Annotated in this window: 33 protein-coding genes, 1 tRNA gene and 2 pseudogenes; 17 read left to right on the top strand and 19 right to left on the bottom strand. The window is 74.7% G+C overall.

From position 1 onward, the window contains the following. The 3 genes and pseudogenes from ATM99_RS03150 to recD all read left to right on the top strand — a co-directional run. Positions 1–968, top strand: a pseudogene (locus ATM99_RS03150) (exodeoxyribonuclease V subunit gamma); the annotation flags it as partial. Then, a pseudogene (locus tag ATM99_RS03145) lies at positions 881–4,171 on the top strand (UvrD-helicase domain-containing protein); the annotation flags it as partial. The pseudogenes ATM99_RS03150 and ATM99_RS03145, both read left to right, overlap by 88 nt. Positions 4,172–4,205: 34 nt before the next feature. Next, positions 4,206–6,278: an exodeoxyribonuclease V subunit alpha gene (recD, locus tag ATM99_RS03140; RefSeq protein WP_369797976.1), complete on the top strand. Its 2,073-nt coding sequence runs from the start codon at positions 4,206–4,208 to the stop codon at positions 6,276–6,278. A 60-nt stretch (positions 6,279–6,338) separates the two neighbouring features. Here recD and ATM99_RS03135 read toward each other — a convergent pair whose 3' ends face one another. The 9 genes from ATM99_RS03135 to ATM99_RS03100 all read right to left on the bottom strand — a co-directional run bounded on the left by ATM99_RS03135 (position 6,339) and on the right by ATM99_RS03100 (position 18,200). After that, positions 6,339–7,892 carry a GAF domain-containing protein gene (locus tag ATM99_RS03135; RefSeq protein ID WP_062101481.1) on the bottom strand — a complete coding sequence of 518 codons (1,554 nt, stop codon included), beginning with the start codon at positions 7,890–7,892 and terminating at the stop codon, positions 6,339–6,341. Positions 7,893–8,246: 354 nt separating this feature from the next. Further along, the gene (locus tag ATM99_RS03130; protein WP_062101480.1) at positions 8,247–9,239 is read right to left on the bottom strand and encodes a tetratricopeptide repeat protein; all 993 of its coding nucleotides are present in this window, start codon (positions 9,237–9,239) and stop codon (positions 8,247–8,249) included. Between the two features lie 68 nt (positions 9,240–9,307). After that, complete coding sequence (locus ATM99_RS03125; protein WP_150118097.1) at positions 9,308–9,604, bottom strand: hypothetical protein; 297 nt, start codon at positions 9,602–9,604, stop codon at positions 9,308–9,310. Beyond that, complete coding sequence (locus tag ATM99_RS03120; RefSeq protein WP_062101478.1) at positions 9,601–10,092, bottom strand: hypothetical protein; 492 nt, start codon at positions 10,090–10,092, stop codon at positions 9,601–9,603. Before ATM99_RS03120 ends, ATM99_RS03125 begins: the two co-directional genes overlap by 4 nt. Positions 10,093–10,111: 19 nt before the next feature. Beyond that, complete coding sequence (locus tag ATM99_RS03115) at positions 10,112–10,309, bottom strand: hypothetical protein (protein WP_150118096.1); 198 nt, start codon at positions 10,307–10,309, stop codon at positions 10,112–10,114. A 359-nt stretch (positions 10,310–10,668) separates the two neighbouring features. After that, entirely contained in the window at positions 10,669–11,025 is a 357-nt protein-coding gene (locus tag ATM99_RS03110) for a hypothetical protein (protein ID WP_150118095.1), read from the bottom strand. A gap of 4 nt (positions 11,026–11,029) precedes the next feature. Beyond that, the gene (locus tag ATM99_RS18800) at positions 11,030–11,476 is read right to left on the bottom strand and encodes a hypothetical protein (protein WP_150118094.1); all 447 of its coding nucleotides are present in this window, start codon (positions 11,474–11,476) and stop codon (positions 11,030–11,032) included. A gap of 362 nt (positions 11,477–11,838) precedes the next feature. Continuing rightward, a complete protein-coding gene (locus ATM99_RS03105; protein ID WP_150118093.1) occupies positions 11,839–12,186 on the bottom strand; it encodes a hypothetical protein in 348 nt (115 codons plus the stop codon). A 62-nt stretch (positions 12,187–12,248) separates the two neighbouring features. Further along, entirely contained in the window at positions 12,249–18,200 is a 5,952-nt protein-coding gene (locus tag ATM99_RS03100; RefSeq protein WP_190278759.1) for a PA14 domain-containing protein, read from the bottom strand. 902 nt (positions 18,201–19,102) lie between these two features. Here ATM99_RS03100 and ATM99_RS03095 point away from each other — a divergent pair. Further along, complete coding sequence (locus ATM99_RS03095) at positions 19,103–19,498, top strand: Fur family transcriptional regulator (protein WP_062101473.1); 396 nt, start codon at positions 19,103–19,105, stop codon at positions 19,496–19,498. 30 nt (positions 19,499–19,528) lie between these two features. On the opposite strand, the gene ATM99_RS03090 is transcribed toward ATM99_RS03095, so the two are convergent. After that, the gene (locus ATM99_RS03090) at positions 19,529–20,422 is read right to left on the bottom strand and encodes a LysR family transcriptional regulator (RefSeq protein WP_062101472.1); all 894 of its coding nucleotides are present in this window, start codon (positions 20,420–20,422) and stop codon (positions 19,529–19,531) included. 175 nt (positions 20,423–20,597) lie between these two features. Here ATM99_RS03090 and ATM99_RS03085 point away from each other — a divergent pair, with 175 nt between their 5' ends. Continuing rightward, a complete protein-coding gene (locus tag ATM99_RS03085; RefSeq protein WP_062101471.1) occupies positions 20,598–24,059 on the top strand; it encodes a bifunctional proline dehydrogenase/L-glutamate gamma-semialdehyde dehydrogenase in 3,462 nt (1,153 codons plus the stop codon). A gap of 40 nt (positions 24,060–24,099) precedes the next feature. Here the strand turns inward: ATM99_RS03085 and ATM99_RS03080 are convergent, their stop codons facing one another. Beyond that, entirely contained in the window at positions 24,100–24,798 is a 699-nt protein-coding gene (locus tag ATM99_RS03080; RefSeq protein WP_062101470.1) for an NUDIX domain-containing protein, read from the bottom strand. Between the two features lie 80 nt (positions 24,799–24,878). Between ATM99_RS03080 and ATM99_RS03075 the strand changes: the two genes are divergently transcribed. Both ATM99_RS03075 and ATM99_RS03070 read left to right on the top strand, forming a co-directional pair. Beyond that, positions 24,879–25,883, top strand: coding sequence for an SPFH domain-containing protein (locus ATM99_RS03075; protein ID WP_062101469.1), 1,005 nt, complete (start codon positions 24,879–24,881; stop codon positions 25,881–25,883). A 1-nt stretch (position 25,884) separates the two neighbouring features. Continuing rightward, complete coding sequence (locus ATM99_RS03070; RefSeq protein ID WP_046528833.1) at positions 25,885–26,778, top strand: inorganic polyphosphate kinase; 894 nt, start codon at positions 25,885–25,887, stop codon at positions 26,776–26,778. A gap of 55 nt (positions 26,779–26,833) precedes the next feature. Here the strand turns inward: ATM99_RS03070 and ATM99_RS03065 are convergent, their stop codons facing one another. Beyond that, positions 26,834–27,046, bottom strand: coding sequence for a hypothetical protein (locus tag ATM99_RS03065; RefSeq protein WP_062101468.1), 213 nt, complete (start codon positions 27,044–27,046; stop codon positions 26,834–26,836). Positions 27,047–27,109: 63 nt separating this feature from the next. On the opposite strand from ATM99_RS03065, the gene ATM99_RS03060 reads away from it, so the two are divergent. The 5 genes from ATM99_RS03060 to yidC all read left to right on the top strand — a co-directional run bounded on the left by ATM99_RS03060 (position 27,110) and on the right by yidC (position 30,463). Further along, positions 27,110–27,562 (top strand): MarR family winged helix-turn-helix transcriptional regulator, encoded by a 453-nt coding sequence (locus ATM99_RS03060; RefSeq protein WP_223304780.1) that lies wholly within the window; start codon positions 27,110–27,112, stop codon positions 27,560–27,562. A 42-nt stretch (positions 27,563–27,604) separates the two neighbouring features. Continuing rightward, positions 27,605–28,252: a sulfite oxidase-like oxidoreductase gene (locus ATM99_RS03055; protein WP_062101466.1), complete on the top strand. Its 648-nt coding sequence runs from the start codon at positions 27,605–27,607 to the stop codon at positions 28,250–28,252. 7 nt (positions 28,253–28,259) lie between these two features. Then, a complete protein-coding gene (locus tag ATM99_RS03050; RefSeq protein WP_062101465.1) occupies positions 28,260–29,042 on the top strand; it encodes an FAD-binding oxidoreductase in 783 nt (260 codons plus the stop codon). Between the two features lie 80 nt (positions 29,043–29,122). Then, positions 29,123–29,530 (top strand): hypothetical protein, encoded by a 408-nt coding sequence (locus tag ATM99_RS03045; RefSeq protein WP_223304779.1) that lies wholly within the window; start codon positions 29,123–29,125, stop codon positions 29,528–29,530. 78 nt (positions 29,531–29,608) lie between these two features. Continuing rightward, entirely contained in the window at positions 29,609–30,463 is an 855-nt protein-coding gene (yidC, locus tag ATM99_RS03040; RefSeq protein ID WP_062101463.1) for a membrane protein insertase YidC, read from the top strand. A 33-nt stretch (positions 30,464–30,496) separates the two neighbouring features. Here yidC and ATM99_RS03035 read toward each other — a convergent pair whose 3' ends face one another. After that, positions 30,497–31,441, bottom strand: a complete 945-nt coding sequence (locus ATM99_RS03035) for a DUF808 domain-containing protein (protein ID WP_062101462.1) — start codon at positions 31,439–31,441, stop codon at positions 30,497–30,499. Between the two features lie 168 nt (positions 31,442–31,609). Between ATM99_RS03035 and ATM99_RS03030 the strand changes: the two genes are divergently transcribed. Further along, positions 31,610–32,179, top strand: a complete 570-nt coding sequence (locus ATM99_RS03030) for an MOSC domain-containing protein (protein ID WP_062101461.1) — start codon at positions 31,610–31,612, stop codon at positions 32,177–32,179. Positions 32,180–32,233: 54 nt separating this feature from the next. Next, positions 32,234–32,737 (top strand): hypothetical protein, encoded by a 504-nt coding sequence (locus ATM99_RS03025; RefSeq protein ID WP_062101460.1) that lies wholly within the window; start codon positions 32,234–32,236, stop codon positions 32,735–32,737. Positions 32,738–32,825: 88 nt separating this feature from the next. On the opposite strand, the gene ATM99_RS03020 is transcribed toward ATM99_RS03025, so the two are convergent. From ATM99_RS03020 to ATM99_RS03005, 4 genes are all read right to left on the bottom strand, one after another. Continuing rightward, positions 32,826–33,368: a hypothetical protein gene (locus tag ATM99_RS03020; RefSeq protein ID WP_062101459.1), complete on the bottom strand. Its 543-nt coding sequence runs from the start codon at positions 33,366–33,368 to the stop codon at positions 32,826–32,828. 153 nt (positions 33,369–33,521) lie between these two features. Further along, the gene (locus tag ATM99_RS03015) at positions 33,522–34,217 is read right to left on the bottom strand and encodes a hemolysin III family protein (protein ID WP_062101482.1); all 696 of its coding nucleotides are present in this window, start codon (positions 34,215–34,217) and stop codon (positions 33,522–33,524) included. A gap of 113 nt (positions 34,218–34,330) precedes the next feature. Beyond that, positions 34,331–34,404: transfer RNA gene (locus ATM99_RS03010), tRNA-Met, on the bottom strand. A gap of 19 nt (positions 34,405–34,423) precedes the next feature. Beyond that, complete coding sequence (locus ATM99_RS03005) at positions 34,424–35,419, bottom strand: DMT family transporter (RefSeq protein ID WP_062101458.1); 996 nt, start codon at positions 35,417–35,419, stop codon at positions 34,424–34,426. Positions 35,420–35,489: 70 nt separating this feature from the next. Here ATM99_RS03005 and ATM99_RS03000 point away from each other — a divergent pair, with 70 nt between their 5' ends. Beyond that, positions 35,490–36,365 carry a LysR family transcriptional regulator gene (locus ATM99_RS03000; protein ID WP_062101457.1) on the top strand — a complete coding sequence of 292 codons (876 nt, stop codon included), beginning with the start codon at positions 35,490–35,492 and terminating at the stop codon, positions 36,363–36,365. A gap of 91 nt (positions 36,366–36,456) precedes the next feature. Here the strand turns inward: ATM99_RS03000 and ATM99_RS02995 are convergent, their stop codons facing one another. Continuing rightward, positions 36,457–39,495 (bottom strand): UPF0182 family protein, encoded by a 3,039-nt coding sequence (locus ATM99_RS02995; protein WP_062101456.1) that lies wholly within the window; start codon positions 39,493–39,495, stop codon positions 36,457–36,459. A 120-nt stretch (positions 39,496–39,615) separates the two neighbouring features. Here ATM99_RS02995 and ATM99_RS02990 point away from each other — a divergent pair, with 120 nt between their 5' ends. Beyond that, positions 39,616–40,194, top strand: a complete 579-nt coding sequence (locus ATM99_RS02990) for a PPA1309 family protein (protein ID WP_062101455.1) — start codon at positions 39,616–39,618, stop codon at positions 40,192–40,194. A gap of 19 nt (positions 40,195–40,213) precedes the next feature. Here the strand turns inward: ATM99_RS02990 and ATM99_RS02985 are convergent, their stop codons facing one another. After that, positions 40,214–41,332, bottom strand: a complete 1,119-nt coding sequence (locus ATM99_RS02985; protein ID WP_223304778.1) for a PDZ domain-containing protein — start codon at positions 41,330–41,332, stop codon at positions 40,214–40,216. Positions 41,333–41,481: 149 nt separating this feature from the next. Here ATM99_RS02985 and ATM99_RS02980 point away from each other — a divergent pair. Beyond that, positions 41,482–42,045: zinc-dependent metalloprotease (locus ATM99_RS02980; protein WP_150118090.1), on the top strand; the 564-nt coding region annotated here is incomplete at its 3' end.

The raw sequence follows: 42,045 nt of genomic DNA, 5'->3' as shown, positions 1-42,045 counted from the left end.
TGCTGAGCGCACCGCTGCCCCCGCCCGACGACGCGGTGGTCGAGCTCGACGACCTGGTCGGGGTGCTCGAGCACCCCGTCAAGGCGTTCCTGCGGCGGCGGCTCGGGGTGCGGGTCCCGGGCGAGGTCGAGGAGCTCGACGACCGGTTGCCGCTCACGCTGGGCCCGCTGGACGAGTGGGCGGCCGGCGACCGTCTGCTGGGTGCCGCGCTCGACGGCGTCGACCTGGCGCGGGCCGCCGCGGCCGAGCGACGGCGCGGACGCGTGCCCCCGGGGCGGCTGGGCGGCGCGGTGCTGCAGGACGTCGCGACACGCGCGGCGGTGGTCGCGGAGGCTGCGACGCCGCTGCTCGGCGCGCCCGCGAGCGCGGTGGACGTGACGGTGCCGCTGCCGGGAGGTCGCACGCTGACCGGGACCGTGCCGGGGGTGCGCGGCGACGTGCTGGTGCGCGCGGTGTACTCGCGGCTGGGGGCCAAGCACCGCCTGCGGGCCTGGCTGCACCTCGTGGCGCTGGCCGCGTCGCCCGGCGCCCCCGCGGTGCGGGGTGCCGCGACCGTCGGACGCGGGCCGGGCAGCCGTCCCGCGGCGGCGACGTCGTGGCTGCGGGCGCCGGACCCCGCGACCGCGCGGCGCGTCCTGACCGACCTCGTGGCGCTGCGCGACCGTGCCCTGTGCGCCCCCCTGCCGCTGCCGGTGGCCGCGGGTGGCACGTACGCGCAGCGCCGGCACGGGCACGACGACCCGGCGGGCGCGCTGGCCGACGCCGAGCACACGCTGCGCGCGCGGTTCGAGCACACCGACGAGCACCACGTCCTCGCGTGGGGCGAGGGGTTCACGCTGCTGCAGGTCGCGGGCGACCCGACGCCTGCGGACCGGGCCGCGTGGCCGGACGAGCCGACGCTGCTGGGCGCCCTGGCCCGTGCCGCGTGGGACGCGCTGCTCGAGCACGAGGGGCAGGTGCCGTGGTGAGCGCGCCCGTGTTCGACGTGTGCGGGCCGCTGCCCACGGGGACGACCGTGCTGGAGGCGAGCGCGGGGACCGGCAAGACGTTCACGATCGCCGCGCTCGCCACGCGGTACGTCGCCGAGGGCCACGCGCGGCTGCCCGAGCTGCTGCTCGTGACGTTCGGGCGCATGGCGACGGGCGAGCTGCGCGAGCGTGTGCGCGCGCGGCTGGTGCAGACCGAGCGCGCGCTGCGCGAACCCGGGGCACGGTCGAGCACGGACCCGGTCGTGCGGCACCTCGCGGCGGTCGACGACGCCGAGCTGCACCGGCGCCGCGCGCGGCTCACCGTCGCGCTGTCCGAGGTGGACGCCGCGACCATCACCACCACGCACGGGTTCTGCCAGCAGATGCTGCGCGCGCTCGGCACGACCACGGGCGGCGGCGTCGTCGAGCCCGGCGCGACGCTGCTGCCGGACGTCGCGGACCTCGAGGCCGAGGTCGTCGACGACCTGTACCTCGCGGCGTACGCGGGGACCGACGCGCCCGTGCTCGACGTCGCCGACGCGCGGGCCGTCGCCCGCGCCGCCGTGAGCGACCACGCCGCGGTGCTGGCCCCCGACGAGACCCCGCCGGGGACGCCGCCCGACCACCGCGTGCGGCTCGCGCGCGCGGTGCGCCGCGAGATGGTGCGGCGCCGCCGGGCCGCGCACGTCGTGGACTACGACGACCTGCTGACGCTGCTGCACGCCGCGCTGACCGACCCGACGACGGGCGCGCTGGCCGCCGAGCGCGTGCGGACGCCGTTCCGGGTCGTCATGGTCGACGAGTTCCAGGACACCGACCAGGTGCAGTGGCAGATCCTGCGCACCGCGTTCCACGGGCACCGCACGCTCGTGCTGGTGGGCGACCCCAAGCAGGCGATCTACGCGTTCCGCGGCGCGGACGTGCACACCTACCTGGAGGCGCGCGACGTCGCGACGACCGCGACGCTGGGTCGCAGCTGGCGCACCGACGCCCCGGTGCTCACCGGTCTGGGACACCTGCTGGGCGGTGCGGCGCTGGGCCACCCGAGCATCGTCGTGCACCCCGTCGAGGCCGAGCACCCGGACCACGGGCTCGTCGGCGGTGCGCCGGTCGTGCTGCGCCGCGTGACCCGGCGCGCGGTGGGCGCGGTCGGTGCGGTGCCGCCCGTCGCGGCGGTGCGCGCGCTGGTGGCGCGGGACGTCGCGATGCAGACCGTCCGCACCCTGACGACGGCCCGCCTGCGCGACGGCGACGGCTGGCGCACCGTGCTGCCGGGCGACGTCGCGGTGCTGGCCCGGCGCAACGCCGACGCGCTCGCGGTGCGTGACGCGCTCGCCGCCGTGGGGGTCCCCGCGGTGGTGTCGGGCCTGTCGAGCGTGTTCTCGACGCCCGCGGCCCGCGACTGGCTGGTGCTGCTGAGCGCGCTCGCGGCCACCGGCGACCCGGCCCGGGTGGCGGCCGCCGCGCTCACGCCGTTCGTCGGGTGGGACGGTGACGCGCTGGCCGCCGCCGACGACGCGGCGCGCGAGGACCTCGCCGACCTGCTGCGGGGCTGGTCGCAGGTGCTCGCGGGCCAGGGCGTGGCCGCGCTGCTCGACGCCACGGCCACCGCGGGGCTGCACGAGCGGCTGGCCGCGCGCGTCGACGGCGAGCGCACGTTGACCGATGCACGGCACGTCGGCGAGGTGCTGCACGCTGCGGCGCGCGAGCACGGGCTCGGCGCGGCGGCCCTCACCGAGTGGCTGCGCGCCCGGATCGAGGAGGCGGGCGGCGACTACGCCGAGGAGCGCAGCCGGCGCCTCGAGACGGACGCGGCGGCCGTCCAGGTGGTGACGGTGCACGCCGCGAAGGGTCTGGAGTTCCCGGTCGTGATGGTGCCGTACGCGTGGGACCGGTGGGTCGACACGACGCCGTCGGTGCTGCGGTACCACGACGACGACGGCACGCGACGGCTGCACGTGGGCGGGCGCGGCAGCCCCGGGTACGACGACGCACGGGCGCGGGACCGTGACGAGCAGGCCGGCGAGGAGCTGCGCCTCGCGTACGTCGCGCTCACGCGGGCCGCGCACCAGGTGGTCGTGTGGTGGGCCCCCAGCAAGAACTCGGCGACGGGCGCGTTGTCGTGCCTGCTGCTGGGTGCGCGCGACGCCGCGGGGCGCCCGCCGGCCGCGGTGCCGGTGCCGCGCGACGACCAGGCGGCGGTCGCGGTCGACGCGCTGGCGACCCGGTCGGGCGGCACGGTCGTGCACGAGGTCGTCGACGGACCGCCGCCGGTCGTGCGGTGGGCGCCGGAGCCGACCGAGCCCGCGCCGCTGGGGGTCGCCGCGTGGCGGCGGACGGTCGACGCGGCGTGGCGGCGCACGTCGTACTCGGGGATCACGGCCGCCGCGCACGACGCCGGTCCGCGCACGACCGGTGCGGGCGTCACGGACGAGCCCGAGGACCCGGGCGTGCAGGACGAGGCCGACGGCCCGGTCGCCCCGGACCCGCCCGCGCAGGCCGACCTCGCGCAGACCGACGCCGCGCTGCGCGCCGTGCCCTCGCCGCTGGCCCACCTGCCGGGCGGCACGGCGTTCGGCACGCTCGTGCACCACGTGCTGGAGCACGTCGACACCGGCGCTCCCGACCTGGCCGCCGAGGTGCGGGCCCGCTGCGCCGAGGCTGCGGGTGCCGGTACGGCGCTCGGCCTCGAGCCCGACGCGCTGGCGGCCGCGCTGCTGCCGTCGCTGCGCACGCCCTGCGGCCCCCTGCTGGGCGGGCGCGCGCTCGTGGACGTCGCACCGGGCGACCGGCTCGCGGAGCTCGACCTGGAGCTGCCGCTCGCGGGCGGCGACCTGGCCGCGCGGCGTGCCGCGACGCTCGACGACGTCGCGCACCTGCTGCGCACGCACCTGGCGGACGACGACCCGTACCGCGCGTACGCCGACCGGCTCGCGGCGCTGCACGCCGACGAGCGCACGCGGCCCGGCGCGCTGCGCGGGTACCTCACGGGCAGCATCGACGCGGTGCTGCGCGCCGAGGTGGACGGCACCACCCGGTACGTCGTCGTCGACTACAAGACGAACCGGCTCGCGCCGCCCGACGAGCCGCTGACCGCGTGGCACTACCGCCCGGCCGCGCTGCACGCCGCGATGCTCGACGCGCACTACCCGCTGCAGGCCCTGCTGTACCAGGTGGGGCTGCACCGGTTCCTGCGGTGGCGGCTGCCCGGGTACGACCCCGAGCGGCACCTCGGCGGTGCGGCGTACCTGTTCGTGCGCGGCATGGCGGGGCCGGGCACGCCCGTGGTGGACGGGTCGCCGTGCGGCGTGGCGTCGTGGCGTCCGCCCGCGGCGCTGGTCGTCGCGGCGACCGTGGCGCGCGGGCCCGCTGCTCGCGACGTTCGCCGCGGCGGGCGTGCTGACGTCGGCCGACGCGCGCGTCGCGGAGCGGCTCGGCGCGCTGACCGGCGAGGACGACGCGACGGTGCTGCTCGCCGCGGCCCTCGCGGTCCGCGCGGTGCGGGCGGGGTCGGTGTGCGTCGACCTCGCCGACGCGCCGTCGCTCGTGGCCGAAGGCTCGCCCGACGCACCCGACGTGCCGCCGCCCGACGTGCCGCTGCCGTGGCCCGCGCACGACGCCTGGACGTCCGCGGTGCGGCGCAGCCCGCTGGTCGCCGACGGCCCCGGCGGGCCCGCGGACCGGCCGGTGCGCTGGGTCGACGGCCGCGTCTACCTCGACCGGTACTGGCGTGACGAGCAGGTCGTGCGCCGCGAGGTGGACGCCCGACTGGACGGCGTGCTGCCCGTCGACGACGCCGCGCTGCGGGCCGCGGTGCACGCGCGGTTCCCCGGCGCCGGCGACGCGCGCCAGCGGGTCGCCGCCGCGACGGCGGCGCTGTCCCGGCTCACGGTGCTCACCGGCGGTCCCGGCACGGGCAAGACGACGACGGTCGCGCGCCTGGTCGCGGTGCTGCGCGACGTGCACGGGCCGGGGCTGCGGGTGGCGCTCGCGGCTCCGACGGGCCGTGCGGCGGCGCGGCTGCAGGAGGCCGTGACGGCCGAGCTGGACCGGCTCGCGCGCGAGGACGGGGTGCGCGGCGGTGCGAAGGTCGACGAGGTCGTGCAGCGGGACGGCGGCGCGCAGCGGGACGACGTCGCCGCGACGGCGCGGCTCACCGCCTCGACCGTGCACCGCCTGCTGGGCTGGCGGCCGTCGAGCACGCGGTTCGCGCATGACCGCACGCACCGCCTCCCGCACGACCTGGTCGTGGTCGACGAGGCGTCGATGGTGTCGCTGCCGCTGCTGGCGCGCGTGCTCGACGCGCTGCGCCCCGACGCGCGGCTCGTGCTCGTGGGCGATCCCGACCAGCTCGCGTCGGTCGAGGTCGGCGCGGTCCTGGGCGACCTCGTGGCGCGTCCGGTGCCGGCCGGGGCGCTGCCCGCACGGCTCGCGACGCTCCTGCCGGACGATGCCCCGGCCGCACCGCCACCGGGTGGGTCGGCCGGGTCGCCGCACTCCGCTGACGCCTCGACCGACGACGCGCGCGACGCGGCGGCGCTGCACGCGGGCGTCGTGCGGCTCGTCGTGCCGCACCGGTTCGGCCACGACCTCGGCGTGCTGGCCGACGCGGTGCGCCGCGGCGACGCGGACGCGGCGCTCGCGCTGCTGCGCACGCCCGGCGCGCACTGGTCGCTGGTCGAGCCCGAGGGCGACGTGCCGACCGACGCCGAGGTCGCGGCCGTGCGCGACGCCGTCGCGACCACGGGGGTGCGCGTCGTCACGGCCGCGCGGGCCGGGGACGCGGCGGGCGCGCTCGCGGCGCTGGGCGAGCACCGCCTGCTGCTCGCGCACCGGCGCGGGCCCGCGGGCGTCGCGCGCTGGGCGGCGCTCGCGCAGCGGTGGGTCGAGGACGCGACTCACGACCCCGCCCCGGGCGCGTGGCCCGCGGGGCGGCCGCTGCTCGTCACGACCAACGACCGCACGACGGGCCTGTCGAACGGCGACACGGGCGTCGTGGTGGCCGACGGCGCCGGCGGTGTGGTCGCGGCGTTCGGCGACCCGACCGCGCCCCGGCTGGTGCGCCCGCACCGGCTGCCCGCGGTCGAGACCGTGCACGCCATGACGGTGCACCGCGCGCAGGGCAGCCAGTTCACGTCGGTCACGGTGGTGCTGCCACCCGCGTCGTCGCCGCTGCTGACCCGCGAGCTGCTCTACACCGCGATCACGCGCGCGCGGGAGCACGTCCGGGTCGTCGGGTCGGGCGACGCCGTGCGCGCGGCCGTCGAACGTCCCGTGCGCCGCGCGAGCGGGCTGCGGTTCGACCGCTGACGCGCGTCGGCTGCGGGGACGCCCGGCCGGTCGTGCGAGGACGTCGTCCGGGGCCCCCGGTCAGCCGAGGATCGAGCGCGTCACCGCGACCTGCTCGGTGAGCACCGCGCCGATGACCTGCTGCGTGCCGTTGATCTCCTCGACGATGCTGCGGATCCCCGCGAGCGCGGTGACGGTCGCGGCGACCTGGCGCTGGATCTCGGCGACCCGGCTGCCGACCTCGGTGGTCGCGCGCGCCGTCTGGTCGGCGAGCTCCTTGACCTCGTTGGCGACGACCGCGAACCCGCGTCCGGCGTCGCCCGCGCGCGCGGCCTCGATGGACGCGTTGAGCGCGAGCAGGTTGGTCTGCGCCGCGACCGTGCCGATGGTCCGCACGACCTGCCCGATCTCCTCGCTCGACCGGCCGAGCCCGGCGACGTCGTCGTCCGCGGCCTGCACGAGGCGCTGCCCCTCGCCCGCGACCGTGGTCGCGGCCAGGACGTTGCGCTCGACCTCCTCGATCGACGCGACGAGCTCGCGCCCCGCGGTCTGGAGCTGCTCGGCCGCGGTGAAGCGCGTGAGCGCCTGGCCGATGAGGTAGGCGGTGTCCTGCAGCGCGGCCCGCCGGCTGGGCGTGAGGTCGATCCGCTCGAGGACGAAGAAGTCCATGGTGCCGAGCACCTGGCCGTCGACCACTATCGGCAGGCACACGCCGGACTGCACGCCGGCGGCGCGCGCGACGGGCGCGCGGACGCAGTCGGTGACCTCGGCGAGGTCGGGCACGAACACGAGGTCGCGGGACCGCCAGGCGCGCCCCGCGAGCCCGACGCCCTCGGCGAACGTGGCCTCGCGCGTGACGCGCCGGAACTCGGCCCCCGCGTCGCCGGACTCCTGCACGAACCGCAGCACGCGGTCCTTCTCGTCGACGGCCCAGTACGAGCCGTAGGCCCAGCCGAAGCCGGTGCGGATCGTGTCGAGCGCGCCCGCGAGCGCGTCCTGGGCGGTGGAGGCGCCGGAGACGGCGTGCAGCACGGCGGTGCTGGCGTTCGTGTCGGCCTCGGCCTCGGCCTGCCGGCGCGCCACGACGACGCGCTCGAGCGCCTGCGACGCGACGACCGCGACGGCCTCGAGGACGGCGCGCCGCTCGGCGGTGAGCTCGAGCACCTCGGTCGAGAAGAAGTCCATGGTGCCGATGACCTCGCCCTCGGCGAGCAGCGGCACGCACACGGCCGACCGGACGCCCGCGGCCCGCGCGACGGGTGCGCGCACGCAGTCGGTCAGCTCGGCCAGGTCGTCGACGGCGACGAGCCGACGTTCGCGCCATGCGCGCCCCGCGAGCCCGACGCCCTCGGGGAAGGTCGCGGTGCGCGTGACGCGGCGGAACTCCTCCCCGGCGTCGCCCGACTCGGCGACGAACCGCAGCGCGCTCACCTCGGCGTCGACGGTCCACGCCGACGCGTACGCCCAGCCGAGCTGCTCGCGCACCACGGTGACGGCGGCGGTGAGGCCCGTGGTCACGTCGCGGACGCCCGCGAGCGCGTCGACGAGCCGGGTGATGGCCCGGACGTCGGCGCGGGCGGCGTCGACCTCGGCGGCGAGGCGGGCGGTGTGCGATCGGGTGGCGGAGCGGATCATGGCGAGTCCTTCAGGCGTCGGCCAGGGCTGGGCGACGCCGTGCTGAGGCGACCCGCGCGCGCCCGGTCGGGTGCTCGTGCGCGCTGGCTGCGGGTGCGCCACGGGTGGGGCGCCCGGTCAGGATGCGCTGTGCACACCAGCACGGCCCGACCACGCACGTCCCGGGCCGGAGGTTCCACCGCTCGGCCGAACGCCGCGACGCGCACGACCGGGCGAACCACCGCAAGCCGGCCCCGCCGCATACGGACGGATCACACGGGTCACGCGGGACGAGACGTCTCAGGTCAGGGGGTGAGAGCGACGCGGTGGCCGCTCAGCGGGCGAGGTCTGGCGGAGCCGCGCGGCGGTGCGCCGTCACGCCCGGCCGCGGTCGACGTCCGCGCGGAGCCGGGCGAGGGACTCGGCGGCCATCGCGTCGCCGAGGTCCGCGCCGATCCGGTACTGCTCCAGCGCCCCGCCGACGTCCCCGAGCTCCTCGAGCACCACGCCGAGGTTCTGGTGGCCGAAGCTGTCGCCCGTCGCGATGTCCTGCTCGAAGGCCCGTGCCGCGGCCTCCGGCTCACCGGCGTCGTGAAGCAGGTTGCCGAGCCGCAGGAAGAGGTCGGTGAACCCCCGCTCGGCACCGTCCTCCAGCACGTCGATCGCCTCTCGCCGCCGGCCGTCTGCGGCGAGCAGGCGTGCGAGCGCGTCGCACGCCGCTGACGACCGTTCGACCTCCGCGCGCAGCCGAGGCTCGAGCGACGCGTCGCCCGTCGCCTCCCACTCCCAGGCCGCCGCGAGCCCGGCGGCCGTCGGCTCGCCGAGCGACGACGCCTCGCGCAGTCGCCCGAGCGCGGCGGACAGGTCGCCGGCGTCCCGCAGCAGGTGAGCCAGCGTGACCGCCGCGTCGGCGTCGCCCGAGGCCACCGCGACCGTCAACGCGTCGTGCGCGCCGTCGAGGTCGCCGACCTCGGCCAGGACGTAGCCGAGCGGGTGCCAGGCCGCCGTCGAGCCCTGCGCCGCGGCAGCCCGGAGCTCAGCGACGGCCTCGTCCCAGCGCTCGCGGTCCACGAGCAGCAGACCGAGGTTGAGCAGGGCATCGGTCTCACCCCCCGCGATCGCCTCCCGGTACGCGGCCTCCGCGTCGTCGAGCAGGTCGAGCCGTCTCAGGGTGTTGCCGAGGTCGAACCACGCGACCGCGCTCCCCCGGTCCGCGGCGGCCCGGAAGCAGATCGCCGCGGCCTGGAGCCGGTCGGTGTCGAACAGCTCGACACCCCTGTCCAGGAGCGCGTCGACATCGGGTGCCCTGCCGACCTCCCGCGTCCGCTCCGGTTGGTCGGGCGCCGGTTCGGGGACTGCTGCTGCCATCGGCGCGCCTCTCATCGTGACCGTCGCCCCGTGGTCACGCGTTCCGGTGCCCTCGGGACCTGGCGACTTTAGCCCTCGTCGAGCCACGGCCGGGCGAGCTCGTCGCCCCGCAGCGCGGCCTCCCGGACGTACTCGCGGCCCTCGTCCTCGCGTCCTGTCCGGATCAGGAGGACCCCCAAGTTGAGGGCCGCGTGCGGCTCTCCCGCGTCGTAGGACGCTTGGAGGGCGGAGAGCGCCGCGTCGTCGTCCCCGCGCTCCTCGTACAGGTTCGACAACGGGATGAGCACGTCGACGGCGCCGGCGTCACGGTGGCTCTCCAGGAGTCGCACCGCGTCGTCAGGCGTGAGCGCGCGGTCGTGCTTCACGAGCTCGACCGCCGCCTCGGCGTCGTCCGCGGCGGCCCGGCGCAGGACGTCGAGCGCCTCGGCGTCGTGGCCGAGCGCACGGAGCACGCGCGCGCGTCGCATGTCCGCACCGGGACGCCATCGGCCCGGGCGTACCAGCGGGCGGCGTCGTCCAGGACTCCTCGTGCCTCCAGCTCCTGCGCGTACATGAACGCACCCTTGGGGTCGCCGGCGCGCGCGGACTCCCCCAGGAGCGCGACGCCCTCGTCCGTCCGCCCCGAGTCGAGCACGACGTACGCCAGGTTGAGCCACGCGTCCCGGACACCACGGGCGGCCGCCATCCGGTAGAGCACCTCGCGCGCCTGCTCCACACCGACGTCACCGAGGTCGACCGCCGCGTTGAACAGACCATCCGGCGAGCCTGCGAGGATCTCCTCGACCGACGCCGTGAAGGAGGCCACGCTCTCGGACGGCGCCGCACCGGCGGCGACGTCGCCCGCCTCGGTCACCTCCCGGCCTCCACGCCCACTACTCCCACTCCTCGACGAGCTCACGCCTCAGCAGCTCGACGTGCACCGTCAGCGCACCGAGCAGCTCTTCCCGGTTGGGCGCCGCGGAGGTGCGGTAGCTCCAGGTCGTCTCGCCCTCGCTGCGCACCTTCGCCAGAACGAAGGCGAACTCCCACTGCTCACCGTCGCCGAGCGGGTGGATCTCCAGACCCGGCATGGCCTGGTCGATCGGTACCCGGCCGCGCACGGCGTCCCGGCCGTCGGCATCCTCTGCGCGCACATCGCCTGCCACAGCCTCGCCACCTCTGCTGTCGACACGCCCCGAACTCGACGACGTGTTCCGCACCTGATCGACCGGGGTCACCCCGTCGGCGCGCCGACGCCACGCTGCGTCCGGCCGGCACCGCGAGGCTAGCGCGCACCGGGTGACGATCGCCGTGCGTCTCCGCTCCGCGCGCGCCGGCACGATCGCGTCCGCACCTCGGCGCACCGCACGAGCAGCGACCGGGGCTGCGGGTCCGGGAGTCGCAGGATCGGCGGGTCGAGCCTCGTTCCCACCCGAGCACCGTCGCCCAGTCAGGACCGCGGCCCCTCTCGATCGCTCGTCTCCGACCCGTCCCTCGTGCCACGCCAAGAGGCCACATGCCGTCTCCAGCGCTGCCAGAGAGACGGCTGCTCCTCGAGTTCCTCCCACCTCGCGGACGACAGCGCCGGAACCAGCTGTCGAATCACTTCCGGCGAGATCGTGGTGCCGACCGTCTCACCGTCGTACACCACCAGCAGCGGGTCGCCGGGAACGGACATGCCCATCTCGACGTCAGCGGAGTACGGGGCACATGTGACAAAGAGCCGCACCGCACGCGCATCGGCCGAGTCGATCAGCACCCCCGAGGGCCCCTTCTTACCCGACAAATTCTCGATTTCTGCGCGCACAGAGTCAACATCCGGCGCCGCTGGCATACTTCTGCAAGAATTCTCTCTTCGTCATCGGTTTACCGTTAACCAGATGTTCATCACCAAGGTTGCGGAGAACCTCGATATCCCTTTTCTCGAGCACACCCCCATAATCTACATCGTCCGCCCACACATTAAAGCCCATCGGCTCGTCAGCGCGAGGCCCCGGCCCCGCTGACGTGTCCCATAGTTGCGGGTCGAGCTTGACGCCGTCGCGAGAATTTCCCTTGTACCCCTTCGCGCGCCACCAGTGTGCCTCATCCGGATCGTAGTCATCTCCAGAGAATGGCGCCACGGTCGCTGCCGCCACTAACACCTCGGAGCAGACTGGCAGAAGCACGACCAGGCCATCACCCTCCATCCGGACAGCTACCGGGTCGACAAGCGGCTGCGACGGCAACCCGCAACCTGCAACGAGGAGCGCGATCACGACAGATAGGAGAGCCGCAGACCTGCGCATGAGTTCAACACCCTTCCTCCCGCCTTGCTCCGCCAGTCCGGCCAGCACACGATCTGCTGTTCCGGATCATTGTTTTGCTCGCGTCTTTCGACACGCCGCGCTCATCCTTGCAAGGATTCTAGTGGTCTTGCTCATTCTGCCGGCAGATCGAGGCCCCGACCACCGCCGCCGCGAGCTCCCCCGCCGTTGCTCCGCGCAGATCTTTTACACTCCGCGCACCTCGTCACTTGAGTTCATCCAGCACGTTATCCCGAACCCCGGAAGATCTGGCCCTTCAAATCTCTCGACGGGCTACCCGATGAGTCAGGTCGAGATCCGGCTCAACAAACGGCTCACGAGATTGTATCGATGAAGTCAGAGATCAAGTATAGGGCGTCGAGACGCCACCTTTCCGTGACGTCGTTTAATGTATGAATCAACGAGTCTACGTTCGCACACTCCCCCTCACGTACCTCAAGAACGAAGTCAAGAGGGAGGCCCTCCCCCTCCATCGTCGCTTCGAAACCTCCTGAATCGATTCTTGACGCAATGTCGACCTCAATGTCGTCAAGCGCGTCCCCTACTCGTATCAACTCTTCCTCCGAGAGGCTCCACAGAACTCGCAACACGGCCTCACTAAGGTGTGCTTCTGGATGGGGAACTGCTCTCACGTTAATATTTCCGTTCGCGTCGATCCACACATCATCCCCTTACCAGTAATAGTGCCTTGTTGTTGTCTTTCTACTTCCCCTTACCGATTTGTCTACATGCACATGATCCCCACTGGCGCACTCGCCGCGATATCGGCACGTCTGTGGATGATTGTTTGCATAATCTCTTGCAGCTCGAGTCGCCTCTTCCTTGCTCCCGTAAGTTTTCCCGGTGTTCTTTTCTCGCCTACTTCCTTTCGCTGTAGTCCCTTTTGACTTGCTTTCTTATAGACTACCGCCACACCGATCGCAAGGACAGCAACAGTAATCACCGCCAGAGTGGCCCACCCGACGGGGTTCCAGAAGTTGGACCCGCCCAGCGCGAGTGCGGGCAGCAATGGGGCTGCGAACGCGAACGTTCCATCAAGGTCGTAGTCGTTGACGGGGTCCGTCGGGTACACGTACGCGTTGTCGACACCACCCTCGACCGGGTCCACCGACAAGAACCGACCCAGCCCCGGCACGAACACCCGCGCACCCATCTCCACAGCCGCGAGCTCACCGGCGTGCTCGTACAACCGCTGATGCTGACCCACCCACCCCCAGTCCGCCTCACCAGGAACGTTGTCCACCACAGCGTCGTCCGCCACACCCGTCCCGATCAACCCCGAGACCGGATCGACGGGCTGACCGAACGGGTCGAACCACACCAACCCACCCGACCGCACACCCCCGCCGTCGGCAGCGACCACCACGTCACCGTGCACGTTCGGGTACGACCACACCGCGGGCCCCGCCACCGGCAGACTTACCACCACGCCGCCGGGCAGGCTCAACGTCCGCGCCAGCACCGCACCCGCACCGTCCAGCACCAGGTCCGGCGAGTCCCCCGCACCCGTGAACGCGAACCGCGTCACCGACTCCGCACCGCCGACCACCTGGGTGCGCTCCACCACACGACCGGCGGCGTCCCGCCGGTACCTCACCACCGTCCCGTCACCGTCGGTCGACGTCACGTGACGGTCCGCCTGGTCGTACTCGAACTGCTGCCCCGCCAGCGTCGTCGTCGAACCAGCGCCGTCGTAGGTGATGTCCGACCCCGCGACGGATCTTGAGATCGGGCTGGCCCCCTGGGGAGGGTCGGTCACCGTCGTCGACGTCAGACGGTCCGCGTGGTCGAAGCACGACGTCACCGTCGTGACCGCACCGCCATCGAGCACGTCGCGCGACGACGTCCGGTTGCCGTTGAGCCCGGCACGAGGGTTCGCGCCGCACCCGCCCGAGGCCGCGAACTCGTACGACAGGTCGTGCCGCGGGATCACCGCCCGCACCAGGCGCCCGGCGCCGTCGTACCAGTACGACGACGACCCCGACACCGTGCCGTCGGACACCGTCGACGTCAGCACCCGGCCCGACTGCGACCGCACCACCCGGTCCGACACGGCAGGAGAACCGACGAACGACCAGACCAGCTCCGCGAGCGCACCCGCAGCGTCACGCGTCACACGCACGCTCGTCCCGTTGCCCGCCGCACCCTCACCTGAGGGATAGCTGACCCCGACCACGTCGCCGCCCAGCCCGTACTCGGGCACCGCGACGACCTTCCCACCGTCGAGCAGCCGCGTCGCACGCCCGTCCGCGTCGTACTCCACGGCGCTGTCGTAGGCCGTCGAGCCCACCGTCGTACGCGAAGCGCTCGGCCGCCCTGCCGCGTCGTACGACGTCGTCGTGACCACACCCCACACGTCGGTGTACGACACGACCCGTCCCAGCAGGTCGACCTTCGTCGTCGTCGTCCCTGAACCCGGTGCGGCCGTGTCCGAGGTCGCCTGCGTCAACGGGTCACCACCGACCGCGTACGAGGTCGTGACCGTGCGGGCAGGCGTAGGTCCCTCGGCAGGGTACGTCACCGTGGTGACCCGACCGCGGGCGTCGTAGGCCGTGCATGTCCAGTCGGCGTCGCCCGTGACCCTGCTGCCGACCGCGCGCCCGTGGTGGTCGTACACGAGCGACGTGACCACCGCGGTGCCCGTCGCAGGGGTGGGCTCGGTCGTCGTCCGCAGCAGGCCGGCGGGCTTCGCTCCCGCCGGTGCCGAGCACACCGCGGGCTGCGCGTCGCTCGTCCCGTAGTAGCCGTACGTGGTGCCCACCGCGGGCGTGTAGTTTGCTGCGGCGGTCGCCGACGGGAGCCACCGCCCCGTCCGGCGTCCGTAGCCGCCGGACTCCCACCCCGTCGTGGTCGTCAGCGCGAGGCCGGCAGGGTCCTGCGAGCTCGTACCCGCCCGCCCGAGCCACGGCTGGGATCCGTAGCCGTACCTCGTCGACCGCGTGGGAACCTGCGCCGACGCCACCGCAGGGGTACCTGCTGGCACGCTCACCGGCGCGGCGTCGTCCACCGTCGTCAGCGTGACCAGCCCGTAGTCGGGAGCCAGCGCGGTGTCGGGCACCACGCCGGAAGCAACTCCCGGCCCGGCCCAGGACAACGACACCGATCCCGGACCTCCCCGGTTCAGGTAGTCGATGCGGATGCGAGCCGGACCCGCCGCGGCCCGCACCACCCGACCCGACGCGGTCGCCAGGTCCGGCGGGCTCACGACGAGCACGTCGTCGATCCACACCCGAACGTTGTCGTCTGCCCGCGCCGTGAGCGTGTAGGTGCCCGCCTGCGGGAAGGTCAGCAGCCCTGTGAGCCGCGCACCCCAAGGCGCCGCCGTGATCGCCGGGTCCGGCATCCCCTGACCCCAGTCACGCGAGAGCCCGCCGCTCGCCAACCCCAGGCCGAGGGCCTTCGGCGCCCCCGCCAGGGCCCCGCCCGCGTAGTACGCGACCGTGAGACCCCGCATCCCCTCGTCGTAGGCGGTCGACGTGTGTGCCACTGTGCTGCCGCACGTCGCGGTGGGCCGCCGGTCGGCGCCGAAGCACGACTCCGGGGCCGGTCCGTAGGTGTCGGTCGCCCGGTCCCGCACGTCGTAGATCGTGGTGCTCATCCGGCCGGCGGGGTCGGTCTGCGCCAGCAGCAGGTCCTTCGCGGCGTCCCATGCCTGCGTCGACCGGAGGCCGAGCGCGGACGTGTCGGAGGTCTGCCGCCAGGCGGCGTCGAAGGTCACGGTCCGGGCGTGGCCCGGGACACCCGAACGGTCGACGTGCGTCGTCGACCCGTCGGCGTAGGTGAACGTCGTGGTCAGCCGGCCCGCGGCCGTGACTCCGTCCGCCGCGGGGAGCTCGACGCCCGTCACCCGCGACGCCCGCGTCGACGCCCCCGTGCGGTCGTACGCGAGCCGGATCGAACCAGCAGTCGCGCTCGCGCGCGACGGGTCCGCCATGACCCAGTCGGAGATCGTCGGCGTGCGCACGCTGACGATCTCTCCCGACGAGGCGTAGCCGAAGTCGGTGACCTCGCTGCCCGGGTCGACGATGCGAGCGAGCCGCCCACCGGCGTCGTAGTGCAGGAACGTCGACTGCCCGACACCGGACCCCGAGGCCGGAGGGTAGACGATGCGACAGACCATGCCCGTCGGCGCACCCGAGAACCCCGCCGCCACCGGGCACGCTGTGCCGCCGCCCTCGGGCGAGGCGTCACCCCCGTAGAAGAAGCGGACCTGCTTGCCCGACGCACGGTCCGTCACGGCGTCGAGCTGCCCGGTGAACCCACGCCAGGTGACCTTCGGCGTCGCCGGCGACTTCGCGTCCTCGGGTGGAGTCGCCGACTCGAGGCGGCCGTTCGTCCCGAACGCGTAGACCGTGCCGTCCTCGTCCGTGAGGCTGACCTGGCCCGAGGTGGAGAGCGCAAGCACGCCGTACTCCCCCGGCGGGGGCGCGTAGCCGCCGTCCGACCGCCGGGTGTACGTGTGCGCGGTTCCCGTGACGTCGGTCAGCACCACCGCGCTCGCGTCCACCACAGCGGTCGTGTAGGCCGCCGTCTCACCGGCGAGCGCCGACGACGCGGACCACCCCGCCGGCAGCGTCTCGAACGTCGGAGACAGCCACGCCGCCGGGACGACGACACCTCCGGGGTACCCCGGGCCGCGCGCCCACAGCTGGAACGTCGCGATGCCGGCCTCCTCGTAGAAGTCGGCACGGATCGGGGTCGGGCCCGACACGTCGAAGGCCGATCCCCAGTTGACCCCACCGATCTCGTCGGACCACCGGTCGATCACGGTCGTCGGTCCGAGGGCGACGCGTGCGCCGTTGTCCTGGACGACGCCGAGGGTCCAGCTCCCTGCGCTGGGCGGCGTGAAGAAGCCGGTCCAACGCACCGCGAACCGGTCGGCCGGCACCGCCGGCGCCGGCGATCCGAGGCCCCAGCTGAAGTTCACCTGCGGGTCGGTGCGGGTCATCACGGGCTCGCCGGCGAACGTGAACGCCGAACCAGGGCCGTTCATGGCGTAGTAGCGACCCAGGAGACCCTTCGCCCGCGCGGCCTGAGAGTTGTACGAGAAGGTCAGTCCCATCGGTCCGCCGACGGTCTCGACCGTCGGCGACGAGAACCGCAGCCCGACGTTGCCGTTCGCCAGGTTCACCGTCACCGGCCCGACCTGCTCGACCGGCGCCGGGCTCGACTCCCCGAGCCGCCTGTCGACCTTGAACGAGCCGGTCCACGGGATGCGACCCGGCCCCAGGTCGTCCCTGGTCTCGACGGTCCATCCGTAGACCCCGCCGTCGCGCAGGCTGCCCTCGGGCACCTGGTAGGACGTCCCCGACTGCCACCCGGACTGGACCACCGTGCCCGTGACCGCGTCTGCCCCGGTCGCGATGCGCACCTGGTACTGCACGGGCCCGTCTCCGTCGGACGCGACAGCTGGCCATGTGACGGCCGGTGACGTGCTGACGATCGTCTGCGTGCCGCTGCCGGGAAGCGCGTTGCCGTCGAAGGTGACCCGTGAGCGGTCCACCCGCGGCACCGTGTTCGTCGTGAACGACCTGACGGCACCTGCACGCCGCACCGTGGGCACCGAGAACAGGCCGTCGTAGGCGTTGCGCACGTACGCCGTCCAGTAGTACCTGCGTCCTTCCTCGAGCAGTCCGGCAGGAAGCGTCACGGAGTCAGTCGAGACCCAGTCGCTGTCGTAGACGACGTCGACCTCGGGGTTCGGGTTGGTCGAGACGCGGAAGAACCGCGCGATCCCCCCGGAAGCGGCGGGGTCGGCGAACGATGCGCTCAGGGTCGGGGCGACTGCGGCCCTGGCGCCGTCGGCCGGCGCCACGAGGGACGCGGAAGGGAAGTCCACAGTGGTGATGTAGAGGGAGCTGTACAGGCTCTTGTACGTGTAGACGCCGCCACGCTCGTCGCCGGACATGTAGAGGTGATTGCCCACGCTCGCACGGTTGACCCAGTCCGCGAAGGCACCCGAGACGTGATCCGAGTCGAAGTAGCCACCGACGTCGAGGTCTGCGTAGGCGAGGGTGCTGCCCTGGCAGTGGTAGCCGAAGCAGTTGGCCCAGCCCAGCTGCGCGCGGTAGGCGTTCGACGTCCCCGATGCGACCGCCGTGTCGACGAACGTGTCGACGACCTGCTTGCCGAAGAACTGCTCGTAGTCGTAGTGGAACACCGTGCGCCAGTAGGTGTTCCCCCCGTCCCGCGAGTTGCCGATCCGCGTCATCCCGTCGGTGACGACGACCCCGTCGGACCGATAGGCGAAGTGGTTGCCCCCTCCCACACCGACGGTCGGGTCGACCGACACCGGATACACCCGAGCAGGGTCGGTGAGCCAGGTCATGTCGGGCTCGATGGTCAGGAGCCAGCCCGCGCCGTCACGCTCCACCGACATCTCGGCGTTCGTCATCGCCGGCTCCGACCGACCCTCGACGCCTCCCGAGTCGACCATGACCGCCGGCGGGATCGTCATCGCGACCGAACCGTCCGCATCCACGAGGTCGTACGAGCCCGAGCGTCCCTCCCGCAGGGAGAACCCGTCGCCGGACAGTCGCCAGCGGTACCGAGGCTGCACGCGCGGCGGTTCAGCCAGGACCACCGACTCCTTGACCGAGCCGGGGGTCACCTCGTAGACGAGATCGGCACCCGGCAGCACGTCGTCGTAGCGCGCCGTCGAGCCGTCACGCTCCAACGGGACGGACCTGCCTCCGACCAGGGACACCGACACGTCGACGCCGTTACGCGAGAGCCGCAGGAGGTCTTGCGAGGTTCCCCGCGCACCGAATCGCGGTGCGAGCGGGTGACGGTCAGCACGGCCTCCCCCACCATCGGCTGCCACGCGCGTGCGCACGTCGACCCACCGACCGTCAGCGAGCTGGACGTTCGACGGCTCCGGCGTGATCTCCGTCGTCCAGGTTCCGTCGGCGTTGGCGTAGACCGTCTGGTCCTCGGTGCGCTCGACGACGCGAGACCGGGCTCGGTCGAACCCGCCGACAGCACGCGGACGGACCACGTCGGCAGGCGTCGGCTCCGGGAGCGGGACCTCCACCTCGCCAGTCTCGACGTCATCGGACGCCGTGCCGGGCGGCTCCGAGGTGAGCGGAACCAGCGTGTCGGGGTCCGCCGACGCCACCGCGGCAGCGACGCCGGCGCCGGGCGTGCTCGTCACGGTGCTGGCCCCCTGGGCAGGAGCGATGTCGCTGGCCACGAGGCTGGTGACGACGACCGCCGCAACGGCACCGACGCGCACGAGGCTCAGAAGATGCGAGGTCCTGCTCATGACGTCCTTCGCGGGCACGACGACGCACCCCGTCCGCCGGGGCCTGCGTGTCGCCGCTGTCCGGAGCCACCGTGGTGACCGGGCACGAGCCTAGGGAGATCACGGCTGCCGCACAGGCGGTTGGACGTACGGATCGGAGGATGACCCGTTCGGCGCAACGCGCTGCCAGGACCGCGCCGTCCGTTCTACGCGATCGAGATACTGCCGCTGCGGCCTCCGACGTGCGGGAAGGAGCGGAATTCTCAACTACGGTGTCTCGTTGAGAACGGTTCCGGGCAGCGGCAGTGCCCAGGCCACGATCGGGAGGTCCACGGATGATCGGCCAGCGGGTCACCAAGCAGCGCGTCGCGATCGGCGAGCTGCTGGAGGACGTCGAGGAGTTCCGCAGCGCGCAGCAGATCCACCAGCTGCTGCAGCAGCGCGGTCACGAGATCGGCCTGGCCACGGTGTACCGCACGCTCAACGCGATGGCGGAGCAGGGCGCGCTGGAGGTCATGCTGCAGCCCAACGGCGAGCACACGTACCTGCGGTGCGAGCCGCGCAGCGAGCACCACCACCACCTGGTGTGCCGCACGTGCGGGCGCACGGTCGACGTCGCGGCGCCCGAGCTCGAGCAGGTCGTCGAGGCGCTCGCGTCCGCGCACGACTTCACGGACGTCGAGCACTCGATCGACTTCCTCGGCACGTGCCGGGAGTGCGCGGCTGGCTGACCGGACCCGCACCACCGGCACCGACGGACGTCACGCAGCGGCGACGGCCTCCAGCACCGCCCGGAACGCCTCGACGGCGGGCGCCCCGGCCGACGCGTCGCGGCGTGCGGTGAACACCGTGCGGTGCGGGTCGCCGGGCAGCGGCACGAGCCGGCACGTCGTCGTCCGCTCGCGCCACACCAGCCCCGGCAGGATCGCGACCGCGTTGCCGGACTCGACGAGCCGGATCTGCGCCTGCAGGTCGGCGGTCTCGTACCGCACGTCGGGCTCGAACCCGGCCGCGCGGCACGTCTCCTCGGCGAAGTGCCGCGACGCGGTGCCGCGCGGCTCCATGACCCACGGCACGCGCGCGGCGTCCGCGAGGTCACGGACGCGCTCGCGCGTGACGCCGACGGGCGGCAGCGCGAGCCGCAGCGGGTCGGTGACGAGGTCGCGGCGGTCCAGGCCCGGCAGCCACGGCGCGGCGTGCGCGGGGTACTGCTCGGCGACGACGAGGTCGAAGTCGCGCGCCCACGTGTCGTGCAGCGCCTGCGCGGGCTCGCGCTGCACCATCTCGACCCGCACCTGCGGGTGCTCGTCCGCCGCGCGACGCAGCGCCGCGGGCATGAGCGCGAGGGCCGCGGACTGGAACACCGCGACGCGCACGGTGCCGCGCACCTCGGTGAGCGAGGCCGCGAGCGCGGCCTCGGTGCGCTCGACCGTGTCGAGCATGGCCTCGGCGGCGTCGACGAGCACGAGCGCCTGCGGGGTCAGCCGCACGCCCCGGCCGACCTTGCGCAGCAGGGGCACGCCGGCCTCGCGCTCGAGCTGGGTGAGCTGCTGCGAGACGGCGGACGGGCTGTAGCTGAGCGCCTGCGCGGCGGCCGCCAGCGTGCCGCGCACGGCGACCTCGCGCAGGATGACGAGACGACGCAGGTCGAGCACGGCGGCCTCCGGCGGGGACGTGGCCCCGGCGCGGGGACGCACCGGAACCGTTCAGCAGAGGTGACGAGTATCGGTGAGAAGAGGTCGCTTCCCCTGACGACTCACCGCTCCCGATACTGACGCCACACCCCGACCGGGCCCCGGGCGGGGACGACGCACCGGCAGCGAGGACCCGATGACCGACACGGTGACCCACCCCGACGGCGCGGCCGGCCGCGACGCAGCCGCCGACCACGCCGACCGGGTTGTCGCGCTGGTCCGCCGCTGGCTCCGCGGGGCCGCGCAGCACCCGGTCGACCCCGCCGCGGCACACCTCGCGGCGCTGCTGCGTGAGCCTGACGGCCTGGCGTTCGCGGTCGGCTTCGTCGACGGCGTGGTCCGCCCCGAGGACCACCGCGTCGCCGCGCGCCGGCTGCACGAGCTCGCCGCCCGCCCGCCGCGGTTCCTCGCGCCGCACCTGCGCGCGGCCGTCCGGCTCGGCGGCGCGCTCGCCCCGGCGCTCCCCCACGTCGTGGTGCCCGTCGCGCGGCGCGTGCTGCGGCACCTGGTCGGCCACCTCGTGGTCGACGCGACCGACCGGCGCCTGGGCCCGGCGATCGCGCGCCTGCGGGGCGACGGCGCACGCCTCAACGTCAACCTGCTCGGCGAGGCCGTCCTGGGGCGCCGCGAGGCCGAGCGCCGCCTCGCGGGCACGCGGCGGCTGCTGGCGCGCGACGACGTCGACTACGTGTCCGTCAAGGTGTCGTCGGTCGTCGCACCGCACGCGCCGTGGGCGTTCGACGCGGCCGTCGAGGACGTGGTCGCGCACCTGACGCCGCTGTTCGAGCAGGCCGCGTCGGCTCCGACGCCCAAGTTCGTCAACCTCGACATGGAGGAGTACAAGGACCTCGACCTCACGGTCGAGGTGTTCACGCGCCTGCTCGACCGCCCGTCGCTGCGCACGCTCGAGGCGGGGATCGTGCTGCAGGCGTACCTGCCGGACGCGCTGCCGGCCATGCAGCGGCTGCAGGACTGGGCCGCGCGACGCCGCGCCGGGGGCGGTGCCGGCATCAAGGTGCGGCTCGTCAAGGGCGCGAACCTGCCGATGGAGCACGTCGAGGCCGAGGTGCACGGCTGGCCGCTGGCCACGTGGGGCAGCAAGCAGGAGACCGACGCGCACTACAAGCGCGTGCTCGACTGGGCGCTCACGCCCGAGCGGATCGCGAACGTCCGGCTGGGGGTCGCGGGCCACAACCTGTTCGACGTCGCGCACGCGTGGCTGCTCGCGGGCGAGCGCGGCGTGCGGCACGGCGTCGAGGTCGAGATGCTGCTGGGCATGGCGCCCGGCCAGGCCGTGGCCGTGCGCCGCGACGTCGGCGGGCTGCTGCTCTACACCCCGGTGGTCGCACCCCAGGAGTTCGACGTCGCGATCGCGTACCTCGTGCGGCGCCTCGAGGAGGGCGCGTCGAGCGAGAACTTCATGTCCGCGGTGTTCGACCTGGCCGACGACGACGCGCTGTTCGACCGCGAGCGCGCGCGGTTCCTCGCGGCGCTGCGCGACGTCGACGCGCCCGTGCCCGACCGGCACCGGGTCCCCGACCGGCACGCCGCGGTGCCGCCGTCGGCACCCGGCGCGTTCACGAACACGCCCGACACGGACCCCGCGGTGCGCGAGCACCGCGCGTGGGTGCGGGACGTGCTCGCGCGCGTCCCCGGCTCGACGCTCGGTGCCGCGGGGGCCGAGGCGGCACGCGTCGACGACGCCGGCGCGCTCGACGCGCTGGTCCGTGACGCGCGCCGGGCGGGCGAGGCGTGGGGCGCGCGCCCGGCGGCCGAACGCGCGGCCGTGCTGGACCGCGCGGCCGACGCGCTCGAGGCGCACCGCGGGGCGCTGCTCGAGGTCATGGCCGCCGAGGCCGGCAAGACCGTCGACCAGGGCGACCCCGAGGTCTCCGAGGCGGTCGACTTCGCGCACTGGTACGCCGAGCTCGCGCGCGGCCTCGACCACGTCGACGGCGCGACGTTCGTGCCCGCGGCGCTCACGCTGGTCACGCCGCCGTGGAACTTCCCGGTCGCGATCCCGGCGGGGTCGACGCTCGCGGCGCTCGCCGCGGGATCGGCGGTGCTGCTCAAGCCCGCCGGGCCGGCCGAGCGCTGCGGCGCGGTGCTCGCCGAGGCGCTGTGGGACGCGGGCGTCCCGCGCGACGTGCTGCGGCTGGTGCAGGTCGACGAGGACACCCTGGGGCGCGCGCTCGTGGCGCACCCCGCCGTCGACCGCGTGGTGCTCACGGGCGCCTACGAGACCGCCGAGCTGTTCCGCTCGTTCCGCCCCGACCTGCCGCTGCTGGCCGAGACGAGCGGCAAGAACGCGATCGTCGTGACGCCGTCGGCGGACCTCGACCTCGCGGTGCGCGACGTCGTGGCCTCGGCGTTCGGGCACGCGGGGCAGAAGTGCTCGGCGGCGTCGCTCGTGGTGCTGGTGGGCTCGGTCGCGACGTCGCGCCGGTTCCGCTCGCAGCTGCTCGACACGGTGTCGTCGCTGGCCGTCGGGCTGCCGCAGGACGCGCGCACGCAGGTCGGCCCCCTGATCGAGCCGGCCACGGGCAAGCTGCTCACGGGCCTGACGACGCTCGAGCCGGGCCAGGCGTGGGCGCTCGCGCCGCGTCGCCTCGACGACGCGGGGCGGCTGTGGTCCCCGGGCGTCGTGACGGGGGTCGCACGCGGGTCGCGCACGCACCGGACCGAGTACTTCGGGCCCGTGCTGGGCGTCATGACCGCGGCGACGCTCGACGAGGCGATCGACCTCGTGAACGACGTGGACTACGGGCTCACCTCGGGCCTGCACAGCCTGGACCCGGCGGAGATCGGCACGTGGCTCGCGCGCGTGCAGGCGGGCAACCTGTACGTGAACCGCGGCACCACGGGCGCGATCGTGCGGCGCCAGCCGTTCGGCGGGTGGAAGCGTTCGGCCGTCGGGCCGGGCACCAAGGCGGGCGGGCCCAGCTACCTCGCGGGCCTGGGCTCGTGGGCGTCGGCACCCGCCGCGGCGGAGGCGACCTTCACGTCGCCCGCGGTGCGGCGCCTGCTCGCGGCGGCGCGCGCCGAGCTCGCGGCGCCCGACGCCGAGCGCGTCGAGCGGGCCGCGCGCAGCGACGCCGCCGCGTGGGCCGAGCTGTTCGCCGCACGCGACGTGAGCGGGCTGGCGGCCGAGCGCAACGTGCTGCGGCACCTGCCCGTGCCGGCGCCCGTGCTCGTGCGACGGTCCGACGACGCGCCCCTCGCGGACGTCGTGCGCGTCGTGGCCGCCGCCGCGGAGGCCGGTGCGCCGGTCGTGGTGTCGGTGCCCGCGGCCCTGCCGGCGCGGCTCGCGGCCGCGGTCGCGGCGCTCGGCGCCGTGCACGTCGAGGACGACGCCGCGTGGACCGCCCGGGTCGCACGCCTCGACGGCGGTCGCGTCCGCCTGGTCGGCGGTGCGGCGGCGGACGTCGCGGCGGCCACGGGCGGGCGCCCGGACGTCGCGGTGTGGGACCACCCGGTGACCGAGGCGGGGCGCGTCGAGCTGCTGCCGTTCCTGCGCGAGCAGGCCGTGAGCGTCACCGCGCACCGGTTCGGCACGCCGCACCCGCTGACGGACGACGTGCTGCCGGTCGTGCGCTGACGGGCCGCTCCCCGCGGCCCCGGCGGCGTCCCGCGAGGCCTCAGTCGCGGCTGAGCGGCGGGTGCAAGGTCGTGACGTCGCCGCGCCGGTACAGCGCCGCGGGGCGGCCGCGCCCCTCGGCGCGCATGCGGCCGGTGTCGACGAGCAGGCCCGGCACGCCGGTGACCTTGCGGTGGAAGTTGCGCGGGTCGAGCGGCCGGCCCCACACGGCCTCGTAGACGCGCCGCAGCTCGGCGACCGTGAACTCGTCGGCGCAGAACGCGGCGGCGAGCGGGCTGTACTCGAGCTTGGCGCGCGCCCGCTCGACGCCGTCGGCGAGCACGCGCGCGTGGTCGAACGCGAGCGGGCGCGCGAGCGCGTCGTCGACGCGGACCCACGCGGCGCCGGCGGCGTCGCTCCCGGCGCGCGGCTCGGGCAGGTCGGGCGCGAGCGCGAGGTAGGCGACGGACACGACGCGCATGCGCGGGTCCCGGTCGGGGTCGCCGTAGGACGCGAGCTGCTCGAGGTGCCCGGGGACGTCACGCACGCCGGTCTCCTCGGCGAGCTCGCGCGCGGCGGCGGCGTCGAGGCCCTCGTCGGGGTGCACGAAGCCGCCGGGCAGGGCCCACCGGCCGCGCCACGGGTCGGCGCCGCGCTCGACGAGCAGCACGTGCAGCGCGTCGGCGCGCAGCGTGAGGACGACGAGGTCGACGGTCACCGCGAACGGCGGGTAGTCGGCGGGGTCGTAGCGGGTCGGCATGTCGACACCTTATCTCGTCACGTTGACGAGAAACCATTGTGCTGTTTATCGTCAGGTTGACGACAACACGAGGAGGAGACATGGCGACCATCACGCGCTACCCCGGGGTCCGGCACCTGCGCTCGACCCCTACGACCCACGTCCTCCAGCTGCGCCGCGGACGCGTGCGCCGCTCGGGCGTCGGGCTCGCGTTCTGGTTCCGGCCGCTCACCGCGGCGCTCTCGGAGGTCCCCGTCGACGACCGCGAGCTGCCGCTCGTCGCGCACGCCCGCACCGCCGACCTGCAGGACGTGACGGCGCAGGTCACCGTGAGCTACCGCTTCGAGGAGCCCGACCTCGTCGCGCAGCGCCTCGACTTCAGCATCGACCCCGCGACCGGCCGGTGGACCGGCAACCCGCTCGACCAGGTCGGCCGGCTGCTGGGCGAGCTCGCCGCCGGGCACGTCATGGACGCGCTCGCCGGCGCGACCCTGCGCGAGGCCGTCACGTCGGGCGCCGGCCCGCTGGGGCGCCGCGTCACCGCGGCCCTCGTCGCCGACGAGCGCGTCGCCGCGACCGGGCTGCGCGTGCTGGGCGCCCGCGTCGGGTCGGTGCGCGCCGACGCCGACCTCGAGCGCGCGCTGCAGACACCGGCGCGCGAGACCGCGCAGGCCGAGGCCGACCGCTCGACGTACGAGCGGCGCGCGCTGGCCGTCGAGCGCGAGCGTGCCATCGCCGAGAACGAGCTGAGCAACCGCATCGAGCTCGCGAGCCGCGAGCAGCAGCTCGTCGCGCAGGAGGGCACCAACGCCCGGGCGCGCGCCGACGAGGCCGCCGCGGCCGGACTCATCGAGGCCCGCGGCCGCGCCGAGCGCCGCCACCTGCAGGCCACGTCGGACGCCGAGGCCACGCGCCTGCAGGGTGAGGCGGACGGCGCCGCCGAGCGCGCCCGCATGGCCGCGCTGGCCGAGGTGCCGCAGGGCGTGCTGCTCGCGGCCGCGCTGCGCGAGCTCGCGACGCACCTGCCGGAGATCGGGCAGGTCACCGTCACGCCCGACCTGCTCACGGGCGCCCTGGCGGCGCTCACGACCCGGCGGGGCGAGTGACGTGACGCTCGCACCGCGCGCGGTGGTCGTGCACCGCCGCTCGGAGCTCGACGAGCTCGTCGACCGGCACGGCACGCGCGGCCAGGTCGAGTTCTTCCTGCGCACGCGCGGGCGGGACCTGGCCGACGTGCAGGCGCGGCACGACGCGCTCGCCGACGCGCTGCGCACCGTGCGCGCGGCCGTCCCCGCGGACTGGCGGCGCGGGGACGTCGAGCGGGGCGACCTGCACCGGTTCGCGTTCGACCCCGACGACGTGTGCCTCGTCGTGGGGCCCGACGGCCTGGTCGCCAACACCGCGAAGTACCTGCGCGACCAGCCGGTCGTGGGCGTCGACCCCGAGCCGGGGCGCAACGCGGGCGTGCTCGTGCGGCACCGCGCCGACCGGGTCGCGCACGTGCTGGGCGACGTCGTGCGCGGCACGGCCGTCGTCGAGGGGCGTGCGCTCGTGCGCGCGACCCTCGACGACGGCTCGGCGCTCGACGCGCTCAACGACGTCTACGTCGGGCACGTCGGCCACCAGTCGGCGCGCTACCGGCTCGCCGCGCCCGAGGGCGTCGAGCGGCAGTCGTCGTCGGGCGTCGTCGTGACCACCGGCACCGGGGCGACGGGCTGGGCGACGTCGCTCGCGCGCGGCCGCACGGACGCTCCCCCGCTGCCCGGCCCCGGCGACGACGCGCTCGCGTGGTTCGTGCGCGAGGCGTGGCCGTCGCCGGCGACCGGCGCCGACCGCACGGCAGGCCTGCTGGCCGCGCGGCAGGAGCTCGCGCTCGTCGTCGAGTCGGACGCGCTCGTGGTGTTCGGCGACGGGCTCGAGGCCGACCGGCTCACCGCGACGTGGGGCCAGACCGTGCGCGTGGGCGTGTCCGACCGTCGGCTGCGGCTCGTCGCCCCGTGACCGCGCAGTAACCGCGTCGTCGGGCGCCTGCCCGGGCACGGCGGGCGCGCGCGGGTCAGCCCTGGTCGGCGCCGTCGCGCGCGACGAGGTACACGCGGCCCGACGCGTCGACGACGCGCTCGAACCCGCCGCGCAGCTCGCCCTCGCGCGCCCGCTCGTCCTCGGTCACCTCGCGGCCGGCCCGCCGCGGGTCGGTGACCTGCGCGGGGCCGAGCAGGTAGCGCGCGAGCCAGGCGGTCGCGTCGAACCGGGCCTTGCGCTGGGTCATGGCCGACTCCGTTCGTGCACTCATGGTCAGTGCACTCACTATCGCATGCCTAGGATGGGGCGCGTGACCACGCCCGCGCCCGCCGACCCGCTCGCGGTCGAGGCGCAGGTCTGCCTCGCGCTGTCGGCCGCCGCACGCAGCCTCGTCGGCTTCTACCGGCCGGTGCTCGAGCCGCTGGGCCTGACGCACCCCCAGTACCTCGCGATGCTCGCGCTCTGGCAGTACGCGCCGCTGTCCCTGCGCGACCTCGCCGACCACCTGCACCTCGAGCCCGCGACGGCGTCCCCGCTGGTCCGCCGCCTCGAGACCCTCGGCCTCGTGACGCGCACGCGCGCCGAGGACGACGAGCGCGCGCTGCGCATCGACCTCACCGACGCCGGCCGGGACCTGCGCGCCCGCGCCGAGCAGGTGCCCGCGACGATGGTCGAGCGGCTCGGCCTCACGGTCGAGCAGATCGACGAGGTGCGCCGCGCGTCGCAGCTCGTGATCGACGCCTGTGAGCGCGTGCGCGACTGACCTCGCCCACCCCCTGTCGGCGCACGGCCGATCGGGTGTTGCATGGCTCCCGTGACCCCGAGCGACGCACCGGGCACCGACCCGAGCGGCACCCCGGCCCTGACCCCCGGCTTCCACGGGCGCCCGCGCCCGTCGGGGGTCGCGCTGCCGCCGGGCCAGTACGAGGTCCACGACTTCCCGGTGCTGTCGGCCGGGCCGACGCCGAACGTCGACACCGCGCACTGGCAGCTCGAGGTGCGCACCGAGGACCACGCGACGTGGCGCTGGACGTGGGCCGAGCTCCTGGCGCTGCCGCAGGACGACGCGGTCGTCGACCTGCACTGCGTCACGCGGTGGTCGAAGTTCGGCACGCGGTGGCGCGGCGTGAGCCTCGACGTGCTGCTCGCCGACGTCCCGTCGGCCGCGCAGTACGCGCTGGTCGGCTGCTACGGCGGCTACACCACGAACCTGCCCGTGGCGGACCTGCTGGGCGGTCGCGCGTGGATCGCCCACACGTACGACGGGCGCCCGCTCGACCCGCTGCACGGCGGGCCCGCGCGACTGCTGGTGCCGCACCTGTACCTGTGGAAGTCCGCCAAGTGGGTGCGGTCGATCACGCTGCTGCGCGACGACCAGCGCGGGTTCTGGGAGCGGTACGGCTACCACGACTACGGCGACCCGTGGCGCGAGCAGCGCTACCAGGGCGACTGAGCGCGCGATGACGACGTCCGACGTCCCCCGGCTCGGCGAGCGCTCCGCGGTCGCGCACGGCTGGCGCACCGCGACCCTGGTCGACGCGTGGCACGAGACCGCCACGGCACGCACGCTCGTGCTCGACGTGCCCGCCTGGCCCGGCCTGCGCGCCGGGCAGCACGTCGACCTGCGCCTGACGGCCGCCGACGGGTACACCGCGACGCGCGCCTACTCCGCGAGCGCGCCCACCGACCCCGCGCACCCGACGCACGTGCAGGTCACCGTGCAGCGCGTCGCGGGCGGCGAGGTGTCGCCCTACCTCGTCGACGACTTCCCCGTCGGCGCCGGGATCGAGGTCCGCGGGCCGGTCGGCGGGTGGTTCGTGTGGGAGCCCGGCGCCGCGGGCGGCGCACCCGTGCTGCTGCTCGCGGGCGGGTCGGGCGTCACGCCGCTCGTCGCGATGGTGCGGGCGCGCCGCGCCGCGGGCGACCGCACGCCGTTCCGGGTCCTGTACTCGGTGCGCATGCCGACCGACGCGATGTTCCTCGACGACCTCACGGGCGCGCGCCTCGACGGCGTCGAGTCCGACGTGTGGTTCACGCGCGCCGCTCCTCCGGACGCGCCGCGCGCCGTCGGGCGGATCGGGCTGCGGGACGTCGCTCACCACGGCTGGCCCGCCGACCTCGCACCCGTCTGCTACGTGTGCGGGCCGACGGCGTTCGTCGAGGCGATGACGCGCCTGCTGCTCGTGCTGGGGCACGAGGCGCGCGCGATCCGCGCCGAGCGGTTCGGGCCGTCGACGGACTGACGCGTGCCGCCCGCCGCCGCCGGGGGCCCGTGACCCTCGCGTAGGCTGCGGGACGACCGGACCGGGAGGGGGTGACGCACGTGCCACGCACCGACGTCGCACGCGTACGCCACGCCCCGCGCACCCCTCGTTCCCCGCTGACGGCCACCGTCTCGGTCCGCCTCGGCGTCCTCGTGCCGGTGCTCGCCGGGCTGCTGCTGGCGCTCGGCACCTCGATCGGCACCTCGCTCGGCGACCCCGTCGCCTCACCGCTGCAGCTCGTGCTCGTCGCCGCCGTCGGCGCGACCGGCCTGGCCGTCGCGGGAGCGCTGCTCGTCCCGGTCGCCGCGGTCCTGCTCGGGGCGCTGCCCCGCACCGGACCCGCGCCGGCGTCCCACCCACGCGCGCCGCGCACGCCCGCGCGTCAGCAGGACCCGACGGCGGCCGGCCGGCCGCACCCCCGGGCACCGGGAGCGACGACGCTCCCGCGCGCCCTCCGGACCGCCTGACCCCTCCGGCACCGCCCTGACCGGGCGCGGCGCGCGGGACCTCGTCGTCCCGTCCCGCCGTCCTCGCTGGAGTCCGCCGTGCCCTTCGCCGTCCCCGTCGCCGTGCCCCTCGGCGCGCCCGTCACCGTCCCCGTGGTGTCCACCCTCGTCCACCCGATCCGCGTCCTCGTCGAGCACGTGCTCGTGGCGTCCCACGACGTGCTCACCGACCTCGGTCTCGACCCCGTGGGCGCGGCGTGGTCGTTCGCGGTCGTCGTGCTGGTGGTCCTCGTCCGCGTCGTGCTGCTGCCGCTCGTGGTGCGGCAGGTGCGCGGCGCCCACGCCATGGCGCTCGTGCAGCCGCGGCTGCAGCAGGTGCAGGCCCGCTACCGCGGGCGCACCGACCCCGCGTCGCGCCGGGCGCTCGTCGCCGAGCAGCAGGCGCTGCTCGGCGAGGCCGGAGCGAGCCCGCTCGCGGGCTGCCTGCCCGCGCTCGCGCAGGCGCCCGTGCTGTACGCGCTGTACCTCACCCTCGCGGGCCTCGGGCACGACGGCGGCGTCGGCCCCCTCACCGGTGCCCTCGCGCAGCAGGCCGGCGCCGCGACGCTGTGGGGCGCACCCCTGGCCGGCACGCTGGGCGCCGCGGCGTCGACCGGCGCGCTCGTCGTCGGGATCACCCTCGCGGTCGTGCTGTGCGGCGGGCAGGCGCTCGCGGGCTGGCTCGCGACGCGCAACCGCCCGCCGGTCGACCCGGGGGTGCCGATGGCCCGCCTGACCACGACGCTGCCGGTCGTGCTGCCGCTCGTCATGGGCGTCGCGGCGGTGCACGTGCCGCTGGGCGTGGTGCTGTACTGGGCGACGTCGGCGCTGTGGTCGGTCGGGCAGCAGCTCGTCGTCAACCGCGTGCTGCCGCACCCGGGGCGGGCGGGGCGACGCGCGGGCCGGCGCGTCTGATCGGGGTGCGCCGCGCGCCGGCCGGAACCCGGCTCAGTGCGCGGCGCGGCCCCGGCGCTTGTGCACCTGGTGCATGACGAGCACGACGACCGCGCCGACGACGAGCCCGATGATCGCCGACGCGACGGTCTCGACGAGCCACGCGAGCACACCGCCGATGCCGGCGACGCCGTGCACGGCGTCCTCGAGGTGGTGGACCACGTCGTACAGGCCGTCCCAGCCGAGCTCGTGCACGCCGACCAGCAGGATGTGCCCGCCGACCCACAGCATCGCCACGACGCCGACGGTGGAGAGCACGGTGAGGACCTTGGGCATCGCGGCGACCAGACCGCGACCGAACGCCGCGGTCGCGCCGTTGCGGGTCTGCGCGAGCCGCAGGCCGATGTCGTCCATCTTCACGATGAGTGCGACGACGCCGTACACGAGGGCCGTGATCCCGAGCGCGACGATCACGAGGATGATCGCGCGCGACACGATCGGCTGGTCGGCGACCTCGTTGAGCGCGATGACCATGATCTCGGCGGACAGGATGAAGTCGGTGCGGATCGCGCTCGACACCATCCGCCCCTCGGCCTCGGGGCCCTGCTCGGCGGCCGTGACCTCGGGCTGCGCGGCGTGGTGCCCGCTCACCGCCTCCCACAGCTTCTCGGTGCCCTCGAACGCGAGGTACGTGCCGCCGACCATGAGGATCGGCGTGAGCAGCCACGGCACGAACTGGCTGAGCAGCAGCGCGGCGGGGAGGATGAACAGCAGCTTGTTGCGCAGCGAGCCGCGCGCGATCTTCGCGATGATCGGCAGCTCGCGCTGGGCGGTGACGCCCTGCACGTAGCGCGGCGTCACGGCCGTGTCGTCGATGACGACTCCGGCCGCCTTCGCGCTCGCGCGCCCGGCCGCCGCGCCCACGTCGTCGACCGACGCGGCCGCGAGCTTCGCGAGCGCCGCGATGTCGTCCAGGAGCGCCGCCAGACCACCAGCCATGTGCCACCTTCTCCGTGCCCGTGGCCGCGCCCGTCGCGCGCCGAAGGACAGGGTAGGGCCGCGCGCGACGTCCACCCACCCGAGGGCGGACCCCGCGCGGGCGAACCTCGGTGCCGTCCCCCGGGCGTCGGCCTCGCGACCGCCGCCGTCCTCGGCGAGACTCGGCCCGTGAACGCGGCGCACCGGTACGACGTGGAGATCGTCCACCTGCTCGTGTCACCCGCGCACGCGTACTTCGGCCGCCCGCGCGACGGCGCCGCGGACGTCCCCACCACCGACGCGGACCACGTCGAGGTCGTCGCCGACAAGGGCGTCGTCGGCGACCGGTTCTACGGCAAGGCGGTGCATCTCGACGCGTCGATCACGCTGATCGCCGCCGAGGCGCTGGAAGCCGTCGCCGCCGAGCTGGGCGTGCCGCCGTTCGACCCGCTGCTCGCGCGCCGCAACGTCGTGCTGCGCGGTGCGCACCTCACGCCGCTCGTCGGCCAGGAGGCGGTGCTGGAGTCCGGGGGTGACGCCGTCACGCTGCGCGTCGGGCGCTTCGCGAACCCGTGCGCCTGGATGGACCGCGTGCTCGCGCCGGGCGCGCACCCGGCGCTGCGCGGCGGTCGCGGCGGGGTGCGCTGCCGCCCCCTGACGACGGGCGTGCTGCACCGCGGCCCGGCGGTGCTCGTCAGCCCCGTCCCGCTCGACCCGACGCGCGCGGGTGACGCGCTGCCTCGTCCGCGCCTCCCCTGAGGGCGGGACGTGCGTCACCCTCGCCCGACGGGTGCGGCGCGCTACTGTCCGCGCATGACCGATCAGCAGTCGCCCTACGCGTCCGGGCCGCCGGACCCGTCGCAGCAGCCGCCCGCGCAGGCATCCCCGCCGCCCGTCCCCGAGTACGGCACCCCCGAGCCCGCGTACGGCCAGCAGCCGTACGCGCAGCCGGAGTACGCGCAGCAGCCGTACGGGCAGGGCTACGCGGCGCCCGGCACGGGGTACCCGGTCTACGGGCAGCCGGGCTACGGCGTCGACCCCGTCACCGGCCGGCCGTGGTCGGAGAAGTCCCGGACGACGGCGGGCCTGCTGTCGCTGCTGCTGCCGCTCGTCGGCGTGTGCGGCGTGGGCCGGCTGTACGCCGGCAACATCGGGCTCGGCCTCGCGCAGCTCATCGGCCTCTACGTCGGCGTGGCGCTCACGCCCGTGCTCGTCGGGTTCGTCATCATCCCGGCCGTGTGGATCTGGGCCGTGGTCGACGGCATCGTGCTGCTCACCAACGGCGGCAAGGACGCCCAGGGCCGACCGCTGCGCTGAGGACGACGACGGGGCAGCGGGTCGTGACCGGCTGCCCCGTCGTGCACCTCACAGCCTCGCGGCCGCCACGGTCCTCGTGCGGCGGACGTCAGGCCGCGGGCTCGCAGACGTACTCCCACACGGTCTCGCCGGACGGCGTGGCGTACGTGTACTTGACCTTCTGGTCGACGGTGACGCCGCCCGCGGTCATGACGGGGAAGACCTGCGACTCGCAGCCGGTCTGCAGCATCGACGCGACGCTCTCGAGGCCCTCGCGCATCTGGTCGACCGTGGCGCCGGCCACGGCCTCCTCGCTGTACTGGTACGAGTAGACGAGCGTGCTCGGCCCCTCGGACGTGATCGCGATGTTCGAGTACATGCCCGGGAACGCGTCGTACAGCGCCGGGATCGACGACTGCGACTGCGCGACCATCGACTCGAGCTTGGCCTGCTGCTCGGCCAGGTCGTCCGACGCCGGCTCCTCCGCGGCCTTCGTGGGCGTCGGCTCGCTCGCCGCGGACGTCGCGGCCGGGGTCGGCGAGGCGTCGGCGCCGGTGTCGTCGGACGCCGGCGACGAGCAGGCGGCGAGCCCGAGCGTGAGCGCGGCGGCCAGGGTCAGCGAGCCGGTGGCGCGGCGGAGCGATGCGGTCATGGATGCCTTCTCTCGTGCGGGACGTGGGCATCCTGTGGGACACCTGTGAGGCATCGTGCCTGGCCAGGCGCCGGACCGCCACGTCGGGGCGGGTGAGAAGCACCCCCGCGCGACGAACGTCACAGCCTCCCGCCCGGCACGTCGCGCATCGTGCTACGCGGGCAGCACGTACCGGTACATGAGCAGGTAGTGCAGCACCGCGGCGACCACGACCAGCACGTGCCAGATCTCGTGGAAGCCGAGGACGCCGGGCACGGGGTTGGGACGCTCGACGACGAAGACGACGAACCCCACGCTGTAGACGAGCCCGCCCGCGGCCATGAGCACGTACGCCCCGACCGGCAGCGACACCCCCGCGCCGACCAGCAGCACGGGCATCCACCCCAGCGCGATGTACAGGGTGCTGGTCACGTACTTCGGCAGGTCGCGGCGCAGCGAGCGCAGCACGATCCCGGCCGCGGCGATCACCCAGACGGCACCCAGCACGGTCCAGCCGTAGGTGGTGCGGAAGAGCACGAGCACCAGCGGCGTGACGGACCCCGCGATCAGCAGGAAGACCGAGTCGTAGTCGAGCGTGCGCAGCACCTCGTTGACGCGCGGACCGCGGTCGAGGCCGTGGTGCAGCGTGCTGGCGGCGAACAGCGTGAGCACCGAGACGCCGTAGACCGCGAAGCCGACGATCTTCCACGGGTCGCCCTGCGCGCTCGCCTGCACGACGAGCAACGCGGCCCCGACGAGCGCGAAGCAGGTCGCCACGAGGTGACTGACGGTGTTGATCCGCTCGTCGGTGACGTGGATGCTGCCGTCCCTGCTGCGCAGCTGCGGCGTCTGCCCCGGTCCCGTCTCCACCGTCACCCTCCTGGGAGCGCCGCTCGTGGCAGCTCACCGCCCTCGCAGCCTAGCGAGGCACTCGCACCAACGACGAAGGCCCGGACCGTGTGGTCCGGGCCTTCGTCTTCTTGTAGCGGGGGCAGGATTTGAACCTGCGACCTCTGGGTTATGAGCCCAGCGAGCTACCGAGCTGCTCCACCCCGCGTCGGCTCTGCAACTCTACGTCAGGGGCGCGGGGAGTCCAAATCGGTGGGCCCCGGATCGGCCGTGACGGCCGCCACAGCGCCCGCGGCACCCTCCGCGGGCACGGCCGGGACCACGGGAGCGTCCCGCCGCGCGGCACGCTGCGCGACCACCACCCCGAGCACCACGAGCACCCCGCCGACCGGCTCGTACCAGTGCAGCCGCTCCCCCAGCACGAGGATGCCGAGCAGCACCCCGACCACGGGCGTGAGGTACGTGACCGTCGACGCCCGCTGCGCACCCCACGCGACGACGACCCGGGTGTTCCACACGTAGGCCATGCCGGTGCCGAGCGCGCCGAGCGCGACCATCGCCAGCACGATCGGCCACGTGAGCGTGACCGGCCCGGTCGCGATCACGGGCGCGGCGAGCAGCATGACGGCCGCGGCGACGAGGATCTGCCCGGCGGCGACCGACTCGGCGGGCAGCCCGAGGGGCCGCACGAACCGGCGCAGGTACGTCATGCCCAGGCCGTAGCAGGCCGTCGCGCCGAGGCACGCGAGCACGGCGGGCAGCGGCGCCGCGAGCGCGCCGTCGCCGAGGTACGTCCACGGGCCGATGACGACCACCACCCCGAGCGCACCGACCACCAGGCCCAGGCGCTGGCGGGCCGTCAGCCGCTCGGCCGGCAGCAGCGCCGCGACGGCGAGCGACGTCATGAGGGGCGTCGTGGCGTTGAGGATGCTCGACAACCCCGACGCCAGGTGCTGCCCCGCCCACGCGAACAGCTGGAACGGGATCACGCACAGCAGCACGCCCAGCACGCCCAGGTGCCACCACGCGCGGCGGCCGCGCGGCCACGGTCGACGCAGCACGAGCATCACGGCGACGAGCGTGACCGCGCCGAGCCAGAGCCGCCCGGACGCGACCTGCGCGGGCGACAGCCCGTCCAGGGCGACCTTCATGAAGAGGAAGCTCGACCCCCACACGAGGGCCGCGCCCACGTACTGCGCCGTGACCCGGCCGTCGTTCGTCATGCCCCGAGGATCGCGCGTCACGCCCACATGAGTCGAACGCATCGCCGTCATGGGCCGATAAGTTCAGCTCATGCCCACGCTCGCGCAGCTCCGCGCCCTGGTCGAGGTGACCGACCACGCCTCGTTCACCGACGCCGCGGCGGCGCTCGGCGTGAGCCAGTCCGGCGTGTCGCACGCGGTCGCCGCGCTCGAGAAGGAGGCCGGCGGGCGGCTCGTCGAACGCGCCACCCCCGTGCGCCCCACCGGGCTCGGCGAACGACTGCTCCCCCACGCCCGCGCGGCGCTCGCGTCGGTCGACGCGTTCACCGCCGAGAGCGCCGCACGGCGGCACGTCGGCACCGTGCGCCTCGCCGCGGTCCCGACGGTCTGCCAGGGCCTGCTGCCCTCGCTCCTGCACCGCTGGTCGCGCGACCTGCCCGACGTCCGCGTCCAGGTCTTCGAGGGCGCCGACGACGAGCTCGTGCCGTGGCTCGAGCAGGGCACGGTCGACGCGGCCGTCCTCGTCGACCCCGCACCCGCCCCACCGGGCTCGCGGCTCGTGGCGCGCGACGACTTCCGCGCGCTCGTCCGCGCCGACCACCCCCTGGCGCACGAGCCCGCCATCGACCTGGCCGAGCTGCACGAGGACGGTCTGCTGGTGTCGACGGGCGGGTGCGAGCCGCAGGTCCGTCAGATGCACGCGCAGGCCGGGCTGGAGTTCCGGGTCGCGCAGCGCGTGCACGAGCTCGCGACGATGGTCCGCATGGTCGCCGAGGGCATCGGCGTCTCGGTCATGCCCGCGCTGGGCGGCACGATGCTGCCGCCCGAGCTGACGATGCGCCCGCTGCGCCCGGCGCTCGTCCGCGAGCTCGTGCTCTCGGGGCCGGCGCACCGTCCGTGGCACCCGCTGGTCCGCGCGCTCGTCGACGCGACCGACGCGACACCGCTCGACGCGACCCACCGCTGAGGCCGGCCCCGCGCGCGACGACGCGCCCCGGACGCACCGGAGCCCGGGACCGCGCGGGTCCCGGGCTCCGGTGGCCGGACGACGTGCGGGGTCAGCCGCCCAGGCCGCCCTCGGCGGCGACCGCGTCACGGATCGCCTGGTCGAGACGCGACTGCGCCTCGCCGTACGCGGCGAAGTCGCCGTCCGCGAGAGCGGCCTGACCGTCCTGGATCGCCTGCTGCGCGCGCCCCAGGGCGTCGTCGAGCGCGGCCCGCGCGTCGGGGCTCAGCGTGCCGCCCCCGGCCGGCGGGGCCGGCGTCGCCCTGTCCGTCGGCTCGGCGGTCGGGGTGGCGGTCGGCGTGGGCGTCGGCTCCACGGTGCCGTCGTCACCGGGCTCGGTGGCGTCCGGGTCGACCCCGGTCCCGGGGTCCGGTGCGCCCGCGTCGCCCGCGTCCGCGCCGGAGTCGCCGCCGAACACCTGGTCCAGCGCCCCGTCGAGGGTCTCGGCGTAGCCGATCTCGTCGCCGAACGACACGAGCACGCGCTGCAGCAGCGGGTACGTCGTTCCTGCCGCCGCCTGCACGTACACCGGCTGCACGTAGAGCAGACCGCCGCCCACGGGCAGCGTCAGCAGGTTCCCGCGACGCACGATCGAGTCGCCGCGCGCCAGGATGTTGAGCTGCTCGGAGACCCGCGGGTCGGCCGTGAAGTTCGCCGCCGCCTGGCCGGGGCCGGGCACGGTCGAGTCGCGCGGCAGCTCGAGCAGCCGCATCTTGCCGTAGTCCTCGGCGACCTCGCCGGGCGTGTTGCCCGCCTCGGCGTCGACCGCGAGGTAGCCCGTCAGCACGTTGCGCGCCGTCGAGCCGCCCGGGATGAACGTCGACATCAGCGAGAACCGCGCCTGGTCCTCCCCCGGCATCTGCAGCGTCAGGTAGTACGGCGGCTGCGGGACGTCCGAGTTGGTGACGGTCGGGTCGGCGGGGTTCTGCCAGAAGTCGTTGCCGGAGAAGAACTCGGCCGCGTTGGTCACGTGGTACTGCCCGAGCAGCGCGCGCTGCACCTTGAACAGGTCCTCGGGGTAACGGATGTGGCTCATGAGGTCGCCCGAGATCTCGGACATCGGCTTGAGCGTCGTCGGGAACACGTCGGTCCACGCCTGCAGGATCGGGTCCTCGGCGTCCCACGCGTACAGGTCGACCGAGCCGTCGTACGCGTCGACCGTGGCCTTCACCGAGTTGCGGATGTAGTTCACCTGCTTGGGCAGCAGGGCCTGCACGCTCGCGCTGCGCTCGGTGAGCGAGTCGGTCGTGGCGTCCTCGAGCGACCGGACGGCCGCGTACGGGTACTGGTCCGACGTCGTGTAGCCGTCGATGATCCACTTGACGCGGCCGTCGACCACGGCGGGATAGACGCGCCCGTCCAGGTCGAGGAACGGCGCGACCTTCTCGACGCGCTCGCGCGGGTCGCGGTCGTACAGGATCTGCGAGTGCTCGTTGACGCGCTCCGAGAACAGGATCTGCTCGTCGCCGAACTTCAGCGCGTACAGCAGCTTCTGCCACAGGGTGCCGATCGACGGGCCGGCCGACACGTCCTGCGTCGGGAACCGGTACTGCACCGACCCCACACCGCCCTCGTCGTCCGGGTAGTCGAACTCCCAGCCGTTGCTGCTCTCGGGGCCGCCCACGATCGAGTAGCTCGGCGACTGCTGGCCGAAGTAGATGCGCGGCTCGTACTCGCCGAGCTGGCCCTGCGAGGGGATGCCCCCCTCCCAGAACGCCGGTGCCCCACGGGCGCCGCGCGTGTTGCCGTACGCGGCGACGACGCCGAACCCGTGCGTGTAGACGGTCGTGTCGTTGGTCCAGTTGCGCTGGCCCGCGTTCAGGCCGTTCTGGTCGAGCTCGCGCACCGCGATGACCGTGTCGCGGCTCTCGCCGTCGATCGTGTACCGGTCGACCGCGAGCGAGTCGGGGAAGCTGTAGAAGCCGCGGATCTGCTGCAGCTGCTTGAAGGACGGCGACACGATGTTCGGGTCGAGCAGACGGATCGACGCGGTCGTCTCGGCGTTCTCGCGCAGCGCGCCGGGCTCGGCGGTGACGTTCGCGTCGTACTCGCTGGTCTCGACGTCCTCCAGGCCGTACGCCGCGAGGGTCGCGTCGATGTTGCGCTGGATGTAGTCCGCCTCGGCGTCCTGCTGGTTCGGCTGCACCTGGAACCGCTGGACGATGGCCGGGTAGACGCCGCCGACGACGATCGCCGCGACGACCATGAGCCCCACGCCGATCGCGGGCAGGCGCCAGTTCGACGTGAACGCGGTCGCGACGAACGCACCGGCGACCACGAGCGCGGCGACCGCGAGGATCGCCTTCGACGGGATGACCGCGTGCACGTCGGTGAAGCCCGCGCCCTGCCAGCGCTGCTCGCCGGTCTGCTGCTTGGTGAGGATCGAGTACCGGTCCAGCCAGTAGTTCGCGGCCACGAGCACCAGCACCAGCGCGCCGAGCACGGACAGGTGGACGCGCGCGGCGCGCGTCGTGCGCTGCGCGCCACGTCCGCCGCCCACGGTCAGCCCGCCGTACAGGTAGTGCGTCGCGACGGCGGCGATGCCCGAGAGCACCACGACGGCCATGAGGAACGACACCACGAACCGCAGGCCCGGCAGCGTGAACAGGTAGAACCCGAGGTCCATCCCCCACTGGGGGTCGGTGCGACCGACGTCCCCGCCACGCAGCCACAGCTGCACGGTGCTCCACTGCTGCGACGCGGCACCGCCCGCGAACAGGCCGAGCACGAGCGGTCCGACGATCAGCACGAGCCGCCGCAGCGGCTCGATCGCCTCGCGGTACTGGTCGAGGTTGGCCTGCTCCTGCGTCGGGGCGTACACGGGCCGGGCGCGGTAGGCGAAGCTCAGCGAGAAGCCGACCCCGGCCGCCATCACGGCGAACCCGGCGACGAACAGCAGGCCGCGCGTCACCCACTCGGTGCGGAGCACCTCGAGGTAGCCGAGCTGCGAGAACCACATGACCTCGGTCCACACCTGCGCGAGCACGAGCAGCACGACGACGAGCGCGGCGAGCGTGACGAGGGTCGGGACCAGCGGGCCGCGCCGGCGCGGCGCTGCGGGTCGGGGGCGGGGCGGGGAGGCGAAGGTCACGGCGTGGCGTTCCTCGTCGTCGGTCGGCGATGCGGGTCGGGCCCTCGGGAAGGCAGGAGCGCCCACCGTGGCAACGGGTCCGGGACGCCCCAGGTTCCCACACGGTGGGACGATGGTCGCGTGAGCACGCCTTCGACGCCCCCCGAGCCCACCGCCGCACCGCAGGAGCGCGCGACGCGCGCGCTCGCCGACGCCGTCCGCGAGATCGAGCACCACGTCGCGGGTGCCGGGTGGGACGCGCCCGTGCGGGTCTTCGCGCTCGTGCGCACCCAGGCGGCGCTCGCCGCCGAGCCGGGCCTCGCGCAGCAGCTCGCGTCCGAGGTCCTGGCCGCGGCGCAGGCGGACGACCAGCACCTCACGTCGATCGAGCAGGAGGGGGTGCCCGCCGCGCAGGACCTCGAGCGCCTCCTGGGCGGGCTGTCGTGGCCCACGACGGTCGACGGCGCGGCGGTCACGGTCGAGCGCGTCGTGCTGCCCCCCGGCGCGGAGGACGACCTGCCGTCCGACCCCGACGCCGCGCTCGCGGCGCTGCTGGCGCACCCGCAGCGCCAGGACGTGCGCCTCGCGGTGGGCGTGCTGCGCGACGGACCGGCGTGGTGCGCCGTGCGCACGCGCGCGCACGACGCCGACGACGCGGTCGGGCAGGGTCCGGACCTCGTCCCGGGCCTGGTCGAGGCCGTGCGGGCCACGCTGCTGTAGGCGTGCGGCGCCCGCCGGGTCAGCCCGCGGCGCAGGTCGGCAGGTCGTCCCCCGTGCCGGCACCGATCGCGACGAGCGCCTCACGCGCCTCGTGCAGCGTCGCGACCGGGACGACGCGCATGCCGCGGGGCACGTAGCCCACCACCTCGTCGCAGTTCCCGTCCGGTGCGAGGAACCACGCGGCGCCGTCGCGCGCCGCACCCGCGAGCTTCTGCCGGATCCCGCCGATGCGTCCGACCGCACCGGTGACGTCCATGGTCCCGGTGCCCGCGACCAGCTGGCCGTCGGCCTCGTCCTCGGGCGTCAGCAGGTCCACGATCCCGAGCGCGAACATCGTGCCGGCGCTCGGCCCCCCGATGCCCTCGATGTTGATCGTGACGTCCACCGGCAGGTCGAACGACGGGTCGATGTACACGCCGATCCGCGCACCCCCGTCCTCACGCTCACCGGTCACGATCGGGACGTCGACCTCGGCTCCGTGGCGCGTGACGGTGAGGGTCACGGTGGCCCCGGGCTCGAGCTCGCCGAGGCGTTCGACGAGCGTCTGGTACTCACGCAGCGGCGTGCCGTCCATCGCCGTGATGACGTCGCCCTGCTCGAGCCGTCCCTCGGCGTCCGTGCCCTCGACCGTCCCCGCCACGACGAGCGTCGCGGGCACCTCGTAGCCGAGCTCGGTGAGGGCGGCGACCGTCGCGTTCTCCTGCGAGGAGACCATGGCGCCGGCGTTCGACTCGTCGATCTGCTCGCGCGTGACGTCCTGCGGGTAGACGACCTCGACGGGCTGCACGACCGACGAGCGCGAGAACCACCCCTGCACCACGTTGGCGAGGTACGCGGGGTAGCCGGGCCCACCGGTGCCCGCGATCGTCGTGAGGCGGAGCTCCCCGCTCGACGGGTACGTCTGCGCACCCGCGACCTGGATCAGCGGCTCGCCGTCGACCTCACCCAGGACGTCCCGCGTCGGACCGGGGCCGTTGACGGCGTAGGGCGCGGGGAGGACCGCCAGCACGCCCGCGAGCACCGAGACCACGAGCATGGCGCCCGACAGCACGAACGCGCGCGGCGTCGCCGCCGGACGCACGGGGTCGGACGGCTCGTCGGCGTCGGAGGGGCCGACCGTCTGCTCGGGGTCTCGCACGGCACAGATCATCCACCACCTTCCCGTGCGCGCCGCGGGACGGGCGCCGGTCGCGTGTGCGCCGTGAGCGAACCCGGCGCAGCGCGGCGGGTGGTCACACATCCGGCGCGGTTACCGTGAGACCTCCCCGGCAGCGCCAGGAGGCACGCATGAGCCCCGACGTCCCTTCCACCGACGGCCCCGACGGGGCCGGCCCCCAGCAGTGGGAGCAGATGCTCCGCGCGATGCTCGGCCCCGCGGCCGACGACGCGATCCGTGAGATGCGTGAGCTGGGCGTCGACCCCGCGGCGATGGCCGCCGCGTCAGGGCTGCCCGCCGACCCGGCGGCCCTGCAGCAGGCGCTCGCGCAGGTGCAACGCATGCTCGCGACGTCGGGCGACCAGCCGGTGAACTGGCAGATGGCGCACGACCTGGCGCGGCAGCAGGCGTCCGTCGGTGGCGACCCGTCACTCGCACCGGCGCAGGTCAAGGAGGTGCGCGACGCGCTGTCCGTGGCCGAGCTGTGGCTCGACGCCGCGACCGAGCTGCCGCCCTCGACGGGCACCACGCACGCGTGGAGCCGCGCCGAGTGGGTCGAGGCGACCCTGCCGACGTGGCGCGTGCTCACCGAGCCGGTCGCGACGTCGCTCTCGACCGCGCTCGCCGACGCGCTCGGTCCGGCGTTCGGGGAGCTGGGGGGTGCGCTGCCCGGCGGCCTGGGCGCGGGGCTGCCC

It is taken from the genome of Cellulomonas sp. B6, from assembly GCF_001462455.1.
Taxonomy (GTDB): domain Bacteria; phylum Actinomycetota; class Actinomycetes; order Actinomycetales; family Cellulomonadaceae; genus Cellulomonas.
The sequence above is the reverse complement of the archived record's forward strand: the minus strand, read 5'-3'. Positions and strand labels throughout refer to the sequence as shown.

Excerpts from the sequence above, each read along its gene's own strand:
- ATM99_RS03115 (WP_150118096.1), bottom strand. The coding sequence starts at position 10,309 with ATGCCGGGTCTGGAGATCCACCCGCTCGGCGACGGTGAGCAGTGGGAG.
- ATM99_RS03050 (WP_062101465.1), top strand. The coding sequence starts at position 28,260 with ATGACGACGTCCGACGTCCCCCGGCTCGGCGAGCGCTCCGCGGTCGCG.
- ATM99_RS03075 (WP_062101469.1), top strand. The coding sequence starts at position 24,879 with ATGGCGACCATCACGCGCTACCCCGGGGTCCGGCACCTGCGCTCGACC.
- ATM99_RS03065 (WP_062101468.1), bottom strand. The coding sequence starts at position 27,046 with ATGACCCAGCGCAAGGCCCGGTTCGACGCGACCGCCTGGCTCGCGCGC.
- ATM99_RS03080 (WP_062101470.1), bottom strand. The coding sequence starts at position 24,798 with ATGCCGACCCGCTACGACCCCGCCGACTACCCGCCGTTCGCGGTGACC.
- ATM99_RS03020 (WP_062101459.1), bottom strand. The coding sequence starts at position 33,368 with ATGACCGCATCGCTCCGCCGCGCCACCGGCTCGCTGACCCTGGCCGCC.
- ATM99_RS03055 (WP_062101466.1), top strand. The coding sequence starts at position 27,605 with ATGGCTCCCGTGACCCCGAGCGACGCACCGGGCACCGACCCGAGCGGC.
- ATM99_RS03005 (WP_062101458.1), bottom strand. The coding sequence starts at position 35,419 with ATGACGAACGACGGCCGGGTCACGGCGCAGTACGTGGGCGCGGCCCTC.
- ATM99_RS03035 (WP_062101462.1), bottom strand. The coding sequence starts at position 31,441 with ATGGCTGGTGGTCTGGCGGCGCTCCTGGACGACATCGCGGCGCTCGCG.
- ATM99_RS03135 (WP_062101481.1), bottom strand. The coding sequence starts at position 7,892 with ATGATCCGCTCCGCCACCCGATCGCACACCGCCCGCCTCGCCGCCGAG.
- ATM99_RS03130 (WP_062101480.1), bottom strand. The coding sequence starts at position 9,239 with ATGGCAGCAGCAGTCCCCGAACCGGCGCCCGACCAACCGGAGCGGACG.
- ATM99_RS03095 (WP_062101473.1), top strand. The coding sequence starts at position 19,103 with ATGATCGGCCAGCGGGTCACCAAGCAGCGCGTCGCGATCGGCGAGCTG.
- ATM99_RS03000 (WP_062101457.1), top strand. The coding sequence starts at position 35,490 with ATGCCCACGCTCGCGCAGCTCCGCGCCCTGGTCGAGGTGACCGACCAC.
- ATM99_RS03025 (WP_062101460.1), top strand. The coding sequence starts at position 32,234 with ATGACCGATCAGCAGTCGCCCTACGCGTCCGGGCCGCCGGACCCGTCG.
- ATM99_RS03085 (WP_062101471.1), top strand. The coding sequence starts at position 20,598 with ATGACCGACACGGTGACCCACCCCGACGGCGCGGCCGGCCGCGACGCA.